This window comes from Streptomyces sp. TRM68367 (assembly GCF_014495685.1).
Lineage (GTDB): Bacteria > Actinomycetota > Actinomycetes > Streptomycetales > Streptomycetaceae > Streptomyces.
Map to the genome: position 1 here is coordinate 1 of NZ_JACTVI010000056.1, position 54,256 is coordinate 54,256.

The following is a 54,256-nucleotide window of genomic DNA, read 5'->3' on the forward strand; positions in this document are numbered from 1 at the left end:
AGGAGGCGATCACTCCCGGAGTCAGTCACACACCGTGACACCACGTCAGTGCGTGAGACGAGGCGCACCGCTCAACTTCGAAGACCCGGATTACTCCCGCCGCACCGGAGGCTGGGGACTGACCGTTGGTCACTGGTCAGATCCGCATGACACATCTCCTCTCCTGCGGACACTGCGTGCGATGTGACTTTCACGTCGCACCGGGCGTGCCTTCCCGACCTGCGGGGCAACGCGGGCCTACTCGATACCAGTCAATCGATCGCTCGGGAAGGTACGCCCTCCGCGTGTGCCCTTCCGAGCCGATCCACAGGTAATGAGCATTGCTCCCGGATATATGACCGCCGCGATGGCCACGCTGATCATTGCGGCCATGGTCTACGACAATGCGCGCCTGATTACACCGAATGAGAGCCGCTGCCCGCCCCTGGCACCTCTTCGGGTCCGGCGAGCCGCTCTGGAGGACGCTGCGCAATGGGGTCTCGGCCTGCGGATGCACGGCCAGATCGCCCCGGCCGCCTACCAGCAAGCCACGCCATCCCGTCCGTGAAAGATGCCGCGAGTCGCAGAAGCGGACCCGGCCACCACCACGTGGGGAATGGAGTGGTCGAGCTGCGCCCGGGTGCTGCTGAAGCAGGAGGGGATGGACGGGCGCGGCCTGAACACGCCGACCTGCTGAGCGTCGGCTACCCGGCCTTCTCGCGCAGCCGGTCCTGGTCGAGAACGGTGATACGGCCCCGGCCCTGGTCGCTCAATGGTGGCCCGGAGTGGCCCGTTACAGCGCGGCAGCCGCCTGGATGAGTGCTTCTGCCGCTGTATCGATGTCCTCACGTGTGCTCCAGCGGCCCAGCGACAGCCGCAGCGCCCCGAGCGCGCGGGACGCGTCGCGTCCCATGGCGGTCAGGACGGGCGAGAGGGTATGGGCGCCGCTGTGGCAGGCCGACCCGGTGGAGGCCGCGATACCGGGTGCGGCGGCGAGGAGTTCGGGCCCGAGCGTGCCGTCGATGCTGACGTTCAGCGTGTTGGGCAGGCGCCTCTGTTCGGGTCCGTTGAGGTGCACCCGGCCGGGCAGTGCCTCGTTCAGGCGCCGGTGCAGTTCGTCGCGGAGAGCGGCCATGCGGTCCGGAGTGCCGTCGGCGAGTTCCCGGCGGGACAATTCGGCGGCTGTGCCGAGGGCGATGGCGAGAGCGACGTTCTCCGTGCCGGCCCGCAGGCCGCGTTGCTGTCCTCCGCCGTAGACGACGGGTTCCAGCTGGACGCCGTCGCGCACGTACAGGGCGGCGATGCCCTTGGGGGCATACATCTTGTGCCCGACCACGGTCAGCAGGTCCACGTCCAGCTCGGCCGCGTTGAGGGGGATCTTCCCGGCGGCCTGGGCGGCGTCGCAGTGGAACAGCGCGCCATGCTGGCGGGTGAGCGCGGCCAGTTCGGCGATCGGCTGGAGGGTGCCGGTCTCGTTGTTGGCGGCCATCACCGACACCAGCGCGGTGTCTTCGTTCAGGACGTCGCCGAGCATGGCCGGGTCGACCAGGCCGTCGCTGTCGACCGGCAGCACTGTCACCCGAGTGCCGTGAAGGCGTTCAAGCGCCCGCGCTGTTTCCAGCACAGCTGGGTGCTCTGTGACTTGGGTGATGACATGGGGGCGGGGGTGGCCGGAGGCGAGGACTGCTCCGCGCAGGGCGAGCAGGTTTGCCTCCGACCCGGAGCCGGTGAACACGATTTCTTCGGCGGGGGCCTCGATCAGGGCCGCGACTTGGACCCGGGCTTCGGCGAGCGCCCGGCGGGGCGTCTGGCCGTAGGGGTGGCTGCTGGAGGGGTTGCCGAAGTGGTCCGTCAGGTACGGGAGCATCGCTGCGGCGACGCGGGGGTCGACGGGGGTGGTGGCGTTGTAGTCCAGGTAGACCGGGCCAGCCAGCAGGCCCGGGTGCGCGGCCAGTTCGTCGCCGGTCACGCGAAGTCCCCGGCGTCGACAGGCATTGCGGACAGCCGCCACTCGAGCATGCCGTCGTTCAGGCGGAGTGCGCGGCGTCCGCGGTCGGTCAACAGCCGCACCGCGTCGTAGGCGAGCACGCAGTACTCGCCGCGGCAGTACACGACGATCTCCAGGTCCTCGGGCAGTTCGTTGATCCGTTCGGCCAGCTCCTCCACCGGGATGGAGAGCGCTCCGGGGATGTGCCCGGACTGGTACTCCTCCACCGGCCGCACATCCAGCACGACGACGTCGCCGGCCTCGACCCGGGCCTGCAGTTCCTCGCGAGTGAGCTCGGCCGCGCCGTCCTCGCCGAGGTAAGCATCGCGGGCAACCAGCACGGCGGCCTGGTGCGATTCGGTGACCTTGCGCAGCAGCGCGAACAGATGCGCCACATCGTCGCCGGCGAGCCGGTAGTGGATGCGTACGCCCTCACGGCGGGTGGCGACGAAACCGGCCTGCTTGAGGGTCTGCAGGTGGGCCGAGGCCGTGGTCATGTTCAGGCCCGCTGCCTTCGCCAGCGCGTCCACGGTGCGCTCACCCTGGGCCAGCAGATCGAGCAACTCCAGCCTCTTTCCACTGGCCAGCGCCTTTCCGCTGGCCGCGAATGCGTCGTACATCTGCGCCTTCGCGCCGGTCTTCGTGTTATCCGCCATGCCCATCCTCCATAAATCCATGGAATATTATAGATGAGTCGAGGGGCTGAGACCACACACCCCCTGGAACCGATCTTGGAGGCAACGCCGTGGGCTTCGCCGATGACCACCTCATACCGCTGATCGACGCAGGGCTGGGCAACAGCGCCTACCTCGTCGATCTAGGCGATGGCCGCGCCCTGGCCGTGGACGCCAGCCGCGACCTGCGGGCACTGCACGCCGCCGCGGGGCGGCGCGGTCTGCGCGTCGTCTTCGCCGCGGACACGCACCTGCATGCCGACTTCCTCTCCGGCGCCGTGCAGCTCGGCCACGACACCGGAGCCACCGTGCTGGCCTCTGCGACCGGTCGGCGGGCCTTCACCCACACCCCGCTCGCCGACGGCGACGAGGTCGACCTGGGCGGACTGACGCTGCGTTCGCTGGCCACGCCCGGCCACACCGACGAGCACCTGTCCTTCCTCCTCCTGGACGGCTCCCGGGTGCTCGGGGTGTTCACCGGCGGGTCGCTGATCGTGAATTCTGCCGCCCGCACCGACCTCCTCGGAGCGGAGCGGACAGAGGAACTCGCCCGGGCCCAGTACCGCTCCCTCAAGCGGCTGACCGCGTTGCCGGACGAGACCGCAGTGTGGCCCACGCACGGCGCGGGCTCGTTCTGCTCCGCGCCGCCCGGCAGCGAGCGCACCACGACCATGGGCGCGCAGAAGCAGGCCAACCCTCTGCTCACCGCCCCGGGCGAGGACGCTTTCGTCCGACAGCTGTTGGCGAGTCTCGGCTCCTACCCGGCCTACTTCGACCGTCTCGCCGAGATCAACCGGCGCGGGCCCGGGGTCCTTACCGCCACGCCGCTGCTGCCCGCGCTGTCCCCTGCTCAGGTCAGGGCCCTCATGGCTGAGGGCGGATATGTCATCGACGTCCGGTCCGCCGCCGACTTCGCGGCCGGCCACATTCCCGGGGCTCTGTCGATCCCGCTGCGCGACCAGTTCGCCACCTGGCTCGGCTGGCTCCTGCCCGACGCCGCACCCCTCGCCTTCGTCACCCGTGACGGACAGGACTTGAGCGAGATCGTTTGGCAGGCGTACAAAATCGGCTACGAACGCCTCGCAGGGCGTCTCGCGGGCGGTATGGACGCCTGGCTCGCCGACGGCGGCACCCAGACCACCACCGCCTACGTCCCGGCCGGCCAGGCCGGCCCGGGCCCGGTCCTCGACATCCGGCAGCGCGCCGAGCACACCGCAGGTCACATCCCCGGCGCCGTCCACATCGAACTCGGCGACCTCACCGCCCGCGCCACCGACGCCCCAGCGAACGCGATCGTCCACTGCGGGCACGGCGAGCGCGCGATGACCGCCGCAAGCCTGCTGGAACGCGCCGGCCGCACCGACCTCGCAGTCCTGGCCGGCGGACCGGACCAGTACGCCGCCGCCCACGGCCTGCACCTCGCCGACGGCACGGAGGACACCCGCCCGTGAAAGCCGCCCCCACCACCACGCCGACCGACGCATCCGGACGACCTGTCCGGCTGGGCCTGAGAGAGAACTGGCTCCAGTTCACCCTGCTGGTCATCGTCAACATCTGCGTCGGCGGCCTGGTCGGCCTGGAACGCACCACCGTCCCGCTCATCGGCACCGACGTCTTCGGCCTGACCAGCGACCTGGCGGTGTTCTCCTTCATCATCGCCTTCGGCCTCACCAAGGCAATGACCAACCTCGCCGCCGGCGCGCTCACAGCCGCTTCCGCCGCAAGCAACTCCTGGTCACCGGCTGGCTGATCGGCATCCCCGTCCCCTTCGCCCTGGCCTGGGCACCCTCCTGGGGCTGGATCGTCGCGGCCAACGTCCTGCTCGGTCTCAACCAGGGCCTGACCTGGTCGATGACCGTCAACATGAAGATCGACCTCGTCGGACCCTCCCGCCGGGGACTTGCCACCGGCCTCAACGAAGCCGCCGGCTACACCGCCGTCGGCGTCACCGCCTTGGTCACCGGCTACCTCGCCACCTCCTACGGCCTGCGCCCCGTCCCCGAACTCATCGGCGTCATCTTTGTCGTCGCCGGACTCGCCCTGGCTCTGGTCCTGCACGACACCGCCGCCCACGTCGCCCTCGAACTCGCCCAGCACGCCAAGCCCTTGCCCACCGGCGAGAACACCGCCCTGGCCGCCACTTTCGCCCGCACCTCCTGGCGCAACCGCTCCCTGCGCGGCGCCAGCCAGGCGGGCCTGGTCAACAACCTCAATCGGTGTGGGCGTAGCGTGGAATGCCTCCACCGCCCTTGCCCGGGGCGCGCAGGATCTCCTCGACCGCCCCGGGGATCAGGCCGGGGTCACCCAGCAGCAGCTGCCACTGGTCCGGACTGGTGAGCAGGAGCAGCGCGCCCAGGCCGATCTGGACGACGGTGGTCTCGTGGCCCGCGAACAGCAACGCCATCGACAGCATGGCGATTTCGTCGTCTCCAACTCCGTCGGTCGCACAGAGCCTGGAGATCACATCGTCGCCGGGCTCGTGGCGTTTGCGGGCCACCAGCTCCTGTCCGTAGGTGAAGAGGTCGGCCAGCCCCTGCTCCGAGCGTGCCCTGTCGAGTACTTCGGCTGCGGCCTGCGTCCATGTGCGGAACTGAGTGCGCTCTTCGTACGGCACGCCCAGCAGCTCGCAGATCACCAGGATCGGCAACGGGAGGGCGAGCGCGGCGTTGAGGTCGGTCGGCGGTCCCTGTTCCACCAGATCGTCCAGGAGTTGCGCGGTTCAGCGTCTCCACACGTCCTCGGAATGCCCGCATGCGGCCCGGCGTGAAGTGCGGCTGAAGCAGTGACCGCATCCGTGCGTGGTCGGCCTTCTCGGTGTCGTAGTTGCCCAGCGGGCCTCCGAACAGAGCGGACTCACCGGAGCGCGCGGCGTTGTCAGGGTCGGGGTGGGACCGGCCGAGCCGTTCGTCGGCGAGCAGGCAGCGTACCTCGTCGTAGCCGGTCACCAGCCACGCGTCGTCACCGACCCGGGTGCGAATCCGGTGGATGGTGCCCTGACTCTGACAACGTATGGAGCATCGCCGGCATTTGTGGCGGGCCGGTCTGATCGAAGGGCAGCTGGACGGTCATGTCGCCTCCCACATTGAGCATTTGTATACTCTGCTTTATACAAAGCTACTTGTACACTTTCGAGTAAACAATGAGGAGAGTGATCGATGGCGTCAAAGCAGGCGGTTCCCGGCGGACCTGAGCCGGTCAGGCGGATGCGGCGGGACGAGCGGCGGGAGCAGATCCTCGACGCGGCAACCCGGGCCTTCGCCCGTGCCGGATTCGCCGCCACCGGCCTCGATGACGTCGCCGGCGAAGCGGACCTCACCCGCGTGATGCTCTACCGGCACTTCGAATCCAAGGCCGACCTGTACCGCGCGACCCTCGACCGCGCCTGCACACGGCTGGCCGAGGCGGTGGGCAGCGATAATTTCGACGACGAGTCAATCCCCGCCCTCCTCCGCGCCGCCTCGGCCGACCCTGACGGCTTCCGGCTGCTGTTCCGACACGCGGCCCGGGAACCAGAGTTCCGCGACCTCGTCGACACACTCACCGCCGCCTCGGCCGAGATCGCCCAGCGCAATCTCGCCCCACGCCTTCCGGCGGGGCCCTGGCTGGACTGGGCGGCGCGGGTGATTCCCGCATTCACGACTGACGCCGTCATCAGCTGGCTGGACGCCGGGCAGCCTGACCCTCATCTGGCCGCCGCCCGGATCGATCGGGCTGTTCAGGGCATCATCGAGGCTGCTCAACAGACCGAAGGGTAGCGCCCAAGACGGGTTGGCAACCGCCACCGACCACGCTGTCTGCTGAGCACGCCAGAAGACCACCCCGCGCATCATCGCGGTGGCGTTGTCGCATAGGCACAGCCCCGCTGGGCCACCCTCACCGCCTCGGCGGCCTCGTCCACGGACGGAGAGACCGACGCATGCGGCTGCGATCACATCCGCCGCCGAACACGCTCAGCGTCTCGTTTCATCGGGAACCCACCGCCGATCCGCCACAGGGTGAGAGCCAGCGCGCGGGTTCCGCGTCAGGGCCGTCCAAGAATTCGCGAACTCGCGCGCTTTATCCTGCGCCGTCGTGAACGCCGGGATTGGTGCGATGTCTCGCACCCGCAGTGCTCTCCTCGAGCGTCCGCCTCACCATCAGATCGCGGGCGACCCGACTACGGGGGACTGGGCATTCGAATGCTGAAATGCCTGCATGTACGCGGGCTCGGCCCGGCTCATAAGCATTGTCTTCCCAACATGCGCTCACCTCCCGGGGTCGGCAAGACCATGCTGTCCGTCGCGCTCGGGCGGGTGGCCCTGCCCATGCCCGCCCGTCCTCCCGGCGGCGCACCAAGGCCGCCTGCGCAGACACCCCGAGGTCGCCAGCGCTGTGACGATCACCCGGCTCTACCTCGGAGACGATGGGCGACGTAGCGTTCGGCTCGTTGGGCGGTCCGACGACGGCCGGATCACAGGCTTCATTCGGCCAGCGCATCGCATGCAGAGGCGTCTTGGGCGACTGACGCGTTCCTGAGGTGTGGCTGCTGCTGGTGCGTCGGTTACAGGCGCTTCGCTGGGCGGTCGCGCAGCAGCAGCCACTGACTCGCGTCGGCGCCGTCTGAGCGCGCAGCCGGTCCATGCAGCAGCACGGCGTAAGCCGTCCTCTCCGCCTTGCTCGGGGCGGCATACTGGTCTGGCGCCTCCGGGGTCGGGAATGACTTCGTCATGCCTTTCCAGGCCTTGTCCGCGTTCGGAGTGCTGAGCATCGGCCCTCCCGGGCTCAATAGGGTCATGCAGTGAAGTACACGCATGCGTGCGTGCAGCCCCGGTACGGGTTCACCGTCCACTGGAAGGACATGCGCGAGACCCCCGGCACCCGGTTGATGATCGACCGGGCCCGCACCTCGTGGAAGGTGATCCCGCGGAACTCGGGCGTGTCGATGGTGCGGGTGGTCACCGCGTCCGCGCCGAACAGCGCGGCGTCGGCGGTCCGGGCGTGACCGGACTCGTCGGTGAGGTTGTCCCAGCGCATGACGCCTCCTCGGTAGTACTGGGCACAGAATAGAACACACGTTCCCTTGATCGTGCGAGTGACACGTCGGAGTGCATCTTCCGACCACTTCCGAGTACGTCTTCCGACCGCTTCGCAGGCCCGGCCGATCACTTCGGGACCCCGATTTGGGCGCCCGGGCAGCGGGGTGGTTGGCTTGGCCCGACCCCCCGAGAACCCCATGCCCTGGAGGAACCGATGGCGCAGGTCGAGGCCACTACGGAGCGGATCGTCGCGGCGGACGCGGAGACGGTGTTCGACGCCCTCGCCGACTTCGCCGGCACGCGCGCGAAGCTGCTGCCCGAGCAGTTCAGCGAGTACGAGGTCCGCGAGGGCGGCGACGGCGAGGGCACCCTCGTCCACTGGAAGCTCCAGGCCACCAGCAAGCGCGTGCGCGACTGCCTCCTGGAGGTCAGCGAGCCCACCGACGGCGAGCTCGTCGAGAAGGACCGCAACTCCTCGATGGTCACCACCTGGCGCGTCACCCCGGCCGGCGAGGGCAAGTCCCGGGTCGTCGTCACCACCGCGTGGACCGGCGCCGGCGGCATCGGCGGCTTCTTCGAGAAGACCTTCGCCCCCAAGGGCCTCGGCCGGATCTACGACGCCGTCCTCGCCCGGCTCGCCACCGAGGTGGAGAAGTAAGGGCTGGAGTCGGCCCAAGGCCCCGGTTTCCGGCGTGCGTTGGGCCCCATCACCGGTTCGGGTGATCTTCGCCGCGTACCGCGGAGCGCCGTAACTCGTCGCGCTTGCTCGTAGTTGTCGCCTTACGCAGGGTTTGCGCGTACATCGTGCGACAGCGCGACGAGGGGAGCGGTGCGTGGGCGGGATCACTCTGGTGCACGAGGAACCGGCCGAGGCACCCCCGCAGGCCCCCGCGCCGGACCCGGATCCGGCCGCCGGGCTGAGCCCGCGCCGGGTGCGGCTGGTCTTCTGCGGGCTGATGCTCGCCCTGCTCCTCGCCGCCCTGGAGCAGATGATCGTCGCCACGGCCCTGCCGAGAATCGCCGGCGAGCTGCACGGCCTGGACCGGATGTCCTGGGCGATCACCGCCTACCTGCTCACCGCCACTGTCGGCCTGCCGGTCTACGGCAAGCTCGGCGACCTGCTCGGACGCAAGGGCGTCTTCCTGTTCGCGATCGTCGTCTTCGTCGCCGGCTCCGCGCTCGCCGGCCGCGCCGCGACGATGGATCAGCTGATCGCCTACCGCGCCGTGCAGGGCGTCGGCGCGGGCGGCCTCCTGATCGGCGTGCAGGCGATCGTCGCGGACATCGTGCCGCCCCGGCAGCGCGGCCGGTTCATGGGCCTGATCGGCGCCGCCTTCGGCCTCGCCTCGGTCGCCGGACCCCTGCTGGGCGGCTACTTCACCGACCACCTCTCCTGGCGCTGGTGCTTCTACGTCAACGTCCCCTTCGGCCTGGTCACCCTGGCCGTCGTCGCCGTCGTCCTGAAGTTGCCCAAGCCGGCCGGCAGGCGCCGCCTGGACATCCTCGGCGCACTGCTGCTGGCCGCGGCCTCCGCCTGCCTGGTCCTGCTGACCAGTTGGGGCGGCGGCGAGTACGCCTGGGACTCGCGCGTCATCCTCTGCCTCGGCGCAGGCGCCGCCGTGGCCACGGCCCTCTTCCTCGTCGCCGAGCACTTCGCCGCCGAACCCCTCATCCCGCTCAGGCTGTTCCGGGACTCCGTCTTCAACATCACCGGCCTGGTGGGCCTGGTGATCGGCGTCGCCCTGTTCGGCGCCACCAGCTATCTGCCGACCTTCCTGCAGATGGTCGACGGGGCCAGCGCCGCCGAGTCCGGCCTGCTGATGCTGCCCCTGATGGCCGGCATCGTCGGCGCCTCGATCATCTCCGGGCAGCTCATCAGCCACACCGGCCGCTACCGGCTCCACCCGGTTCTCGGCAGCGCTCTCGCCGTCGCCGGCATGTGGCTGCTGTCCCGCCTCGACGCCGACACGCCCCGGCTGCACTCCGGCATCTGGATGGCCGTCCTCGGCGCGGGGATCGGGATGGTGATGCCGGTGCTGATCCTCGCCGTGCAGAACTCCGTACCGCCCGCCGACCTCGGCACCGCCACGAGCGCGAACAATTTCTTCCGGCAGATCGGCGGCATGGTCGGTGCCGCGGTCTTCGGAACCCTGCTCGCCGGCCGGCTCACCGACGCGCTGCACGAACACCTCCCCACGCGCGCGGGCGCCCCGCTTCCCGACCCCGAGTCCCTCACACCGCAGCTCGTCCACGCGCTGCCGCCCGAGCTGCGCGACGGCTACATCCGGGCCTACGCCGACGCCATGCCGCGCATCTTCCTCTACCTGGTGCCGGTGCTCGTCCTCGGTCTGCTCGTCGCGTGCTTCCTCAAGGAGACCCCCCTGTTGAACAGTGCAGCGGCCTACAACGCCGCCTCCAGCGACCCGGAGACCGAGCAGGCGAACGCCACCGTCCCGCAGGCGCGTTCGCCGTACGGCACCTCGGTGCCCGTCTGCGGCACGGTGCAGCACACCGACGGCACCGTCGTCCCGCATGCGGCGCTCACCCTCATCGACGTCACCGGACAGCAGACCGGGCGCGGCGCCAGCGGCGAGGACGGCCGGTACGCGCTGGCCACGCCGGGCCCCGGCGCCTACGTCCTGATCGCCGCCGCGGGCGGCCACCAGCCGCAGGCGGTGTCCGTCACCGTCGGCGAGCGGCCCGTCGAGCTGGACATCGTCCTCGGCGGCGCCGGACGGCTCACGGGCAGCGTGCTCACCGCGGACGGCACGGCCGTACGAGACGCCACCGTCACCCTCACCAACGCGCACGGCGAGGTCGTGGCCACCACCCGCAGCGGGCGCGAGGGCGGTTACACCATCACCGAGCTGGTGGCCGGCGAGTACACCCTCGCCGCCGGAGCGCCCGCCCACCGTCCCACCGCGCTGCCCGTCACCGTCCACGCGGCCCGGGAGACCCGGCAGGACATCGAACTCGCCGGCGGAGCCGTGCTGCGCGGCACCGTGCGCTCCGGCGGCGGGCGCCCCGTCGAGGACGCGCGCGTGACCCTGCTCGACGCGGCCGGCAACGTCGTCGACACGCTCACCACCGGCCCCGACGGAGCCTTCCGGTTCGTCGACCTGTCCTCCGGCGAGTACACCGTGATCGCCGCCGGTTACCCGCCCGTCGCCACGGTCCTCAAGGTGGCCGGCGGCGCACGCACCGAGCGGGACCTGCTACTGGGGCACGACGACTGAAACGGCCGACGACGGAAGCAGCCGAGGGCTGGGACGCGCGGCAGATGCGGAGCCGTACGGTCGGCACGCGGCCGTACGCGCCACCCGCGCGCGGGGGCTCGTACGCCGGGGCGCCGGAGTGGACCAATTCCCGCATTGCCGCACATCGTGAGCGGATGTGCCCGTACCGTGGTGACGGCGCACAGATCTTTGCGGACCGTGGGGAGAGAGGGCCTGACGCCATGACCGTGGCACCGAGAGGGACGCACCTCCCAGCCGCGGAGCTGGGGATGGCGCGGTGACGGGGCAGGCCGCGGCCGGGCGCATCCCGCTGGCCGTGGTCGTGGTCGACCGCGGCGGCCTCGTGTCCCACTGGAGCAGGGGCGCGCGCCGCCTGTTCAGCGTCCTCAAGGAGGAGGCCATCGGCCGGTCGGCCGCCGACCTGCTGCCTGTCTCCGGGGCGCTGCCCGAGGAGGCCGAGGAGGACGACGCCGGTCCCTACGGCGCGTACACCGCCTACGACGGTCTCGGCCCCGGCCTCGAAGCGTCTCTCGACCGCGGCCTGTCCTACCCGGCCGCGGGCCGCGCCCGCCTCACCGTGCCCGGACCCGGCCGCGTCGACGTCCTGTGGTGGGCCTACCCGCTGGTGGGCCCCGGCCGGGAGAAGCTGCTCGTGCTGGCCGCCGACGCGGCCGGGCTGAGCCAGGACGAGCCCGGCGAGGACATCACCGCCGAGCGCATCGCGCCGGGCTTCGCGCTGCACACCGACTTCCCCGGCGCCGAGGACCTCGCCCGCCGGCTGCCCGAGATCCTTCCCAGCATGAGCGTCGACGACAGCGCCCGCATCGTCGCGCAGATCCTCGAACTGGGCTACCCGATCCTGGAGTTCAGCCAGAACGACCGGGTGCCCGTCACCCCCGACTGGGGCGTGCCCCGGCGCGTCGAGCGCAGGGCGCGCCGCGAACGGGCCGCGCGGGCGCTGGCGGCCGGTGAGCCGGTGCCGGAGGGCGTCCTCGACGAGCGTGAGGATCTCGAGTACGCCGCCGTCCGCGAACGCCTGGAGTTCCTCAACGAGGTCAGCTCCAGCATCGGCACCTCCCTCGACCTGGCGCGGACCATCGTCGAGGTCAGCAAGGCCGTCGTGCCCCGCTTCACGGACGTCGCGTGCACGTACCTGCGCGAACAGGTCGTCGCAGGCGAGGGGTTCCCCGACGGCGTGCCGGACACCACCACCATGTGGCACCGAGTCGCCCTGGAGCACACCGACGAACCGGGCCGCTGGGAGGACGTCGTGCCGGTCGGCGAGGCCATGCCGTTCCCGTCGGACACGCCCTTCTTCCAGTGCATGACCACCGGCGAGCCCATCCTCGTCCCGCGCATCAGCGAGGAGATGGGGCACGCCATCGCCTCCCAGTTCGACAAGCGCGACATCCGGCCCCTCATCACGCACCGCTCCATGCTGATCGTGCCGCTGAAGGCGCGCAACGTGGTGCTCGGTTTCATGGCCCTGATGCGCCACCCGGTACGTCCCGAGTTCAACGACATGGACCGTGTCACCGGCGCCGAACTCGCCGCCCGCGCGGGCCTCGTGCTCGACAACGCCCGCATGTACACGTACCAGGAGAACGTCGCCGAGACGCTCCAGGACAGCATGCTGCCGCACATCCCGCCGCGCATGTCGGGCTGCGACATCGCCACCCGCTACCTCCCCGGCACCCTGCTCGGCCGCGTCGGCGGCGACTGGTTCGACTCGGTGAAGCTGCCCGGCGCCCGCACCGCGTTCGTCGTCGGCGACGTCATGGGCCACGGCCTCAACTCGGCCGCCATGATGGGCCAGCTGCGGACAGCCGTGCAGACCATGGCTGGGCTCGACCTGCCGCCCGCCCAGCTGCTGCGCAACCTCGACGACCTCGCGCAGCGCCTCGGCGACACCTACCTGGCGACCTGTCTGTACGCCGTCTTCGACCCGATCACGAGCGAACTGCACCTCGCCAACGCCGGACACATCCCGCCCGTCCTGGTCCGCGCCGAGGACGGCCGCAGCGAACTGCTGGACCTGCCCACGGGCGCGCCCATCGGCGTCGGCGGGGTGCCCTTCGAGGCGGTACGCGTGCGCGTGGAGCCCGGCGACCGGCTCGTGATGTGCACCGACGGGCTGGTGGAGGTGCGCGGCGAGGACATCGGCGTGGGCCTGGCGACGCTGTGCGAGTCCGCCGCCCACCCGGCCGCCTCCATGGACGACGCCTGCGACACCATCATCCGTGCCCTGAACACCTGCGGCGGCCGCAAGGACGACGTGGCCCTGCTGATGGCCCGTCTCAACGGCATCGAGGAGGACGACGTCGCCGAGTGGCGGCTCGCCCTCGACCCCGCCGAGGTGAGCCGGGCCCGCGCCGTGGTCCGCGAGCAGCTGCACGAGTGGGGCCTGGCCAAGCTGGCCGACGGCGCCGAGCTGATGGTGAGCGAACTCGTCACCAACGCCGTACGGCACTCCCACCGCCGCCCCGTCGACCTGCGGCTGGTGCGCGGCGACACGCTGCTGTGCGAGGTGGACGACGACGATCACGAGCTGCCGACGCTCCGCAACGCGGGGCCGGACGACGAGACCGGGCGCGGGCTGTGCGTCGTCAGCACCCTCGCGCGCGAGTGGGGCACCAGCCGGACGAAGGCCGGGAAGACCGTGTGGTTCGAACTGACGCTGCCGCGACGCTGAAACCCGCCCTCCGTCGGGTACCCAGGGGGCGCGCGAGGGCGCACGTTGGTGGAAATGCGGAGTGAACGTGCACGCCGCGCGCTTGTCGGCGTGCCCCGGGCGCGATAGACCGTACTGGCCGTCTCTTGAGGCGGGCAGCCGTCGCACCCCGGGGGGTTGGGTATGAGCGTGACGAGTCGTTACCGGGAGGCCTGGGAGGGGTTCTGGCGGGAGGCCCCCGAGGAGCAGGGCGCGGTGTTCTGGGACGCGGAACCGGCGCTCACCGCGGGCCGCCACCTGGCCCTGTTCGAGCCGTACCTGGCAGATGCGGGCCTGCCGATGGTGGACCTCGGGTGCGGCAACGGCACCCAGACGCGGTTCCTCGCCGACCGCTTCGGCCGAGTCGTCGGCGCCGACCTGTCCGCCGCGGCCCTCGACCACGCCCGGCACGCCGACACCGCCGGGCAGGTGGCGTACCGGCTGCTGGACGCGGCCGACAAGACCGAGGCGGAGGCGCTGCACGCCGAGCTGGGCGACGCCAACATCTACATGCGGGGCGTGCTCCACCAGTGCGAGCCCGACAGCCGGCAGCCGTTGGCCGACGGCCTCGCCATGCTCCTCGGTGAGCGCGGGCGCGCCTTCCTCTGCGAGCTCTCCGAGTCCGCCAAGCCCGTCCTGATGGGCCTGGCGCAGAGCACCGCCGGACCGCCGCCCAAGCTCGCCCCGATCTTCCGGCACGGCCTCGCCCCCGGCGAGGTCCCCGACGCCTCCATGCCCGAGCACCTGCACGCGGCCGGTCTCGCCGTGCTGGCCACCGGGGAACTCCCGCTCACCACCACCGAGTACACGTCCGACGGCACCCGCATCGAACTGCCGTCGAAGTGGTACGTGGCGGGCCGCGCGGCGTGACCGAAGTGGCCTCGTAGCCGGTTTCCTCCGCGGCGCGTAACGTGACGGAGCATGAAGATCCTCATCAGCGCCGACATGGAGGGCGCCACCGGCGTGACCTGGCCCGCTGACGTGCTGCCGGGGACGCCGCAGTGGGAGCGATGCCGGGCGTTGTTCACCTCGGACGTCAACGCCGCCGTGCTGGGCTTCCTCGACGGCGGCGCGGACGAGGTGGTGATCAACGAGGCGCACTGGACGATGCGCAACCTGCTCCTCGAACAGCTCGACGAGCGGGCGCTGATGCTCACCGGGCGGCACAAGGCGCTGTCCATGGTGGAGGGCGTCCAGCACGGCGACGTCGACGGTGTCGCGTTCGTCGGCTACCACGCGGGCGCCGGCATGGAGGGCGTCCTCGCGCACACGTACCTCGCCAACTCCGTCACCGGGGTGTGGCTGAACGACGTACGGGCCAGCGAGGGGCTGCTCAACGCGCGAGTGGCCGCCGAGTTCGGGGTGCCGGTGGTGCTCTTCACCGGCGACGACGTGGCCTGCGAGGACGCCCTCGGGTACGCGCCGGAGGCGCTCAAGGTGGCCGTGAAGGACCACGTGTCGCGGTACGCGGCCGTGTGCCGTACGCCGGCCAGGACCGCCGCCGGCATCCGGGCGGCGGCCAAGGAGGCGGCGTCCCTCGCGGTCCGCCACGCACCCGCGCGCGGCGGGCCCTTCACCGTCGCCGTCGAGTTCGACGCCGAGCACCTGGCGCTGGCCGTGACCGTCGTGCCCGGCGTCGAGCGGATCGGGGAGCGGAAGGTGGCCTACACCAGCGACACCATGTACGAGGGGATCCGCACCTTCAAGGCGGTCACCACGATCGCCTCGGACGCGACGGAGGAGCAGTATGGCTGACCAGCAGGCCCTGGACGAGGTCGTGACGTTCACCTCCGACCTCATCCGGATCGACACCACCAACCGGGGCGGCGGCGCCTGCCGGGAGCGGCCCGCCGCCGAGTACGCGGCCGCCCGGCTCGCCGAGGCCGGACTGGAGCCGGCCGTCCTCGAACGCGTCCCGGGGCGCGGCAACGTCGTCGCCCGCATCGAGGGCACCGACCCCGGCGCCGGCGCACTGCTCGTCCACGGTCACCTGGACGTCGTACCGGCCGAGACGCGGGACTGGAGCGTGCACCCGTTCTCCGGGGAGGTCCGCGACGGGGTGGTGTGGGGGCGCGGCGCGGTCGACATGAAGAACATGGACGCGATGATCCTCGCCGTGGTGCGCGCCTGGGCGCGGCAGGGCGTCCGGCCCCGGCGGGACATCGTGATCGCGTTCACCGCGGACGAGGAGGCCAGCGCCGAGGACGGCTCCGCCTTCCTCGCCGAGAAGCACGCCGCGCTGTTCGAGGGCTGCACCGAGGGCGTCAGCGAGTCCGGGGCGTTCACCTTCCACGACGGCTCCGGCCGGGAGATCTACCCGGTCGCGGCCGGCGAGCGCGGCACCGCCTGGCTGCGGCTCACCGCGCGCGGACTGGCCGGGCACGGATCCAGGGTGAACAAGGACAACGCCGTCACCCGCCTGGCCGCCGCGGTCACACGGATCGGCGACCACGAGTGGCCCGTGCGCCTGACCCCGACCGTGCGGGCGGAGCTCGTCGAACTCTGCGCCCTGTACGGCATCGAGACGGCGGAACTGGCGGACGTGGACGCGGTGCTGGAGAAGCTCGGCCCGGCCGCGCAACTCGTCGAGTCGACTCTGCGCAACAGCGCCAACCCGACCATGCTGGACGCCGGTTACAAGATCAACGTGATTCCGGGGGAGGCGGTCGCCCACGTCGACGGCCGCTATCTGCCCGGCGGCGAGGAGGAGTTCCGCACCACCCTCGACCGGCTCACCGGGCCGGACGTGGACTGGGAGTTCCAACACCACGAGGTCGCCCTCCAGTCGCCCGTCGACTCGCCGACGTTCGCCCGGATGCGGGCCGCCGTCGAGGAGTTCGCGCCGGAGGGGCACGTGGTGCCGTACTGCATGCCGGGCGGCACCGACGCCAAGCAGTTCTCCCGGCTCGGCATCACCGGCTACGGCTTCTCGCCGCTGAAGCTCCCGGAGGGCTACGACTACAGGGCCATGTTCCACGGCGTCGACGAACGCGTGCCCGTCGAGGGACTCCACTTCGGCGTGCGCGTCCTCGACCGGTTCCTGCGGACGGCCTAGGGAAGCGGGGGAGCGACATGTGGACGCTGCCGTACGGAGCGTGGCCCTCGCCCGTCGACGCGGCGCTGGCCACCGCGCACGACGGGCACCCCGAGTACGTGGGCTTCGTCGGCGACGAGGCGTGGTGGACCGAGCCGCGGCCCACCGAGGGCGGACGGCGCACCCTGGTGCGGCGGCGCGCCGACGGCACGGAGGAGCCGGTGCTGCCCGCGCCGTGGAACGTGCGCAGCCGGGTCATCGAGTACGGCGGCCACCCCTGGGCCGGTGTCCTGACCGAGACCGGGCCGCTCGTGGTGTTCGTGAACTTCGCCGACCAGCGGCGGGCCGGTGCCGGGTGATCGGCGCCGCGCACGACGACGCCGTGGACCCCGCCTACCACCCCGAGCCGCGGGTCCGCACGTTCACCGGCCCCGCCGGACGCGAGATCCACGCGCACGTGTACCCGCCGCACCACCCGGACTGCGCCGCGCCCGCCGGTGAACTGCCCCCGTACGTCGTGTGGGCGCACGGCGGGCCCACCAGCCGGGCGCCGCTCGTGCTCGACCTGGCGATCGCCTACTTCACCTCGCGCGGCATCGGCGTCGCCGAGGTCAACTACGGCGGCTCGACCGGCTACGGCCGGGAGTACCGCAACCGGCTGCGCGCACAGTGGGGCGTCGTCGATGTCGAGGACTGTGCCGCCGTCGCCCTGGCCCTCGCCGAGGAGGGCACCGCCGACCGCGGCCGGCTCGCGATCCGGGGCGGCAGCGCGGGCGGCTGGACCGCCGCCGCCTCGCTCGCCACGACCGACGTCTACGCCTGCGGCACGATCATCTACCCCATCCTCGACCTGGCCGGCTGGAACGAGAACGGCACCCACGACTTCGAGTCCCGCTACCTGGAGAGCCTCGTCGGCCCCTACACCGAGGTGCCCGACCGGTACAGGGAACGCTCGCCCACCGAGCACGCCGACCGCGTCACCACACCCTTCCTGCTGCTCCAGGGCCTGGACGACGTGATCTGCCCGCCCGCGCAGTGCGAGCGGTTTCTCGCCCGCATGGCCGGCCGGGGCGTGCCGCACGCCTACGTCACGTTCGAGGGGGAGGGCCACGGGTTCCGGCGGGCCGAGACGATGATCCGCGTACTGGAGTCGGAACTATCCCTGTATGCCCAGACGTTCGGGATTCGTCCGCCAGGTGTCCCTCTGCTGGAGCTCGCCAAGTGAAGCCGCTGCTATCACCGTCCCGACTCGCCCCCGGCGCCCGCGTGGCCGTCGTCGCGCCCAGCGGGCCGGTGCCCGGGGAGCGGCTCCAGGCCGGGCTCGACGTGCTGCGCGGCTGGGACCTCGACCCGGTCGTGGCCCCCCACGTGCTGGACCGGCACGCCGCCTTCGACTACCTCGCGGGCACCGACGCGGACCGTGCCGCCGACCTCCAGGCAGCCTGGTGCGACCCGTCGGTGGACGCGGTGCTGTGCGCCCGCGGCGGCTACGGGGCGCAGCGGATGGCCGACCTGCTCGACTGGGACGCGATGCGCGCGGCCGGGCCGAAGGTGTTCGTCGGCTTCAGCGACATCACCGCGCTGCACGAGGCGTTCGCCACCCGGCTGGGCCTCGTCACACTGCACGGGCCGATGGCGTCCGGCATCGACTTCGTCCAGAACACACGGGCACAGGACCACCTGCGCGCCACCCTGTTCGCACCGGAGACGGTTCGCACGATCGCCTCCGAAGGCGCCGCCCTGGTCCCCGGCCGGGCGCGCGGGGTCACCCTCGGCGGCTGTCTCTCCCTGCTCGCCGCCGAACTGGGCACGCCGCACGCCCGGCCCTCGGCGCGGGGCGGGCTGCTGTGCCTGGAGGACGTGCGCGAGGAGCCGTACCGGCTGGACCGCTACCTCACCCAACTCCTGCGCGCGGGCTGGCTCGACGGAGTTCGCGGGGTACTCCTCGGCTCCTGGCGGGACTGCGAGCCGGAGGACCAGGTGGGAGCGGTGCGCGCGCTGCTCGCCGACCGGCTCGGCGGCCTCGGGGTTCCGGTGGCCGGGGACTTCGGATTCGGGCACTGCGACGGCGCGCTGACGCTGCCCTTCGGGACGGCCGCCGAACTGGACGCCGGCGCGGGCACGCTGACCCTCGACGAGCCTGCCCTGCGCTGAGCCGGGCCCGCCCCGCCCTGCGCTGAACCGTCACACCTGCCCTTTGCAATCAGTTCGTTCCACCCGCAGGGCCGCTGTGCGCGCTTAGAGAAGTTCGGCACGTCCCCGGCAGCGAGCGCGTCGTAGGGTGGCGGGGTGCCGCACACCGCATCCCGCTACCTCGCCGAGGGCCCTCGGGTGGGGATACGTCCCTTCACCCTGGAGGACGGGCCCGAGTTCACCGCCTGTGCCCGCGAGAGCAAGGACCTGCACCATCCGTGGCTGTTCCCGCCGGACAGCAACGCCGCCTACACCGCCTACGCGGGCCGGCTGATCGAGGACCCGGCCAGGGCCGGATTCCTGGCCTGCGAGAAGGACGGCGCGCGCGGCGACGGCGCCCTCGCCGGGTTCGTCAACATCAACAACATCGTCGAGGGCGGCTTCCAGTGCGGCGTGCTGGGCTACGGCGCCTTCGCGCACGCGGCCGGGCGCGGGCTGATGAAGGAGGCGCTCGGCCTCGTCGTCGGGCACGCGTTCGGCCCGATGCGGCTGCACCGGCTGGAGATCAACGTGCAGCCCGGCAACGCCGCCTCGATCGCCCTCGCCCGCAGCTGCGGCTTCCGTCGGGAGGGCTTCTCGCCGAACATGATCTACATCGACGGGGCGTGGCGGGACCACGAGCGGTGGGCCCTCACGGTCGAGATGGTCCGGAGGTGACCGCGGTGCGCACCCTCGCCGTCCTGGACGCCCCCTCAAACCTGGGGCTGCGCCCGCCCGTCCCCGGCACCGTGCCCTGCTGCTACAAGCTCGCCGGCGCTCTGCGCGAGCAGCGGATCGTGGTGCGAGTCCCCCACGCCCAGGGCTTCTGCCCCGGCGAACTGGTCGCCCTCGTACGCCCCTTGCTCGCCTCACCGCACTGCGCCGACCTCGACGTCACCATCTACGCGGAGCACCGGCGCGGCACGCCCTCTCGCCGCACCGGCCGAAAGCCCAAGTACATCCAGTACGAGGACTTCCGGCCGGCACGCCGAGAGCACGCACCGGACGCCGCTCCTTCACGGGCAAACGTTGCCTGCCGGGGCACTAGACGCGGCGGTCGACGTACTCGTACACCGCGCCGTCGGGGTGCAGGGCGATCAGGTTGCGGCCCACGGGTGTGTCCACCGGGCCCGCGATGATCTGGGCGCCGAGTTCGCTGAGCACGTCACGGGCCTCCTCCACGTCCTTGACCGCGATGGTCGCCGCGACCTTGCGCAACACGTCAAGCGCCGCCTCCGGACCGCTCATCAGCAGGAAGCAGCCCACCGCTGCCACCTGGACCCCGCCGCGCTCGAAGCGCAGGGCGGTGGTGCCCGCGAGGCGCTCGTAGAAGGAGACCGCGGTCTCCAGGTCGTCGACGCAGATGCGCAGCGTGGCTCCCAGAATTTCCATGGCGAAAAGCCTAGTCCGACGAGCCGCGGACCGAGATCGTTTCACACGATCCCCGCGACCCGGCCACGGCGTTACGCGCGTGGGCGCGCGGGTACCCGGCGGCCATGGAGCGCTTGGATCACCTGGAGCATCTGGACAGGCATCTGGTCGACGAACTGGCGCAGGTGGCTCGCGAGACCGTACGGGACGAACTGCGCCGGCAGACGCGCCGGCAGCGCCGTACGGCCGTGCTGTACGCCGCGTCCGGCACCGTCGCCCTGTACGCGGGCGCGGCCCTCGCGCTCGCCCTCGGCCTGGCCTTCGCCGTCGTCGTGCCGGACTGGGCCGCCGCGCTGATCACCGGCGCGATCCTCGGTGTCGTGGCCTATGTGCTGCGCGGCGCCGCCCGGCCGTCCGTGTCCTCGGCGGCGGCGCGGCCCACGCCGGAGCGCGAGGCCGAGATCACCGCCGCCCGCGCGGCGCCCGGCGGCATCCCGTACCCGCCGACCGCGCCGCCCGGCGGGGCCCCGGGGGTGGCCGGTACGGCCGGGGCGCCCGGAGCGCCGGCGCCGCGCCCGGACGACATCGGCCCCGATCAGCCGCACCACCGGGCGTGATCGTGGTGCGGGCAACGCGAGCGGCATGGCCGAAGCGGCGCCGGGCTGTCGTGGTGACCGGGGCCAGCGGCGGCGTGGGACGGGCCGCGGCCCGGGCCTTCGCCGCGCGAGGCGACCGGGTCGCCCTGCTGGCCCGGGGACGCGAGGGGCTGGCCGCGGCGGCGGACGAGGTGCAGCGCGCCGGCGGCGAGGCGATCGTCGTCCCCGTGGACGTCGCCGACGCCAAAGCGGTCGAGGACGCGGCCCAGCGGGTCGTCGACACGTTCGGCCGGATCGACGTGTGGGTCAACAACGCCTTCGCCGGTGTCTTCGCGCCGTTCACCGAGATCACCCCGGACGAGTTCCGCCGGGTGACCGAAGTGACGTATCTGGGCTATGTGTTCGGCACGCGGGCCGCGCTGCGGCACATGCTGCCGCGCGGCCGGGGCACCGTCGTGCAGGTGGGCTCCGCGCTGGCCTACCGGGGGATTCCGCTGCAGTCGGCGTACTGCGGGGCCAAGCACGCGATCCAGGGGTTCAACGAGTCGCTGCGGTGCGAGCTGCTGCGCGACGGCAGCGGGGTGCGGACGACGATGGTGCAGCTGCCGGCCCTGAACACGCCCCAGTTCGACTGGGTGCTCAGCCGGCTGCCCGGGCGGGCCCGGCCGGTCGCGCCCGTGTACCAGCCGGAGGTCGCGGCGCGCGCGATCGTGCACGCGGCGGGGCACGGGCGGCGGCGGGAGTACTGGGTGGGCGGATCGACGGTGGCCACGCTGGTCGCCAACGCGGTGGCGCCGGGGCTGCTGGACCGGTATCTGGCGCGGACCGGGTACGAGACGCAGCAGGACGAGGGTGAGTACGGCGCGTACCGCGGGCCGGGGAATCTGTGGACGCCGGCCGACGGTCCGCACGGGCGGGACTTCGGGGCGCACGGGCGGTTCGACGACGAAGCCGTTCCCGGGAGCCGGCAGGGGTGGGTGTCGCGGAATCGTGCGCGTATGGGTGCGGCCGGGGTGGTGGCCGGTGGGCTGGGGGCCGTGGTGACCGCCGGCCTGCGCCGCCGCGGCTGAGCGCAGTTGCGGCGGACAGGCGGACATGCACCGGCCGACCTGAACAGCCCACGAACAGCCCACGTATACGTCGTATACGTGGGCTGTTCGTGCTCACGTCACCCGGTACTCCGCCACCTCCTCCGTGCGCAAGGTCAGGCCGTGGCCGAGGCCCTGGGTGGGGTGGATGGTGCCGCCGGTGGGGTCCAGGGCGCCGTCGAAGAACAGGTCCTCGATGCGGACGTGGTCGTGGAACCACTCCACATGCCGCAGGTTGGGGATCGTGGCGGCGACGGCGGCGTGCACGTGCGGGGCGCAGTGAGTGGAGACCTCCAGGCCGTGCGCCTGGGCCAGGGCCGCCGCGCGCAGGAACTCGGTCAGGCCGCCGCAGCGCGTCGCGTCGACCTGGAGGCAGTCGACCGCCCCGGCCGTGATCATGCGGGCGAAGTAGGGGAGGTCGTAACCGTATTCGCCCGCTGCGACGTCGCACACCAGGGCGTCGCGGACCAGACGCAGACCCGTCAGGTCGTCCGAGGAGACGGGTTCCTCGAACCAGCCCACCCCGTGCTCGGCGACGGTGTGACCGACCCGGACCGCCTGCTTGCGGGTGTACGCGCCGTTCGCGTCGACGTACAGCTCGGCCTCCGGGCCGATGACCTGCCGGGCGGCGTGGACGCGGTGCAGGTCGCGGGTGACCTCGCGGCCCCAGCCCTCCCCGATCTTTATCTTGACGCGGGGGATGTGCTGCCCGTGCACCCAGCCGTTCAGCTGCGCCGCCAGATGCGTGTCGTGGTACGTCGTGAAGCCGCCGCTGCCGTACACGGGCACCCGCTCGCGGCGGGCGCCCAACAGCCGCGCCAGGGGCAGCCCGAGCAGCCGGGCCTTCAGGTCCCACAGGGCGATGTCCAGCGCCGATATGGCGCAGGACGCGATGCCGGGGCGGCCCGCGTTGCGCACCGAGCGGCACAGGGCGTCATGCACGGCCGGAATGTCCAGGGCACTCATGCCCTCGACGAGCGGGGCGAGGTGCTCGCGCAGGAAGTCCCCGACCGCGGCCGGGCCGTACGTCCAGCCCGTGCCGGTCGCGTCGTCCGCCGACACCTCGGCGATCACCATGGTCGTGGACTCCCAGGCCAGCGTGCCGTCGGCCTCGGGAGCGTCGGTCGGCACCGTGTACGCCGACACGGCGGGACGCTGGAGTTTCATCGCCCGGCCCCGCCCTTCAGTGGCTGCCCTGGAGCTGCGGCAGCACCTTCGTCCGGTAGAAGTCGAAGAAGCCGCGCTGGTCGGGGCCGATCTGGTTGACGTACACGCGGTCGAAGCCGGCGTCGGCGAACGCGGACAGCGCCGACACGTGCTGGTCGACGTCGTCGCCGCAGACCACCTTCTCGCTCACCATGTCCTCGGTGACCAGCGGCTCCAGCTGCTCGAAGTGGCGCGGCGAGGGCAGGATCTGGCCCATCTCGCCGGGCAGCAGCTGGTTGGACCACAGCCGGTGCGCGGTGCGCACGGCCTCGTCGCGGTCGGTGCCGTAGCAGACCTTCGTGCCGCCGCTCACCGGCTTGCCGCCCCCGCCGCCCTTGCGGAACTGGGACACGAACTCCTCGTCCGGCGTCATCGTGATGTACCCGTCGCCCACGCGCGCCGCGAGCCCGGTCGCCGCCGGGCCGAAACCGGAGATGTCGATCTGCACCGGCTCCTCGGGGACCGTGTACAGGCGGGCGTTCTCGACTTGGTAGTGGGCGCCGTAGTGGCTGATCTCCTCGCCGGAGAAGAGGCGGCGCATGATGAGGATGGCCTCCTCCAGCATCTCCAGGCGCACATGCGCGGGCGGCCACACATGGCCCAGGATGTGCTCGTTGAGGGCCTCGCCCGTGCCGACCCCGAGCCGGAACCGGCCGTCGGTCATCACCGAACTGGTCGCCGCGGCCTGCGCCACCACCGCCGGGTGGGTCCGCACGGTCGGGCAGGTGACCGCCGTCTCGACCGGCAGCGACACCGCCTCCGATATCGCGCCGATCACCGACCACACGAACGGGCTCTGGCCCTGCGCGTCGTTCCACGGGTGGAAGTGGTCGGAGATCCACAGCGACTGGAATCCGGCCTGCTCGGCCATCCTGGCCTGCTCGACGAGCTCCGCGGGGCGGTGTTCCTCGCACGACAGGAAGTAGCCGTATTCGGGCATGGGGTGTACCTCCGATACCTGCGCGACGGGGGCGGGCGGTTCGCGGCTTACGAGTACCCGGCGGCCGGACCGGAAACCGGGGCACGTTTGGGTGCCCTGGCCAGGGGGACGCGGAAGGCTCGCCAGGTATGCGAACGATCCATGAGCAACGCCGGAGGCCCACCAGTGAGTCGACCCCGCATCGTGATCGTCGGTGCCGGTTTCGCCGGATACCGCACGGCCCGCGCCCTGTCCCGGCTCACCCGGCACAAGGCAGACATCACCCTGCTGAACCCGACCGACTACTTCCTGTACCTGCCCCTGCTGCCCCAGGTCGCCGCCGGCATCCTGGAGCCGCGCCGCGTCACGGTCTCCCTCTCGGGCACCCTGCCGCATGTGAAGCTGGTGCTGGGCGAGGCCGACCGGATCGACCTCGACGGGCACACCGTGCACTACACCGACCCCGAGGGCGACGGCGGCACACTCGCGTTCGACCGGCTCGTGCTCGCCGCCGGCAGCGTCAACAAGCTGCTGCCGATCCCGGGTGTCGCCGAGCACGCGCACGGCTTCCGCGGTCTGCCCGAGGCGCTGTACCTGCGCGACCACGTGACCCGGCAGGTGGAGCTGGCGGCCGCTTCCGAGGATCCCGAGGGCTGCGCCGCGCGCTGCACGTTCGTGGTGGTCGGCGCCGGCTACACCGGCACCGAAGTGGCGGCGCACGGGCAGATGTTCACCGACGCGCAGGTCCGCAAGCATCCGCTGCGGGCGGGCATGCGGCCGCGCTGGATGCTGCTGGACATCGCCGACCGCGTGCTGCCCGAGCTGGACGAGCGGCTCTCCCGCACCGCCGACAAGGTGCTGCGGCAGCGGGGTGTCGACGTGCGGATGGGGACCTCCGTGAAGGAGGCCACGCACCGCGGAGTGCTGCTGACCGACGGCGAGTTCGTCGACACCCGGACGCTGGTGTGGTGCGTGGGGGTACGGCCCGATCCGCTTGTGGAGTCGCTGGAACTGCCGCTGGAGCGCGGGCGGCTGCTCGTCGACCCGTACCTGCAGGTGCCGGGACGGCCCGAGGTGTTCGCGTGCGGGGACGCGGCCGCCGTGCCCGATCTGAACAAGCCCGGCTCGTACACGCCGATGACCGCGCAGCACGCCTGGCGGCACGGCAACGTCTGCGCCCGCAACGTCGCCGCCTCCCTCGGGATCGGGGAGCGGCGTCCCTACCGGCACCGTGACAGGGGGTTCGTCGTGGACCTCGGCGGCGCCAAGGCCGCCGCCAATCCGCTCGGGGTGCCGCTGTCCGGCCCGGCGGCGGGCGCGGTCACCCGCGGCTACCACCTCGCCGCGATGCCCGGCAACCGCGTGCGCGTCGCCGCCGACTGGTTCCTGGACGCCGTACTCCCTCGCCAGGCTGTCCAGTTGGGTCTCGTACGGTCCTGGTCGGTGCCCCTGGACACGTCCTCGCCGGAGCTGGCCCGGGTACCGGCCGGGCCCGAGCACGCGGAGAGCCAGGCGCCTACCGAGCCCGAGACCACCAAGGGCCGCGGCCCGTTGGTGGCCGGCCCGGAGGCCCGCGAGCGGGTGAGCGGCTCGGAGCCGGGAGCGGCACCCCCGGCCGACAAGGGCGACGAGCCCGGACAGAGCGGACCGCGAGCCGAGCCCACGAACGCCCGGCCCGGCGAGGAGCCCGCGAGGAAGCAGCCGGGTGGTGAGCCCGGCAGGAATCAGCCGGCTGGTGAGTCGGCCGGGGACCAGCCGGGTGGGGAGCCGGCGAAGAACCAGCCGGGTGGGGAGCCTGCCAGGAACCACCCGGGCGGCGAGCCCGCCAAGAACCAGCCCGGTGGTGAACCCGCGAAGAACCAGCCCGTCCCCGAACCACCCCCTGACCAGCCACCCCCGGGCCCGGACACCGCCCCCGGCCCCGTCAAGCGGACCGACGTCCCGGACGCCGGTGCCCCCGGACCCGCTGGGCCCGAGCCCGGCGCACCCGAACCCGGCCCCGCCCCCGGACTCCCGGCCTCCGAACCCGGCATCCCCGGCCCCGCCCCACCCGGACCCGGCGCCCCCGACCCCGACACCCCTGCTCCGGACACCCCTACCCCCGACACCCCCACGCAGCGCCGCGGAGACCTCGCGGAAGGAGACTCATGAACACCGGTGAACTCGTCGAGCTGGCGCAGCAGCTGCGCGTGGACAGCGTGCGGGCCGCGGCTGCCGCGGGGTCCGGGCATCCGACGTCGTCGATGTCCGCCGCGGATCTGATGGCCGTGCTGCTCGCGCATCATCTGCGGTACGACTTCGACCGCCCGGCGCACCCCGGCAACGACCGCTTCGTGCTGTCCAAGGGGCACGCCTCGCCCCTGCTGTACTCCGCGTACAAGGCGGCGGGCGCCATCGACGACGAGGAACTGCTCACGTTCCGGGGGCAGGGCAGCCGCCTCGAAGGGCACCCCACCTCGCAGCGGCTGCCGTGGGTGGAGACGGCCACCGGATCGCTCGGCCAGGGACTCCCCGTCGGCGTCGGTATCGCGCTGGCCGGCAAGCGGCTGGACCGCACCGGCTACCGCGTCTGGGTGCTGACCGGCGACAGCGAGCTGGCCGAGGGCTCGGTGTGGGAGGCCGTCGAGCACGCGGCGTACGAGCATCTGGACAACCTCACCGCGATCGTCGACGTCAACCGGCTCGGCCAGCGCGGCCCCACCCGGCACGGCCACGACCTCGACGCCTACGCCCGCCGCTTCCAGGCGCACGGCTGGCACACCGTCGAGATCGACGGCCACGACGTCGACGCCGTCGACCGCGCCTACGGCGAGGCCGCGTCCACCAAGGGCCAGCCCACCGCGATCCTCGCCCGCACCCTCAAGGGCAAGGGCGTCGCGGACGCCGAGGACCGCGAGGGCCTGCACGGCAAGCCCCTGAAGAACCCCGAGGAGGCCGTCGCCGAACTCGGCGGCTCCCGCGGCATCCGCGTCCAGGTGCGCGAGCCGCATGCCGCCCGCATGCTGCACGCCGTCCGGGCGGGCCACCTCGAACTGCCCCGCTGGACCAAGGGGGAGCCCGAGAAGGGCGTCGCCACCCGCAACGCCTACGGGCAGGCGCTGGCCGCCCTCGGCACCGGACGCGGCGACGTCGTCGCCCTCGACGGAGAGGTCAGCGACTCCACGCGCGCCGAGTTCTTCGCCAAGGAACACCCCGACCGGTTCTTCGAGTGCTATATCGCCGAGCAGCAGCTGGTCGCCGCCGCGGTCGGGCTCGCCGCCCGCGGCTGGGTGCCGTACGCCTCCACGTTCGCGGCCTTCCTCACGCGCGCGTACGACTTCGTCCGCATGGCGTCCGTCAGCGGCGCCGGCATCAACCTCGCCGGCTCCCACGCGGGCGTCGCCATCGGGCAGGACGGGCCCAGCCAGATGGGCCTGGAGGACCTGGCCATGATGCGGGCGGTGCACGGCTCGACCGTGCTGTACCCGTGCGACGCCAACCAGACCGCGCACCTGGTCGCCGCCATGGCAGGCCTGGACGGCATCCGCTACCTGCGCACCTCGCGCGGCGAGACCCCGGTGATCTACGAACCCGACGAGGAGTTCCCGGTCGGTGGCAGCAAGGTGCTGCGCTCCTCGGACCGGGACCGGCTGACACTCGTCGCGGCGGGCGCCACCGTACACGAGGCGCTGTCCGCCGCCCGGGCCCTGGACCAGGAGGGCATCCAGGCCAGGGTGATCGACCTGTACTCGGTCAAGCCCGTCGACCGGCTCACCCTGCGCAAGGCCGCCGAGGACACCGGCTGCCTGGTCACCGTGGAGGACCACCACCCGGAGGGCGGCCTCGGGGACGCGGTCCTCGACGCGTTCACCGACGGGCGCCCCGTGCCGCGCCTGGCGCGCCTGGCCGTCCGTACGATGCCCGGCTCGGCGTCCCCGGCCGAGCAGCTGCACGCCGCCGGCATCGACGCCGAATCCATCGCGGCGGCCGGGCGGCTGCTGGTGGAGGAGGCGGTCGTGCCATGACCGGCGGCGACGCGCGCACCGTGCGGGCCGGGCGCCGCACGGTGCAGGTGCGGCGGCCGGACAAGGTGCTCTTCCCCGGCTCCGGGGACGCCAAGGAGTACACCAAGAGCGACCTCGCCGAGTACTACCGGTCCGTCGCCTCGTTCATGCTGCCCCACCTGCGCGGCCGCCCTCTGATGCTGGAGCGGTATCCGGACGGCCTCGACGGCCAGAAGTTCATGCAGAAGAACACCCCCGAGTACTACCCGGACTGGATCACCCGCGTCGAGCTGCCCAAGGAGGACGGCACCGTCCTGCACACCGTCTGCGACGACAGCGCCACCCTCGTCTACCTCGCCGACCAGGCCTGCCTCACCCTGCACCGGTTCCTGTCCCGCACCGAGCGCATCGGCCACCCCGACCGGCTGGTGTTCGACCTCGACCCTCCCGGAGACGACTTCGAGCCGGTGCGCGCGGCCGCCGGGCTGCTCGGGGAGCTCCTCGACGAACTGCGGCTGCCCTCCGCGCTGATGACCACCGGCTCGCGCGGACTGCACGTGATCGTGCCCGTGAACGGCCGGCACGACTTCGACGAGGTGCGCGCGTTCGCCCGGGACGTCGCCGACACCCTCGCCGCCGCCCACCCCGGCACCCTCACCACCGCCGCCCGCAAGAAGGACCGCGGCGACCGCCTCTACCTGGACGTGCAGCGCAACGCCTACGCGCAGACCGCCGTCGCGCCCTTCACCGTCCGCGCCCGCCCCGGCGCCCCCGTGGCCGTCCCCCTCGCCTGGGACCAGCTGGCCGACCCCGAGGTCCACGCCCGGCGGTGGACCGTCGCCGACGCCGCCGACCAGGGGCGTGGCAACCCCTGGGCCGGCGTCCTGCGCACCGGCCGCTCCCTGGGTCCGGCCCGGCGCCGCCTCGACAAGTTGCGTGGCTGATGCACGTACGTCCCGCGGGATCCGACCGCAAACCCTGGGGTTTGGACAACTGACCGTTGGCCACTCGGTTTTGGAGGGGACCTTGACCAGTTCACCGAACACACCGGACACACCGAAACGGAACGACAACGCCGTCGCGGATGGCACGCCGGTACCCGGCGGACTGCTGCCCGGAGCACTGGAGCAGCTCGCCGGCCTCACCGGCCTCACGGTCGAGTCCGTGACCTCGGTCGAACGGGCCGAGCACGGCTGGAGCCTGGAGATCGAGGTCCTCGAACTCGCCCGGGTCCCCGACTCGACGAGCCTGCTGGCCAGCTACCGGGTTGGCCTCGACTCCGAGGGACGGCTCACCGGCTACCGGCGGCTCCGCCGCTACGCACGCGGGCGGGCCGACCCCTACGGGTCCGGCCGCCGCTAGACCGTCCGCGACCGTCCCGACAAGTCAGACATCCCGACAAGTCAGACAAGGAGGACCGGTCGGCATGACCGTTGTCCCGGCCCAGCAGACCGCGGGAGGCGGCACCAGTGGCCTCTACGACGTCCTGGAGCTCATCCTCGACAAGGGGCTCGTGATCGATGCGTTCGTCCGGGTCTCGCTGGTCGGCATCGAGATCCTCAAGATCGACGTGCGGGTCGTCGTGGCCAGCGTGGACACGTATCTGCGCTTTGCCGAGGCGTGCAACCGGCTCGACCTGGAGGCCGGGGCGCGCAAGAGCCCGGGCCTGCCCGACGTGGTCGGCGAGATCACCGAGTCCGGTTCCCGCGGCAAGTCCAAGGGGGTGCTGTCCGGCGCGGCCGAGACGGTCTCCGACGCGCTGAGGAACGTCCGCGACGACCAGTCCGAGTCGAAGCCGCGGGCCCGTAGGACCACGACACCCTCCGCGCGCCGCAAGGAGAAGGAGGAGGCGGAGGAATGAGTACGTACGTCTACGGCATCACCGCCGCTTCCCACCCGCCGCTGCCGGAGAACCTGTCCGGCGTCGGGGAGCCGCCGTGCCCCGTACGGGTGGTGCGGGAGGGCGGCCTCGCGGCCGTGGTCAGCGACGCGCCCGAGGGGCTGCGCCCCAAGCGCCGTGATCTGCTCGCGCACCAGGCGGTGCTGGGCGAGGCAGGCACGGGCGGCTGCGTGCTGCCCATGCGGTTCGGCAGCGTCGCCCCCGACGACGCCGCGGTCGCCGCCGTGCTCGCCGAACGCGCCGAGCACTACCAGGAACGGCTGCGCACCCTCGACGGCAAGGTCGAGTACAACGTGAAGGCGGTCCACGAGGAAGAGGCCGTCCTGCATCGGGTGCTGTCCGAGAGCCCGGAGATCCGGGCGATGACGGAGGCCAGCCGGCAGGCGGGCGGCGGCACCTACGAGCAGCGGCTCAGGCTCGGCGAGACCGTGGCGCACGCGGTCAAGGAGCTGGAGGCCGAGGACGCGGCCGAGGTGCAACAGGCCCTGGAACCGGCCGCCGACTCCGTCAGCGCCGGACCCGAGTCCACCGGCTGGCTGGCCAACGTGTCCTTCCTGGTGGCACGCGAGGCGGCCGAGCGGTTCCTGGCCGCCGTCGAGGAGGTCCGGGCGGCCCATCCGCACCTCGACCTGCGGGTCAACGGACCGCTGCCGCCGTACAGCTTTGTCGAGCCCGGCCCCGCCGAACACGCGGGCACCCTGCCCGGCGGCGACCGGAAGGCGGAATGAGGCCGTGGGACTGATCGGCGAGGTGCTCCTGCTGCCGTTCGCACCGGTGCGCGGCAGCGGCTGGGTGATGCGGCAGCTGATCCGCGAGGCGGAACGCCTGTACTACGACCCGACGGCGGTGCGGGCGGAACTCGCGCGGCTGGAGGAGCAACTCGACGCCGGCGAGATCGACGAGGAGGAGTTCGACCGCCGGGAGGACGAACTCCTCGACCGGCTGGAGATCGGCCTGCGCACGGCCGCGGGACCAGGCGAGGGGACGGCACGATGAACCGGCACGAGGGGCACGCGGAGGAGCACGCGCACACCGGCGAGCGCGCCGGGGACGGGGGCCGCCGATGACCACGCCCAGCGGGTTGCCCGGGCCCTACGGGCGCGACGGCGGCGCCAACCTCGCCGACATCCTGGAGCGGGTGCTGGACAAGGGGGTCGTCATCGCGGGCGACATCCGGATCAACCTGCTCGACATCGAACTTCTCACCATCAAGCTGCGGCTGATCGTCGCCTCCGTCGACAAGGCCCGGGAGATGGGCATCGACTGGTGGGAGCACGACCCGGCCCTGACCCACAGCGCCCGCCGCGACGAACTCGTACGCGAGAACGCCGAGTTGCGCGAGCGGCTGGAACGGCTGGAGCCCGGCCTGGAGACGGGCCGCGCGCAGGAGGAGGCGCCATGACCGGACTGCGGTACGTCTACGCCGTCTGCCACCCGTTCGGCGCCGCGCTCCAGTCCCAGCTGACCGGGGTGGCGGGCGCGCCGCCCAAGCTGCTCAACCACCACGGCCTCGTCGCCGTGGTCAGCCACGTGCCGGAGGCGGACTTCGCCGAGGAGCCGCTGCGCGCCCACCTGGAGGACCTCGACTGGCTGACCGCGACCGCCCGCGCCCATCAGGGCGTGATCGACTCGCTCACCGTCGTCACCACCCCGCTGCCGCTGCGGCTCGGCACCGTCTTCCGGGACGACAGCGGCGTACGGACCATGATGGAGGCCCGCGAGGAGGACTTCCGGCGCGCTCTCGACCGGCTGGAGGGGCGGGTGGAGTGGGGCGTCAAGGTCTTCGTCGAGCCGGAGCCCGCGGACCATGCGGAGCCCGCGCGGAAGGCCGCGTCCGGCCGTGACTATCTGCGGCAGCGCAGCGGGCAGACCCGCACCCGGGAACGGCGGGAACAGCGCGCCGAGGCCTTCGCGGACCGGCTGCACGAAACGCTCGCCGCCTACGCCGAGGATTCCCGGCTGCACGCGCCGCAGAATCCCGCGCTTTCCGGCGCGACCGGCCGGAACGTGCTGAACGCCGCCTATCTCGTGCCGCGCTCGGATTCCGAGGAATTCGTGGAACTGGTGGACCGCACGAAAGGCGACACCCCTGGAACACGGGTCGAACTCACCGGCCCCTGGGCGGCCTACTCGTTCGCCGGGGAGGCACCGTGACCGTCATCGAACGCCGTGAGATCGCCCTCGTGGACCTGCTCGACCGGCTGCTCGCCGGCGGCGTGGTCATCACGGGGGACATCACGCTGCGCATCGCGGACGTCGACCTCGTGCGCATCGACCTGAACGCGCTGATCAGCTCCGTGAACGAACAAGTTCCCTCACCCTGGGGCAGTTGACATGACCGCCGATCGCCGCCGCCTCGACCTCGACCCCGACACCGTCGAGCGCGACCTGGTCAAACTCGTCCTGACCGTCGTGGAGTTACTGCGTCAGCTCATGGAACGCCAGGCGCTGCGCCGGTTCGACACGGGTGAGCTGAGCGAGGAGCAGGAGGAGCGGATCGGGCTCACGCTGATGCTGCTCGACGACCGGATGACCGAGCTGCGAGAGCGCTACGGACTGCGGCCCGAGGACCTGAACCTGGACCTCGGGCCGCTCGGACCTCTGCTTCCCCGGGACTGACCCGGGGGAGCGGGGTCATTCACCACCGGTACCAGTGAGACCGGCCTCCGGCAGCGGTGGTACCGCGCATCAGGAAACCCAGCAGCCACAGCACGAGGACCGCAAGTGCGATCCACCACAGCAGCTTGACTGCGAATCCGGCGCCGAAGAGAACCAGCGCCAAAAGCAATACCAGCAGGATGGGAACCATAATTCGAGCCTCCTGCTTTTCCGGGTTTCCCGAAACCGGCGCTTCAGGCTTGCCGGCGGCGGCGAATTCGCCTCAGGCCGCCTTGCGGCAGAGGATCTCGCCGTGCAGCACCGCGAACCAGCCGTCCTCCCGCCGCCCCCACTCCCGCCAGGCGTCCGACACGGCCCGCAGTTGCTCCGGGGTCGCGTGGCCGCCCTCCGTGGCCCGCTGCGCGTACGCCGACGCCAGGGTGCGGTCCGCCCACAGGCCGCTCCACCACGCCCGCTCCTCAGGTGTGGAGAACGTCCAGGTGCCGGAGGTGGCCGTGACGTCGGTGAGCCCCGCCGCCAGCGCCCAGGACCGCAGCCGGCGCCCCGCGTCCGGCTCGCCGCCGTTGGCGCGTGCCACCCGGCGGTACAGGTCGAGCCAGTCGTCCAGCCCGGGCGTCGCGGGATACCAGGTCATCGCCCCGTAGTCGGCGTCCCGGACCGCGACGTACCCGCCCGGCCTCGTGACCCGCGCCATCTCGCGCAGCGCCCGCACCGGGTCCCCGACGTGCTGGAGCACCTGGTGGGCGTGGACCACGCAGAACGTGTCGTCCGGGAAGTCCAGGGCGTGTACGTCGGCGACCGCGAAGCCGGTGTTCGTCAGCCCGCGCTCGGCGGCCGTGGCCCGCGCCTGCTCCAGGATGCCAGGCGCCCGGTCGACGCCCGTGACGTGCCCGTCGGGGACCAGCTCGGCCAGGTCGGCGGTGATGGTGCCCGGCCCGCAGCCGATGTCCAGGATCCGCATGTGCGGCTTGAGGGAGCCGAGCAGGTACGCCGCCGAGTTGGCGGCGGTGCGCCAGGTGTGCGAACGCAGCACCGACTCGTGGTGCCCGTGCGTGTAGACGGCGGTCTCGCGTGGTGTCGACATTGGCCGTGGTCCACCTCTTTTCGTCCTCGCAGGGATGACCGTCACCGTACGCGCGGTGGCCAAATAATGAGACCCCGGTTTTGCAATATGGACTGACGGAGTGTCAGGTGATGCGCCGTGCCGGTGGCAGCGGCCGGTACACCACCAGTGCCTCGGGCAGCTTCTCCAGCGTCACCGCGCCCCGCACCTCGGTGACTTCACCGTCGTAGGCGAGCAGCGTGCCCGGCGCCACGCTGTCCAGGTGCAGGCGGCGCACCTGCACCGCGGCGTGCGCCGGAGAACGCGTCAGGGGACCCGCTACGGCGGCGGCGAGCAGCCGCAGCGCGGGCCGCCGGCCGCCGTGCACGACCCGCACGTCGAGCTGCCCGTCCGCGAGGTCCAGCCGGCGGCCGGGCGCGAGCCCCATGCGGTGGTAGGTGCCGTTCCCGGCGAACAGCAGCCACAGCGGCCGGGGCCGGCCCTGGAACACCGCCTCCAGGGGGTGCCGGTCGGCGCGCAGCACGCGCAGCGCCGCGAGCACCCCGGCCGGCCAGCCGCCGATCCGGCGCGACCAGTGGTCCCGCTCGCGCACCAGCTCCGGGTACACGCCCAGGCTGCACGTGTTGAGGAACACGCCCTGCCGTCCACCGCAGGTGAACCGGCCCACGTCGACGCGGACGCCCTCGCCGGATTTCAGGGCCCGGGTCAGGTCCCGGGCGTCCTCCACGCCGAGGTCGTAGGCGAAGTGGTTGAGCGTGCCGCCCGGCAGTACCGCCAGGGGCAGGCCGTGCCGCAGGGCGACCTTGGCGGCGGTGTTCACCGTGCCGTCGCCGCCGCACACGCCGAGGACGCGGGCGCGTCCCGCCGCCATCTCCAACGCGGCCCCGACCTCGTCGGCTTCGCACACGATGACCTCGCAGCCCGGCAGTACCTCCCGCAGGGCCGCAGCGCGCTCGGCGCCGCTCGCCGCCTCGTTGGCCACGAGGACCAGCCCCGCCCCGTCCGGCAGCGCCGGGACGTCCGCCCGGGGCCGGGCCGGCGGGGTCAGCTGGGCCCGCGTGGGCACCATGCCCCGTACGGCGAACGCCGCGCCCACGCCCAGGGCGGCCCCGGCCGCGACGTCGCTCGGGAAGTGGACGCCGGTGTAGACGCGGGACAGCGCGACCGAGGCGGCCACCGGGGCGACGGCCGCGCCCCAGGCCGGGGACTCCAGGGCGACGCCGGCGGCGAAGGCTGCGGCCGACGCGGAGTGGCCCGACGGGAACGACGTGGTGATCGGCTGCCGCTTCAGCTGCCGGATCACCGGGACCGGATCCAGCAGCGGGCGGGGCCGGCGGACCGTGCGCTTGCCGAGGGTGTTGATGGTCAGGGAGGCCAGCGACAGCGAGGCCAGGCCGCGGGCGGCGGCGCGGCGGGCCCGCGGGGTGCGGCTCGCCGCCAGCGCGGCGCCGGCGGCGAACCACAGCAGACCGTGGTTCGCGCTGCGGCTCAGCCGGGGCAGCAGCGGGTCGGCCCCCGGCCAGTGCCGGGCTGCGACCGTCTCGAACAGCCTGAGGTCCCATTGCACAAACCGGTCCCTGAGGAGATGGTGGCCGGGCTTCGGAACGGTGAGATCCACATCTGGGCGTGTCATGGTGGTCGAGTACCCCGCGGACGACGGGTACTGCGGGCCATCACGTGCCGCCCGCCGGGCCCCGGGGCCGCCACCCGCCGTTCGTCGCGCCCGAAAAGCGATTGCCCTGCCTCCGGCCGGACACCCACAATCGCTGGTCATGGGTCACCTCGAAGCCGCGCACCTGGAGTACTGCCTGCCCGACGGGAGGGCGTTGCTCGGCGACGTGTCGTTCCGCGTGGGGGAGGGGGCCGTCGTGGCCCTCGTCGGGCCCAACGGGGCCGGGAAGACGACCCTGCTGCGGCTGCTGTCGGGCGAGCTGAAACCGCACGCCGGGTCGGTCACCGTCAGCGGCGGGCTGGGCGTGATGCGCCAGTTCGTGGGCTCCGTACGGGACGAGACGACCGTACGGGACCTGCTCGTGTCCGTCGCGCCGCCCCGCATCCGCGAGGCCGCCCGCGCCGTCGACGCCGCCGAGCACGCCATCATGACCGTCGACGACGAGGCCGCGCAGCTGAAGTACGCCCAGGCCCTCGCCGACTGGGCCGAGGCTCGCGGCTACGAGGCCGAGACGCTGTGGGACATGTGCACCACCGCCGCCCTCGGCGTGCCGTACGACAGGGCACAGTGGCGGCAGGTGCGTACCCTGTCCGGCGGCGAGCAGAAGCGGCTCGTGCTGGAGGCGCTGCTGCGCGGCACCGACGAGGTGCTGCTGCTCGACGAGCCCGACAACTACCTCGACGTCCCCGGCAAGCGGTGGCTGGAGGAGCGGCTCGCCGAGACCCGCAAGACGGTCCTGTTCGTCTCCCACGACCGCGAGCTCCTCGCCCGCGCGGCACAGCGCATCGTCTCCCTCGAACCGAGCCCCGCCGGCGCGGACGCCTGGGTGCACGGCGGCGGCTTCGCCACCTACCACGACGCCCGCCGGGAGCGCTTCGCCCGCTTCGAGGAGCTGCGCCGGCGCTGGGACGAGAAGCACGCCCAGCTGAAGAAGCTGGTGCTGACACTCCGTCAAGCCGCCGAGAACAGCGCGGACATGGCCTCCCGCTACCGCGCCGCCCAGACCCGCCTGCGCAAGTTCGAGGAGGCCGGCCCGCCCCCGGAGCCGCCGCGCGAGCAGGACATCAGGATGCGCCTGAAGGGCGGCCGCACCGGCGTACGGGCCGTCACCTGCGAGGACCTTGAACTCACCGGCCTGATGAAGCCCTTCGACCTGGAGGTCTTCTACGGCGAACGCGTCGCCGTCCTCGGCTCCAACGGCTCCGGCAAGTCGCACTTCCTGCGCCTGCTCGCCGGCGACGACGTCGCGCACACGGGCCGGTGGAAACTGGGAGCGCGCGTCGTGCCCGGGCACTTCGCGCAGACCCACTCCCACCCCGAACTGGTGGGCCGCACCCTGCGCGACATCCTGTGGACGGAGCACTCCCAGGACCGCGGCGCCGCCATGTCCCGGCTGCGCCGCTACGAGCTGTCCGGCCAGTCCGAGCAGACCTTCGACCGCCTCTCCGGCGGCCAGCAGGCCCGCTTCCAGATCCTGCTGCTGGAGCTCCAGGGCGTCACGGCCCTGCTGCTCGACGAGCCCACCGACAACCTCGACCTGGAGTCCGCCGAGGCCCTCCAGGAGGGCCTGGAGTCCTTCGACGGCACGGTCCTCGCGGTCACCCACGACCGCTGGTTCGCCCGCTCCTTCGACCGCTACCTGGTCTTCGGCAGCGACGGCCGCGTCCGCGAGACCCCCGAGGCGGTCTGGGACGAGCGCCGGGTGGAGCGGGTGCGGTAGTTTCTCGCCCCCGTCGCCCTACCCGTCCCATCCCGGGGCGCCGCCCCGGACCCCCGGCTGGGGACTGCGTCCCCAGACCCTATCGGCCTGAACGGCCTCGTCCTCAAACGCCGGACAGGCTGGAGGATGCCGACCGGCGCTGGAAACCAGCCCCTGCGGCGTTTGAAGTACGGGGGTCCAGGGGGCAGAGCCCCTGGCGGGGTCGAAGGGGCGAGCCTCTTCAGGATGGGACGGGTAGGGGCGGCGGGGGCGAGAAACTGCGAGGCCCGCACCGGCGCCGCTCATGTCCAGCGCAGCAGCGCCCCCAAGCCGCCCGCAGGCTCCGTGTCCGGGGCCGCCGGGGTCACCGACATGGCGGGGGCGCCGGTCGCCACCACGGAGCGGATCAGGGCGTCGTCGGCACGGGCGGACCAGGAGTGAAGTTCGCCCAGCGCCCTCAGGTCCGTGCGCCGCACCGCCAGCTGGTCCGGGTCCTCGCCGATCCACACCTCGCGGTGCGCGTCGGGACCGTCCGGGCGGATGAGCAGCTCGTCGATACGGTGCTCGCGCGCCGCCTCGACCAGCGCGGGCACGCCCTCCACGGCCCCCGCGTGCCCCTCGGCATCCGGGGTGCGGGCGGCCAGGAAGCGGTCCAGCTCGGCCGCGGCCCGCAGCCGCACGTGCTCGGCCCGGGCCCGCTCCACGTCCTCGTCGAGCAGCCGGCTGCCGGTGCCGTGCGGGGCCTCCGCGACCAGGTCGTGCAGCCGCTGCGGCAGCCGCTCGTGCACGGCCCGCCGTTCCCGCTCCTCGCCGACGAGGATCAGCAGGTCGGCCCGGGTCTCCTCCTGGCACACGGCGAGCGCATCGGCGACCTCGGCCGCGTTGTGCTCCCAGGTGTTCTCCACCCGCAGCTGGAAGTGGCGCTCGGACCAGTCGACCGAGCGCGTCCGGTGCACCGGCCACTGCCGGCCGGTGACACCGCCGGCCTCCTCCTGGCCGAGCCCGCTGCGCAGCTCGAAGCCGGCGCCCTTGCGGTCGACGTACGCCACCACGCACACCGGGTCCTCCCCGGCCAGCTCCAGCAGCGGCGTCACCCGCGGCAGCGGCCCCCATACGGCCGAATCGCGCTGCGGGGAACGGGCCAGCGGCGGGTCGAGGACCACCTCGCCGGCGCGGGCGAACAGGGCCCGGCCGTGCGGCTCCGTGGAGTGCCGCAGCTCGTCCACCGCGTCCTGCACGGCCCGGCAGGTCGCCTCGTCCGCTCCCTGTACGGCCAGGTCCCGGGCCAGGGCCCGGGCCGTCAGGTACCGCTCGTGCGGGGTGTCCTCCGTGTGCCGCGAGGTGTCGACGTACACGGAGGCCCAGGGCCCCGGATGTTCGTACAGTGGGTGCAGAAAGGCGAGATCCATGGCTCCCTCCCGGATGCCGCTCGGGGTGGTGCGTTGCACACGGGCGGGTACCCGGACCACGGACACGAACACGACGAGCGGGGCACTACCATGACCGGAGTCGAACCGAGCCGCCTGGACGATCAGCAGCTGATGAAGGAGCTGGAGACCATCCACCGCACGCGTCACGACACACTGCTGTACGGCTCCAACGACGCGCTGCGCGCCCACAACGAGCGCATGGCGCAGCTGGAGGGCGAGTACCTGCGCCGCAACCCGCGCCGCCCGGTCGCCGCGGGCCGCACCCGCGAGGGCGCCCGCGACCGAAGCGGCGCCTGCTCGACGACACCGTCGACTCCGGGCACCTGACGGCACGGTGCCCTGCGGGCTGCTCGGTCGCAGCACACTCCCGCGGGCGGCGCCCTGATCAGGCGCCGGGGGCTTGCGCACGGCCCGCTGCTGATGCTCCCGGTGGCCGCCGCCACCACGGGCGGCCGCCGTGGGGCGGCCGGGCGTCGGCGGCGCGGCACCTCGTGGCGCCGTACCCTGATCACACGGGCACGGCGTCCTCCCTGCTGGCGGGCGTGCGGTGACCACCTGCTGGCCTGCCTAGGACCGAACGCCCCGGCCGCGCCGAGCTCACCGGCCTGCCGTGCCTTCACCGGAGTGGACGCGCCGGACCACGCCTGGCCCGCCGGGGCCGTCGTACGACAGGGCACCCGGGCCCCGCGGCCGTGGGCGGCCGGGAACCCGGGTGCCGAAGCGCCTGACGCGGGCCGGTGTGATCAGCGGCGCACCGGTGGGCGGTTCCAGTGGCGGTGGGCCGCGATCGCGTCCACGAGGGCGCGCAGGAACTCCTCGCTCGCCGGGCCGGGGGAGGTGTCCGTGACCACGCCCTGGTCGGCGACCACCCGGTGGAACTCGGCGGAGAGCCGCAGGCCCTCCGGTTCCAGCGCGGACAGGACGCCCACGCCGGAGCCGAGCGCGCCCACCGGCTAAAAGGCGGCACGCGTGAACTCCGCGCAGGACTCGTACGGTTCGAAATAGCCGTACGCGCCCGCGTCCCGCGCATGCACCACCCGCTCCGGGGTCCGCTCGTGGTCGAAGTGCGTCAGCTTCTCCCGGAAGTGGAAGTCCTCCATCAGCGTCGGCCCGCGCTCACCCGCGGCGAGCGAGTCGTCGGTGTGGTCGACCTCCACGCCCTGGTCTGTGGTGAGCGGCCCGCCGGCCGGGTCGTCCGCCCGGACGGCCGCCCGCTGCTCCTGCTTGCGGTCCGTCATCGGGCGGCCTCCTTCGGCGCGCGGGCGAACACGTCGAGCAACGCCTCGCAGAACGCCTTGAGATCGTCCGGCTTGCGGCTGGTGACCAGCGTGTTCGGGCCCTCGTCACAGATCTGCACCTGTTCGTCCACCCAGGTGCCGCCCGCGTTGCGGATGTCGGTCTGCAGGCTCGGCCACGAGGTCAGCGTCCTGCCCTCGACGACGTTCGCCTCGACCAGCGTCCAGGGGGCGTGGCAGATCGCGGCGACCGGCAGCCCCTGCTCGAAGAAGTCCCGGACGAAGGACACCGCCTTGCGGTCCATCCGCAGGAAGTCGGGGTTGGCGACCCCGCCCGGCAGCACGAGTCCGCCGAACGAGTCCGCCGACGTCTCGCCGACGACCTCCTGCACGGGGAAGGCGTCCGCCATGTCGAGATGGTCGAAGGCCTGGATCCGGCCCGGCTTCGTCGACACCAGCACGGGCTCGTGGCCCGCGTCCACCACCGCCTGCCAGGGATCGGTGAGCTCGACCTGCTCGACTCCCTGGGGTGCGGTCAGAAACGCGATGCGCATGATGTTTCCCGTCCTTTCGGGGCCCGGAACCGGGCCCCGTCGCTCGTTTCTCCTCGCGTACAGCAGGCAACCGCATGGTGACTCCGCCGATGTCCACGGTGACGCCGGCGACGTCGGTCACCTGGGCTGATCGCGGCTCACGTAGTGCCCCGCGCGTCCGGTTCGGCGCGGCTGATGTCGGCCAGCGCCGACTGCGGGTCCTGCGCCTCGGCCAGGTCGCCGAGGCTGACGATCCCGACCGGCAGCCCCGCCTCGACGACCGGCAGCCGGCGTACCGCGTGCTCGCGCATCAGCGCGACCGCCGCCGTCACCGGGTCGTCCGGGGCGACCACCAGCGGGTTCGGGGTGCAAACCGTCCGGACGCTCACGGCGAGCGGATCGGCGCCGTCCGCGACGGCCCGGACCGCGATGTCACGGTCGGTGAGCATGCCGACGACCTGCTGGCCGTCGGCCACCACCACGTCGCCGATGTTCTGGGCGCGCATAAGTTGCGCCGCCTCGACGAGTGAGGCGTCCGGGCGGACGGCGACCACGCCCGGCGTCATGACGTCCCTGACGAACTCAGCCATCGCTGTGGGCCCTTCCTGCCATCCGCGGCCGGCCAGGACACCGCGACCGGATCGGCGCGACGCCGCCCGCAGTACCCCTGGGCCGGATCGCTATGCGTACTCTTCGGGCTCCTCGGGGCGCCTGCGCCCGGCGAGGTCCGCCGTGGGCCCGGGCTCCCGGGCCTCGGTCAGGGCAACGGCCAGTTCCTGGACGTTGCGGTAGCGGTCCCGGTGCGGCAGCCGCTTCGTGGTCTCGACGAGGGCGTCGGGCGCGTGGTGCCGGCGCAGCTCACGGGCCAGATCACGCGGCCCCGCGGGGAACGCGCCCCGGCTCAGGATCCGGGCCAGCTCCAGCCGCGCCGCCTCCATGGACGTCGGCCCACGGCTCGGCGTCACCGGCCCCCGCGCGACCTCCGGGTCGTCCTCGGCGGCCGGCTCCGGGTCGTGCCACTCCTCGCTCCGGGTGGGGTGTCCCGACCTGAGCAGACCCTGCAGTTCGTGTTTCATCTCGTCGTCCCGGTGGACGTTCAGCCGGTCGCTGCCTCGCTGCATGTCTCCCTCCAGATCTACGGGGGTGCGCACCGCGTACCCGTGGACCGGAGCCCGACACGGGCCACGGGCACCGGATCGCCGGTCTTCACCGGGTTTGTTCCGCTCCGTACGGGAGACCCGCTTGGCACCCCCACACACATCCCTGGGGAAGGAACAGCCATGGCGGCACTCGCTGTGATCATCCCGCTTTTCATGCTCGGCATGGTGCTGGCCCTGGGCCGCTATGAGGAGCTGCTGTTCCCGCGGGAGCCGCAGCGGGGGACCGAGCGGGGGACCGGCCGGCGCGAACGGCTCCGCGTGCGCGTCGCAGCCCCGGCCCGCGGCGCGGACGTATGGCCCGCCGAGGCCGCCGCCCCGTCCCGCGACTCCTGCGACACGGCCGCCCGGCCCGCCGGCGCGCCGGCCCCGTCTGCCGAGGCCGTCGCCCCGCCCGGCGACCGGGGCGACGGCCTCGTCCTCCCGGCTACTTCCTCTCGTGCCGCTCGTGCTTCCCGTGCCCGGGCAGGAACTCCTGCACCTTCGCCTTGAAGCCCTGCTTGACCACCGAACCCCGGTCCGCGTCGCCCTTCAGGATCGACGCGGCGGTGGCCTCCATCTGCTCCCAGGTGGCGTGCGGCGGGATCGGCGGAACGGCCGGATCGGTCAGGAACTCGATCACCGCCGGGCCGTCCGCCTCAAGACCCGCGCGCCAGCCCGCCTCGACGTCCCCGGGCTTCTCCACGCGGATGCCGGTCAGTCCCAGGGAGCGGGCGAACGCGGCGTACTGCACGTCCGGGATCTCCTGCGAGGGCAGGAAGGACGGGGCGCCCTCCATGGCCCGCATCTCCCAGGTGACCTGGTTCAGGTCGTGGTTGTTCCAGATGCCCACCACCAGGCGCGGGTCCTCCCACTGGCCGCGGTACTTCGCCGCCGTGATCAGCTCGGCCATCCCGTTCATCTGCATCGCCCCGTCCCCGACCAGCGCGATCGCCGGCCGCTCCGGGTGCGCGAACTTCGCGCCGATCGCGTACGGCACCCCGCAGCCCATCGTCGCGAGCGTGCCGGACAGCGAGGCACGCATGCCGGGCCGCATGGACAGGTGCCGCGCGAACCAGTTGGCCGCCGAGCCCGAGTCCGAGGTGACGATCGCGTCGCTCGGCAGCAGCGGATCCAGCACGTGGGCGACGTACTCCGGGTTGATCGGGTCGGCCGACAGGGTCGCGCGCCGCCCCATGACCTGCCGCCAGCGCGCCACGTTCGCGCACACGGTGTCGTACCACTCGCGTCCGCGGCCGGACTCGATCAGCGGGAGCAGCCGCTGCAGGGTCGTCCGCGCGTCGCCGACGAGGTTCACCTCGTACGGATACCGCATCCCGACCATGTGCGGGTCGATGTCGATCTGCACCCCGCGCGCCTTGCCGAACTCCGGCATGAACTGCGTGTACGGGAAGGAGGACCCGATGGTCAGCAGGGTGTCGCAGTCACGCATCAGCTCGTACGACGGACGCGTGCCCAGCAGGCCGATCGCGCCGGTGACGTAGGGCAGGTCGTCGCTGAGGACGTCCTTGCCGAGCAGCGCCTTGGCGACCCCGGCGCCGAGCAGCTCGGCGATCCGCTCGACCTCCTCCTGTGCGCTCGCGGCGCCCTGGCCGACCAGGATCGCCACCTTGTCGCCGGCGTTCAGGACCTCCGCCGCCCGCCGCACCGACTCGTCCGACGGGACGGCCGTCCAGGAGCTGCGGTCCAGGCTGGAGGGCACCATCTTGAATTCGTGCGTCGGCGCCGAGTAGTCGAGTTCCTGCACGTCACCGGGGATGATCACGGCTGTCGGGGCGCGCCGCGCGTACGCGGTGCGGATCGCCCGGTCCAGCACGTTCGGCAGCTGCTCGGGCACCGTCACCGTCTCCACGAAGTCCGAGGCGACGTCCTTGAACAGCGTGTGCAGGTCGACCTCCTGCTGGTACGAGCCGCCCATCGCGGTGCGGTCCGTCTGGCCGACGATCGCCAGCACCGGCACGTGGTCGAGCTTCGCGTCGTACAGGCCGTTGAGCAGGTGGATCGCGCCCGGTCCGGACGTCGCCGCGCACACGCCGAGACGGCCGCTGAACTTGCCGTAACCGACCGCCTGGAACGCCGCCATCTCCTCGTGCCGGGCCTGGATGAACCGTGGCCGGTTCTCCGCCCGGCCCCACGCGGCGAGCAGGCCGTTGATCCCGTCGCCGGGATAGCCGAAGACATGCTCCACGCCCCACTCGCGCAGCCGCTGCAGGACGTGGTCGGAGACCTTGGTGCTCATGGACGGGACCTCCCGGACGTGAGGGGACACGGGCAGCAGCGCTACGCGTCACCGAGTCACCCCGCGGGCAGCCGGAAAACCTGCCGGAGGCCGCCCCGTAGGCACACCCCGGCGACCTGGAGGGTGTTTGCGGTCCCGGGCCCGGGGCAGGCGACTGAACAGTGCTTCGGACAGGAGGCACGCCCGTGGGAGCGGCCACCGCGCCGCCACGGGTGCCCCTGTCCGGTTCGCGGGTGCGCTCCCATGGTGACCGTCCGACCCGGAGCACCTCCAAGGGAGATGCGACGCATCATGCCGACGCACGTCAGCGCGAAGCACCACCCGCACGACGACGCCCCCGACACCGCGGACGCCTTCCGCGAACTCGCCACGCTCCCCGCGGGCCCGCGGCGCGATGCGCTGCGCGACGAGATCGTCGAGGCCTGGCTGCCCATGGCGGACCGGCTCGCCGGACGCTTCCGCAGCCGCGGCGAGAGTTTCGACGACCTGCGCCAGGTCGCGGGGCTCGGCCTGGTCAAGGCCGTCGACCGCTACGACCCCGAACGCGGCAACGCCTTCGAGAGCTATGCCGTGCCGACCATCACCGGCGAGATCAAACGGCACTTCCGCGACCACATGTGGACCCTGCACGTGCCGCGCCGGGTCCAGGATCTGCGCAACCGGGTCCGGTTCGCCAGTCAGGACCTGTCGCAGAGCATCTCCGGGCGGCGGCCGACGGTGGCCGAGATCGCGGAGCACGCGAAGATGAGCGAAGAGGACGTCCGGGTGGGGCTGGAGGCGTTGGAGAGCTTCACCACGTTGTCGCTGGACGCGGAACTGCCGGGCAGTGAGGACGGGTACTCGTTGAGTGACGCGCTGGGGTCGCCGGATCCGGCGCTGGACACCGTGGTGGACCGCGAGGCGGTGAAATCCCGGCTGGCTGCTCTGCCCGAGCGGGAGCGGGCCATTTTGTACATGCGGTTCTTCGGGGACATGACGCAGAGTCGGATCGCCGAGCAGTTGGGGATCTCGCAGATGCATGTGTCTCGGCTGATCAGCCGGTGTTGTGGGCGCGTGCGGGCAGAGGTTTTGAAGGATGCGGGGTAGCGCCGTAGGGGCGTCTTGCGTTGCCGGATGAGGGTTGTGTGTGGCTGGTCGCGCCCGCACGCGGCGGAGCCGCATATCGATACGGCCCCGCGCCCCTTCAGGGCGTTTCGTGAGCGCTGTGGATATGTGACGGGCGATCATGTCCATTGCCTGGGCCTCTGCCATGGAGAACGGGGGCGGGGGCCGCAGCGGAAGCGGGGGTGAGTACGGCCTGGGGGAGCAGGACGCACAGGAGGGACGTGACGTTGGCCTGGGCGAGGACCGGGTCTGCGCTCCGGCGACGGGCCCATCCCGGCCGCGCTCGACCGCGGTACGCCCGTCGGCTGCGGGGACCTGCTGCGCGAGCCGCGCTGGCCGCAGTACCGAGCCCTGGCGTTCGACACGGGCGTGCGCTCCACCGTGACGCTGCCCTTCCGCCGCTCCGGCCTCACGGTGACCCTCAGTCTCTACAGTTTCCGCACCGGCGCCCTGGACGACGCCGTGGACGGGCCCGCCCGCGCGCTGGGCGACCTCGCCGTGACCTGCCTGGTGCGGGACCGCTCCTACCACGCCGCGCTCACCGAGCTCGACCAGCTCGGCACCGCGCTGCACTCCCGCCCCGTCGTCGACCAGGCCTGCGGCATCGTCATGCATGTCCCGGCCTGCGACGCCGACACCGCCTTCGGGGTGCTGCGCCGGGTGTCACAGCGCACCAACCGCAAGCTCGCGGACGTCGCGGCCGGTGTGGTCGAGCGGCGCGGGCGCGGCCTCGAAGCGCAGCTCGCGGCGCTGGCGGACTGACACCACCCCCCTGACGCCCCTGACGTGCCCGGCTCCCCGGCGGTGTCACTCGCTCGGGCGCCCCCGTCCCGCGAATGGTGCCCGGCCGCGCGCGCCCGGCCGCCCGGCGGGCTGTGATGGCAGCGAGGACCGCACCCGCCATCGGTCGAAGGAGCCCGCCCCATGGCCCTGTCCATGCGCCGCACCACCGCCCGCGCCCTGCCCGCCGCCCTCGTCGGTGCCGTCCTCGGCCTCTGCGCCCCGGCCGTCTCGGCGGAACCGGCCGCGGAGGTCAGCCCCCGCACCGTGTCCCCGGGCGGGAGCGTCACCGTGTCGGTGACCTGCGACCCGGTCGGCGGCGCGGCGCCGCCCACCATCGACGCGACCTCCAAGGCCTTCGCGGAAGGCACCGTCAAGCTGCACAGGATCCAGGGCGGCGGGGACGTCAAGGGCGGCATCCAGGAGAATGACGGTCTTCTGCCGGAGAAGGACGGTCTCCAGGAGAACGACGGTCTGCCGGAGAAGGACGGTCTGCCGGAGAATGACAGTCTCCACGAGGAGGGCGACCTCCGTGATCCTCAGGAGCAGGGCGATCTCCCCGACCTCGAGGAGAAGGGTGGTCCCGGGGACGGGGGCACCGGCGGGTCCGGCGGCCCCGTCTACCGCGGCACCGCCCGGATCGCCGGATCCGGGAACATCAAGGGCGGCCCCGGCGCCGCCGGCGCGGACTCAGCGCGGACCGTCGACGGCACGTGCCCGGCGGCACCGGGCGGGCAGGGCAAGCCGTGGAGCGCGACGTTCACCGTCGCCCGGGGCGGCGGCTCCCACCCGTCGTGCAGCCCCGAGCCACACGGCACCACTGCCTGCGGCGGCGCGGGCATGCCGCGCGGGGTCCGGGCCGGGCAGGGCGGCGCGTTCACCGACTCCGTGCCCGCCCTCGTCGCCGGCGGGCTGCTGATCGCGGGCGCGTGCGGCGCCGCCGTGCACCGGCTGCACCGCCGCGGCACCGGCGCGCACGGCTGACCCGCCCGGCGCGCGCCCGGCGCCGGTGCCCCGTGCGCCACTCGCGCGCCCGGCCATGGGCCGGCGCCACGGTGGGTACTCAGAACCCCGAGGACACGCGCCGCACCGTACGCCCCCAGCGAGGAGGACCCCGGAGATCTCAGTGAGGGGGGAGCCCGGACACCAGCGAGGAGGCCCCGGACACGGCACACCCGAGGTGGCCGCCACCCCGCTCCCGGTCACCGGGTCCCGGCACACGTGAGGCGACGACCGACGGCACGACGAGGCAGCCACAGCCCCCACCAGGGAGGTACGCATGCGGCGGACGGACCCGGAAGGCCACGGACCCGTCCGGTACGGGCCGCCGCACCCCGGCGACGGGCTCCCCGTGCTGCCCGAACTGTCCGCCGTGCTCGCCGCAGCCGCCGCCCGCCCCGAAGCCGAACCCGTCGGCGGCGGCCCCGCACTGCTGCACGCCGCGTGCGGCTACTGGGACCGGCGCGGGCTGACCGCCGGCCCCGACCGCGCGGCCGCCGCCCCCGGCGCCCCGGCCCTGCTGCTCGCGCTCACCGCGGCCATCGGCGGCGACGTCCTGGTGCCCCGGCCCTGCGCCGCCTGGTGGGCGCCGTTCGCGCGCCTGCTCGGCCGGCCCCTCTTCCACGTGGCGACCCCGGCCGAGTGCGGCGGCGTACCGGACCCGTACGCCCTGCTGGAGACCGTCCGCCGGGTGCGCGCCGAGGGCGGCGACCCCCGCCTGCTGGTGCTGTCCGTCGTCGACGACCCCACCGCCACCGTGGCACCGCCCGAGGTGCTGCACGAGACCGTCGAGGCCGCCCAGGGCGAGGGCCTGCACCTGGTCAGCGACGAGACCTGGCGCGACACCGTGCACGCCCCGCACGACACGGTGCTGCTCAGCCCCGCCGAGATGCTGCCCGGGCAGGTCACCGTCGTCACCGACCTGGCCGGCGCGCTGCTGCCGCCCGGCTGGCCGGCCGCCGTCGCCCGGTTCCCGGCGGGCACGGCCGGGGACAGCCTCCACGCGCGCGTGCTCGACGTGCTCACCGCGCTCGGCGCCCGCGTGGCCGCGCCGGTCGCCGCCGCGGCCACCTACGCCCTGGCGGAACCCGAGCCGGTCACCGCGCGCGTGGGCGCCGCCGTACGGCTGCACGCGCGCGTGGCCGCCGCCGCGCACACCGCCGTCGTCTCGGCCGGTGCCCTGGCGCGGCCCCCGCAGGCCGGGCGGCACGTGTACGCCGACCTGGCCCCGCTGCGCGCCGCGCTGAGCGCGCACGGCGTCGGCGACGCGCAGGAACTGGAGGATTTCCTCGCCGCCCGGCTCGGCATGCCCGCGCCGGGCGGGCACCGCTTCGGAGACGACCTGGGCGCGCTGCGCGTGCGGCTGTCCACCGGCCCGCTGCTGGGCGGCTCGGACGCGGAGCGCACGGAATGCCTCGGGTCACCCACACCGTTGGAACTGCCACACGTGCAACGCGCGTTGATCCTCCTGAAGACCGTCTTCGACGATCTCCGCGACGAAGCTCAGCGATGGGAGTCTCCTCGATGACGCAGCAGTCCGAGTCGACCACGACGAGCACGCCCTCCCCGGACGGCGGCGCCCGCACGACCGAGTCCTCCGTCGCGCCCCCGTTCCCGCCGCTCGCCGCGCCCCGGCCGCCGGGAGAGCGGCGGATGTGGCCGCGCACGTTCCACGACCGGCTGACCGCCCCGCTGCCCGGCCTGAAGGCCGCCGCCCGGTTCGCCCGCGAGGGCGCCGTACGACCGGGCCGCGAGGGCCTCGCCGACATCCCGCGGCTCCCCTTCGACCCTGCCCCGCTGCCCAGCGTCGACGCGCGCACGGTCGCCGTCTCCTGGGCGGGGCACGCCAGTTGGGTCGTGCAGATCGGCGGCCTGACCGTCCTGACCGACCCGGTCTGGTCCCGCCGGATCCTCGGCACACCGGCCCGCATCACCCCCGTCGGCATCCCCTGGAACGCCCTGCCCCGCATCGACGCGGTCGTCATCAGCCACAACCACTACGACCACCTGGACGCCCCCACGCTGCGCCGACTCCCGTGCGACACCCCGGTGTTCGTGCCGGCCGGCCTCGGCCGCTGGTTCCACCGGCGCCGCTTCACGTGCGTGACGGAGCTGGACTGGTGGGAGGCGTCCGAAATCCATCCGAGGGGCGGCGCCGCAGGCGCCTCGGTCGAGGGTGGTGGCGGGCGACGGGCGGGAGTGCGCCTGGACTTCGTCCCCGCCCACCACTGGTCCAAGCGCACCCTCACCGACACCTGCCGCAGCCTCTGGGGCGGCTGGGTGCTCACCGCCCCCGACCGACAGCGCGTCTACTTCGCGGGTGACACCGGCTACGGCCACTGGTTCACCCGCATCGGCCGACGCTACCCCGGCATCGACCTCGCCCTGCTCCCCATCGGCGCGTACGACCCCCGCTGGTGGCTCCGAGACGTCCACTGCGACCCCGAGGAGGCGGTCCAGGCAGCCCAGGACCTCGGTGCCCACCGCATGGCCCCCATGCACTGGGCAACGTTCATCCTCTCGGCGGAGCCGGTCCTGGAACCCCTCACACGCGTGCGCGCGGCATGGGAAAAGGCGGGCCTGCCCCGAGAGGACCTGTGGGACATGCCGGTCGGCGCTTCAAGAATCCTGTAGAGCAGCCAACCCAAAAGGGGTGCGGGGCTGTATCGATTTGCGGCGCCGCCGCGTGGGCGCGACAAGCCGCAACGCACCCGCACCCCGCAACGAGACGTCACCCGGCAGACCGAACCCGCTTCCAAACACTCGGCGCCGCACTGATCACCACCGTCACCACCACCGCCGCAACAACCCCCTCCCATGGCTCATCAAACAGCGAACCTCCCAGAATCCCGATCAACTGATACGTCACCGCCCACGCCAGACACGCCGGAAGATTCCCCCGCACGAACCTCCGCAGCGGCCACTGCGCGATGAGACAGGCCAGCATCACCGGGACGCGCCCCGCCGGCACCAGCCGCGACAGCACCAGCACCGCCACCCCGTGATCCGCCAGCTTCGCCTGCGCCCGGGCCAGCCGCTCCTCCGGCGCCCGCGCCCGGATCGCCGCCAGCCACCTCGAGCCGTTCCGCGCCCCCATCCCCCGCCGCCCCAGCCAGTACAGCGCCACGTCCCCGAGAAACGCGGCCAGCGACGCCGTAACGAACACCAGCGCCAAGGAGAACGGCGCCGTCTGATGGACGGCGACCACCGCCGCCGAACTCACCAGCGCCCCCGTCGGCACCACCGGCACCAACGCCCCGATCAGCACCAGCAGAAACAGCGACGGATAACCGATCGCCTGCTGCGTGGACTCCGTCGGCACGGTCGTCGCCGCCGCGGCGACGGGCCAGATCACCGCGCGACCTCCAGGCGCACACTCTCCCCGTGGCCGAGCCGGTGCACCGCCACGCCGGGCGCGTACCGCGCGGCCAGGCGCACGAACTCGTCACCCGGCGCATGGAACTCATGGGGGCGGATGGCGTCCATTCCGATCGGCCAGTACGTGCCGTAGTGCACCGGCACCGCACTGCGCGGCGCCAGCCGGGCCAGCGCCCGCGCCGCGCGGCCCGCGTCCAGGTGCCCGTCGCCGAGGTACGGGCCCCAGCCGCCCACCGGCAGCAGCGCCACGTCGACCGGCCCGACATCCTCGGCCATCGAGTCGAACAGCCCGGTGTCCCCGGCGAAGTACGTCCGGGCCTCGCCCTCGATGACATAGCCAAGGGCGGGGGAGCGGTGCGGGCCGACCGGCAGCCGCCGCCCGTCGTGCCGCGCGGGCACGGCCCGTACGACGAGACCGCCGGCCGCGGTGGTGTCGCCGGGCGCCATCTCGGTCACGCGTATCTGCCCGAGCCGGCGCAGCCCCGGTACCGCACGGGGCGCGTCCCGGGGCACGAGCAGGCGCGTGCCCGGGGCGAGCGCGGCCAGCGAGGGCAGATGCAGGTGGTCGGCGTGCAGATGGGAGACCAGGACGACGTCCGCGCGCCGGGCGTCGGGCAGGGGCAGCGCACCACGACGGCGCCGCAGGTGCGCGAGCCGGCGGGCGAACAGAGGGTCGGTGAGTACACGGGTGTCCGAATCCTCGACCGCGCAGGTGGCGTGACCCCACCACGTGATCTCCACCGGCACCTCTTTGCCTCCTTCGCGCGACTGCCCGCAGCCTACGTGCAGGAGTAAGGTCGGCGGCGAAACCGGAGGTGAGGGGGACGCCATGGGGCCGGTGCGGGTCACGGCGATCGCGAGTCTGACGCCGCTGGAGAAATTGGACGCCGATCCCTTCCTCGTGGACTCCCGCAGCCAGCACGCCATGTGCGCCCGCTGGGCCGCCGAGCGGGGCTACGTCGTCACCCGGGAGCTGCTGGTGCGGGGACTGCGGCCCGACCACGGCGCGCTGTGGGAGGGGGTCCGGCCCGGGCGCGACCTGTTCGTGGCGCCGAGCCGGCGGGTGCTGGAGAGCGCGCTGTCGTCCGTCGAGGAGTTCTCCGCGGAGTGCGCGCGGCGGGGGGTGCGGGTGGAGACGGTGGGGGACGCGGAGCCGTGTTACGACGCGGCGATGAAGGCGTGCGTGCACCGGCGGCTGTCGATGCCGACGGCGGGGTACGACGGGCGGTAGGGAGACCGCTTCCTGACCAGGGAACCGGCGGACGGTTTCCCCCGTTATGACACTCTGGGGCGGGACGGATCCGCAGGGACGGGCCGGGACGTGAGGTGTGCTGGGCGTGCGTGCAGAGCGGTGGCGGCTCGTCGCCGGTCAGGTCGGGCGGAGCGTCGCGGTGTGGGCGGTCTCCACGGTCACCATGCTCGTGCTCGCCGGAATCCTGCCGGACTTCCAGCTGCGGTCGGCGGACGGCGACAGCGCCACGCAGATCACCGTCACCGCGGCATCCGGGGCCGGCGCCTTCGGCGTGCTGTCGGCCGTCGTATGGCCGCTGCTCGTCCGCCTCCTGCTGCTCGTACCGGCGCTCGTGCTCGGCCTGCTGGTGTTCTTCCTCAACGGCGCCCTGCTGCTGCTCGCCCTGCGCCTGAACCCCACCGAGCGTGGCGGCGCCGCCTGGGAGACCGCGGTCGTGGTCGCCGCCGTGATGTCCGCCGTCGCCTCCGCCACCGGTGCCGCGCTGGCCGTCCGCGACGACGACGCCTACCGGCGCCGCCTCTACCGACTCGCCGACCGCCGCCGGCGGTCCGGACCGCCCTGCCCCGCCAGCCCCGGCACCGTCTTCCTGCAACTCGACGGCGTCGGCCACGACGTCCTGCTGGACGCCGTCGGCAAGGACCTGATGCCCACCGTCGCCCGCTGGCTCGGCATCAGCGACGGCATCGGCGAGGGCACCGGCGAAGGCACCGGTGACGGCGCGAAGGCCACCCACCGGCTCACCCCCTGGCGCACCGACTGGTCCAGCCAGACCGGCGCCAGCCAGCTCGGCATCCTGCACGGCAGCAACCACGACGTCCCCGCGTTCCGCTGGTACGAGAAGGACCGCAGGGAGGTGATGGTCTGCAACCGCCCGACCAGCGCCGCCGAACTCCAGCGCCGCGCCGTCGGGCACGCCGGCCACACCGGGCTGCTCACCCTCGACGGCGCCAGCCGCGGCAACCTGTTCAGCGGCGGCGCCGACGAACAGGCCCTCGTGCTATCCATCGCCGGCCGCCGCAGCCGCGAGAACCGCTCCCGCGCCGGCTACTTCGCGTACTTCTCCGACCCGGCCAACGCCGTGCGCACCGCCCTGTCCTTCGTCGCCGAGGCCGCCCGCGAGATCGGCCAGTCCACCCGGGCCCGCGTCCGCAAACAGCGCCCGCGCGTCAGCCGCGGCGGCCTCTACCCGTTCATCCGGGCCTTCGCGACCGTCGTCGAACGGGACGTCGTCGTCGCCGCGGTGATGGGCGACCTGCTCGCCGGCCGCACCTCCGTCTACGCCGACCTCGTGGCGTACGACGAAGTGGCCCACCACTCCGGCCCGTTCAGCCGCGACGCCGAGAAGGTGCTGCAGCGCCTGGACCGCTCCCTCGCCCTGATCGAGAAGGTCGCCGAGCACGCCCCGCGCCCGTACCGGATCGTGGTGCTGTCCGACCACGGCCAGAGCCCCGGTGAGACCTTCCGCGCCCGCTACGGCCTCACCCTCGGCGACCTGGTCCGGGCCGGCTGCGGGCGGCCCGTGCCGCGCCGGGCGACGGGGATCCCCCCAGGCTTCAGGCACTGGGGGAGCACCCGCAGCGGCGCCGAGGCACGGGCGGCCGTACGGGCGGCGCTGCACATCCCCGTCGAGGAGGGCGGCGAGCAGTACCGGCCCTCGCGCCGCCGCTCCGAGCCGATCGTGCTGGCCTCCGGCAACCTCGGCCTGGTCTCCTTCCCTGACGTGCCGCACCGCATGACCAAGGAGGAGATCGCCGCCCGCCACCCCGCGCTGCTGCCCACCCTCGCCAACCACCCCGGCATCGGCTTCCTGCTGGTGCGCAGCGAGGTGCACGGCGGGGTCGTGCTCGGAGCGTACGGCACCGAGATCCCGCTGGACCGGCTCGACGAGGACCCCGGACCGCTGGCCGCCTTCGGGCCCGGCGCCGCCGACGCCGTGCGCCGCACGCACTCCTTCCCGCACACCGCCGACATCATGGTCAACTCCTTCCACGACCCGGCCGACGGCGAGGTCCTCGCCTTCGAGGAGCAGATCGGCTCCCACGGCGGCCTCGGCGGCGCCCAGGGCCGGCCGTTCCTGCTGTCGCCCGTCACGTTCTCCGCGCCGGTCGACGACGAGGCGGAACTCGTCGGCGCCGAGCACGTCCACCGCGTCCTGACCCGCTGGCTGCGCGAGTGGGACGGCCCTCAAGTACCGCTGGAGCCACGGGAGGAGCGCGCGGCCTGAGCCGAGCCCGGGCTCTGCGCCGGCACCATGCCGGAGGGGCCGGGGGGATCCTCCGCCTTCGGCGTGGTCCTGGACACCTCCGGCTCCATGGACCGGGTGCTGCTCGGCAAGGCGCTCAGCGCGTTCGCCTCTTACGCCGAGGCCCGCGACGTACCGGCTGCCCGGGTCGTGTCCTGCGACGCGGGCCCGCACGACGCCGGCTGTGTGCCGGTCACCGAGATCGCTGCACGGCCGCGGCGGCACCGTGCTCCAGCCCGGCGTCGACCTGCTGCCGCGCGCCGACGACTTCCCGCCCGGCGCGCCGGTCCTGGTCATCACCGACGGCTGGTGCGACCTGCTGCGGGTGCGGCGCGAGCACGCCTACCCGATTCCCGAAGGTGCACGCCTGCCGTTCACCGCCCGGGGGCCGGCCTTTCGCGTACGGTGACCTCCGAGTGTGATCGGATAGGGGACGGACAACCCCGGCAACGGGGCCACACGCGAAAGGAACACCAGTGGCTACCACGCGCTCCGCACACACCGTCTGGGAAGGCAACCTGCTCGAAGGCAACGGAGTCGTCGCCTTCGACTCCTCCGGCGCGATCGACCAGCAGCCGGTCACGTGGGCTGCCCGCACCCAGGAGGCGAACGGCAAGACCAGCCCCGAAGAGCTGATCGCCGCCGCGCACTCCAGCTGCTTCAGCATGGCGTTCTCGCACGCCCTCGCCCAGGCCGGCACCCCGCCCACCAAGCTCGTCACCTCGGCCGACGTCACCTTCCAGCCGGGTGAGGGCATCACGGGCATCCACCTCACCGTGGAGGGCATGGTCCCCGGCCTCGACAACGACGGCTTCGTCGCCGCCGCCGAGGACGCCAAGGTGGGCTGCCCGGTCAGCCAGGCCCTGAAGGCCGTACCGATCACCCTGTCGGCGAAGCTCGCCTGACAGTGAGGATGTGACGTGGTGACGCCGCTGGTGGGTCTGACCCCTCGCCTGACTGACGTCTCGACTGTCCTGTTTGGGA

54 protein-coding genes and 6 pseudogenes are annotated in these 54,256 nt (G+C 72.9%); 41 read left to right on the plus strand and 19 right to left on the minus strand.

The window, feature by feature from the left end; translation table 11 throughout:
* Window positions 1-346 precede the first annotated feature (346 nt).
* Window positions 347-547: a hypothetical protein gene (locus H8R17_RS28855; protein WP_187826159.1), complete on the plus strand. Its 201-nt coding sequence runs from the start codon at window positions 347-349 to the stop codon at window positions 545-547.
* A gap of 3 nt (window positions 548-550) precedes the next feature.
* The gene (locus H8R17_RS47495; protein ID WP_262505586.1) at window positions 551-676 is read left to right on the plus strand and encodes a hypothetical protein; all 126 of its coding nucleotides are present in this window, start codon (window positions 551-553) and stop codon (window positions 674-676) included.
* 96 nt (window positions 677-772) lie between these two features.
* Here the strand turns inward: H8R17_RS47495 and H8R17_RS28860 are convergent, their stop codons facing one another.
* A complete protein-coding gene (locus H8R17_RS28860; RefSeq protein WP_316959555.1) occupies window positions 773-1,948 on the minus strand; it encodes a cysteine desulfurase family protein in 1,176 nt (391 codons plus the stop codon).
* Window positions 1,945-2,622 carry a metalloregulator ArsR/SmtB family transcription factor gene (locus H8R17_RS28865; protein ID WP_187826160.1) on the minus strand — a complete coding sequence of 226 codons (678 nt, stop codon included), beginning with the start codon at window positions 2,620-2,622 and terminating at the stop codon, window positions 1,945-1,947. The genes H8R17_RS28860 and H8R17_RS28865 overlap by 4 nt, the downstream gene beginning before the upstream one ends.
* Window positions 2,623-2,711: 89 nt before the next feature.
* On the opposite strand from H8R17_RS28865, the gene H8R17_RS28870 reads away from it, so the two are divergent.
* The 3 genes and pseudogenes from H8R17_RS28870 to H8R17_RS48860 form a co-directional block, all read left to right on the plus strand.
* Window positions 2,712-4,091 (plus strand): rhodanese-like domain-containing protein, encoded by a 1,380-nt coding sequence (locus H8R17_RS28870; RefSeq protein WP_187826161.1) that lies wholly within the window; start codon window positions 2,712-2,714, stop codon window positions 4,089-4,091.
* On the plus strand, window positions 4,088-4,390 hold the full coding sequence (locus tag H8R17_RS47500; protein ID WP_262505588.1) for a hypothetical protein: 303 nt from the start codon (window positions 4,088-4,090) through the stop codon (window positions 4,388-4,390). The genes H8R17_RS28870 and H8R17_RS47500 overlap by 4 nt, the downstream gene beginning before the upstream one ends.
* Window positions 4,391-4,395: 5 nt before the next feature.
* Window positions 4,396-4,701: pseudogene (locus H8R17_RS48860) on the plus strand (MFS transporter); the annotation flags it as partial.
* A 148-nt stretch (window positions 4,702-4,849) separates the two neighbouring features.
* On the opposite strand, the gene H8R17_RS48865 reads toward H8R17_RS48860, so the two are convergent.
* Window positions 4,850-5,335: a cytochrome P450 gene (locus tag H8R17_RS48865; RefSeq protein ID WP_223125598.1), complete on the minus strand. Its 486-nt coding sequence runs from the start codon at window positions 5,333-5,335 to the stop codon at window positions 4,850-4,852.
* A gap of 460 nt (window positions 5,336-5,795) precedes the next feature.
* Here H8R17_RS48865 and H8R17_RS28885 point away from each other — a divergent pair, with 460 nt between their 5' ends.
* Window positions 5,796-6,395: a TetR/AcrR family transcriptional regulator gene (locus tag H8R17_RS28885; RefSeq protein ID WP_187826162.1), complete on the plus strand. Its 600-nt coding sequence runs from the start codon at window positions 5,796-5,798 to the stop codon at window positions 6,393-6,395.
* A gap of 1,027 nt (window positions 6,396-7,422) precedes the next feature.
* Here H8R17_RS28885 and H8R17_RS28890 read toward each other — a convergent pair.
* Window positions 7,423-7,653, minus strand: a pseudogene (locus H8R17_RS28890) (radical SAM protein); the annotation flags it as partial.
* 216 nt (window positions 7,654-7,869) lie between these two features.
* Here H8R17_RS28890 and H8R17_RS28895 point away from each other — a divergent pair.
* The 10 genes and pseudogenes from H8R17_RS28895 to H8R17_RS47505 form a co-directional block, all read left to right on the plus strand.
* On the plus strand, window positions 7,870-8,313 hold the full coding sequence (locus H8R17_RS28895; protein WP_187826163.1) for an SRPBCC family protein: 444 nt from the start codon (window positions 7,870-7,872) through the stop codon (window positions 8,311-8,313).
* 175 nt (window positions 8,314-8,488) lie between these two features.
* The gene (locus H8R17_RS28900) at window positions 8,489-10,891 is read left to right on the plus strand and encodes a DHA2 family efflux MFS transporter permease subunit (RefSeq protein ID WP_187826164.1); all 2,403 of its coding nucleotides are present in this window, start codon (window positions 8,489-8,491) and stop codon (window positions 10,889-10,891) included.
* A 277-nt stretch (window positions 10,892-11,168) separates the two neighbouring features.
* A complete protein-coding gene (locus H8R17_RS28905; protein ID WP_187826165.1) occupies window positions 11,169-13,583 on the plus strand; it encodes a SpoIIE family protein phosphatase in 2,415 nt (804 codons plus the stop codon).
* Window positions 13,584-13,745: 162 nt separating this feature from the next.
* Window positions 13,746-14,471, plus strand: coding sequence for a class I SAM-dependent methyltransferase (locus tag H8R17_RS28910; protein WP_187826166.1), 726 nt, complete (start codon window positions 13,746-13,748; stop codon window positions 14,469-14,471).
* Window positions 14,472-14,522: 51 nt separating this feature from the next.
* Window positions 14,523-15,356: a M55 family metallopeptidase gene (locus H8R17_RS28915; RefSeq protein WP_187826167.1), complete on the plus strand. Its 834-nt coding sequence runs from the start codon at window positions 14,523-14,525 to the stop codon at window positions 15,354-15,356.
* Complete coding sequence (locus H8R17_RS28920; RefSeq protein WP_187826168.1) at window positions 15,349-16,656, plus strand: M20/M25/M40 family metallo-hydrolase; 1,308 nt, start codon at window positions 15,349-15,351, stop codon at window positions 16,654-16,656. The genes H8R17_RS28915 and H8R17_RS28920 overlap by 8 nt, the downstream gene beginning before the upstream one ends.
* 17 nt (window positions 16,657-16,673) lie before the next feature.
* Window positions 16,674-17,860, plus strand: a pseudogene (locus tag H8R17_RS28925) (S9 family peptidase).
* Window positions 17,857-18,789 (plus strand): LD-carboxypeptidase, encoded by a 933-nt coding sequence (locus H8R17_RS28930; RefSeq protein WP_187826169.1) that lies wholly within the window; start codon window positions 17,857-17,859, stop codon window positions 18,787-18,789. The pseudogene H8R17_RS28925 and the gene H8R17_RS28930 overlap by 4 nt, the downstream one beginning before the upstream one ends.
* 135 nt (window positions 18,790-18,924) lie before the next feature.
* Window positions 18,925-19,485, plus strand: a complete 561-nt coding sequence (locus H8R17_RS28935) for a GNAT family N-acetyltransferase (RefSeq protein WP_187826170.1) — start codon at window positions 18,925-18,927, stop codon at window positions 19,483-19,485.
* 5 nt (window positions 19,486-19,490) lie between these two features.
* Window positions 19,491-19,631, plus strand: a pseudogene (locus H8R17_RS47505) (arginase family protein); the annotation flags it as partial.
* Window positions 19,632-19,851: 220 nt separating this feature from the next.
* On the opposite strand, the gene H8R17_RS28940 reads toward H8R17_RS47505, so the two are convergent.
* Window positions 19,852-20,199, minus strand: coding sequence for a VOC family protein (locus tag H8R17_RS28940; protein WP_187826171.1), 348 nt, complete (start codon window positions 20,197-20,199; stop codon window positions 19,852-19,854).
* A gap of 104 nt (window positions 20,200-20,303) precedes the next feature.
* Between H8R17_RS28940 and H8R17_RS28945 the strand changes: the two genes are divergently transcribed.
* Both H8R17_RS28945 and H8R17_RS28950 read left to right on the plus strand, forming a co-directional pair.
* Window positions 20,304-20,795 (plus strand): phage holin family protein, encoded by a 492-nt coding sequence (locus tag H8R17_RS28945; RefSeq protein WP_187826172.1) that lies wholly within the window; start codon window positions 20,304-20,306, stop codon window positions 20,793-20,795.
* Between the two features lie 5 nt (window positions 20,796-20,800).
* Window positions 20,801-21,844 carry an SDR family oxidoreductase gene (locus H8R17_RS28950; RefSeq protein ID WP_187826173.1) on the plus strand — a complete coding sequence of 348 codons (1,044 nt, stop codon included), beginning with the start codon at window positions 20,801-20,803 and terminating at the stop codon, window positions 21,842-21,844.
* Between the two features lie 93 nt (window positions 21,845-21,937).
* Here H8R17_RS28950 and H8R17_RS28955 read toward each other — a convergent pair whose 3' ends face one another.
* Together H8R17_RS28955 and H8R17_RS28960 are read right to left on the minus strand one after the other, a co-directional pair.
* Entirely contained in the window at window positions 21,938-23,029 is a 1,092-nt protein-coding gene (locus H8R17_RS28955; protein ID WP_187826174.1) for an enolase C-terminal domain-like protein, read from the minus strand.
* A 16-nt stretch (window positions 23,030-23,045) separates the two neighbouring features.
* Window positions 23,046-24,008, minus strand: a complete 963-nt coding sequence (locus H8R17_RS28960) for an LLM class F420-dependent oxidoreductase (RefSeq protein WP_187826175.1) — start codon at window positions 24,006-24,008, stop codon at window positions 23,046-23,048.
* A gap of 165 nt (window positions 24,009-24,173) precedes the next feature.
* Between H8R17_RS28960 and H8R17_RS28965 the strand changes: the two genes are divergently transcribed.
* From H8R17_RS28965 to H8R17_RS29015, 11 genes are all read left to right on the plus strand, one after another.
* Window positions 24,174-26,138 (plus strand): FAD-dependent oxidoreductase, encoded by a 1,965-nt coding sequence (locus tag H8R17_RS28965; protein ID WP_187826176.1) that lies wholly within the window; start codon window positions 24,174-24,176, stop codon window positions 26,136-26,138.
* On the plus strand, window positions 26,135-27,991 hold the full coding sequence (locus tag H8R17_RS28970; protein WP_187826177.1) for a transketolase: 1,857 nt from the start codon (window positions 26,135-26,137) through the stop codon (window positions 27,989-27,991). The genes H8R17_RS28965 and H8R17_RS28970 overlap by 4 nt, the downstream gene beginning before the upstream one ends.
* Window positions 27,988-28,914 carry a non-homologous end-joining DNA ligase gene (gene ligD / locus H8R17_RS28975; protein ID WP_187826178.1) on the plus strand — a complete coding sequence of 309 codons (927 nt, stop codon included), beginning with the start codon at window positions 27,988-27,990 and terminating at the stop codon, window positions 28,912-28,914. Before H8R17_RS28970 ends, ligD begins: the two co-directional genes overlap by 4 nt.
* Before the next feature lie 82 nt (window positions 28,915-28,996).
* Window positions 28,997-29,332, plus strand: a complete 336-nt coding sequence (gene gvpO, locus H8R17_RS28980) for a gas vesicle protein GvpO (protein ID WP_187826179.1) — start codon at window positions 28,997-28,999, stop codon at window positions 29,330-29,332.
* A gap of 64 nt (window positions 29,333-29,396) precedes the next feature.
* Window positions 29,397-29,831, plus strand: a complete 435-nt coding sequence (locus H8R17_RS28985; RefSeq protein WP_187826180.1) for a gas vesicle structural protein GvpA — start codon at window positions 29,397-29,399, stop codon at window positions 29,829-29,831.
* A complete protein-coding gene (locus tag H8R17_RS28990; RefSeq protein ID WP_187826181.1) occupies window positions 29,828-30,598 on the plus strand; it encodes a GvpL/GvpF family gas vesicle protein in 771 nt (256 codons plus the stop codon). Before H8R17_RS28985 ends, H8R17_RS28990 begins: the two co-directional genes overlap by 4 nt.
* 4 nt (window positions 30,599-30,602) lie before the next feature.
* Complete coding sequence (locus tag H8R17_RS28995; protein WP_187826182.1) at window positions 30,603-30,866, plus strand: gas vesicle protein GvpG; 264 nt, start codon at window positions 30,603-30,605, stop codon at window positions 30,864-30,866.
* 67 nt (window positions 30,867-30,933) lie between these two features.
* Entirely contained in the window at window positions 30,934-31,272 is a 339-nt protein-coding gene (locus H8R17_RS29000; RefSeq protein WP_187826183.1) for a gas vesicle protein, read from the plus strand.
* A complete protein-coding gene (locus H8R17_RS29005) occupies window positions 31,269-32,024 on the plus strand; it encodes a GvpL/GvpF family gas vesicle protein (protein WP_187826184.1) in 756 nt (251 codons plus the stop codon). The genes H8R17_RS29000 and H8R17_RS29005 overlap by 4 nt, the downstream gene beginning before the upstream one ends.
* Window positions 32,021-32,203: a gas vesicle protein gene (locus H8R17_RS29010; RefSeq protein WP_187826185.1), complete on the plus strand. Its 183-nt coding sequence runs from the start codon at window positions 32,021-32,023 to the stop codon at window positions 32,201-32,203. Before H8R17_RS29005 ends, H8R17_RS29010 begins: the two co-directional genes overlap by 4 nt.
* A 1-nt stretch (window position 32,204) precedes the next feature.
* Entirely contained in the window at window positions 32,205-32,489 is a 285-nt protein-coding gene (locus H8R17_RS29015; protein WP_187826186.1) for a gas vesicle protein K, read from the plus strand.
* 19 nt (window positions 32,490-32,508) lie between these two features.
* Here the strand turns inward: H8R17_RS29015 and H8R17_RS29020 are convergent, their stop codons facing one another.
* The 3 genes from H8R17_RS29020 to H8R17_RS29030 all read right to left on the minus strand — a co-directional run bounded on the left by H8R17_RS29020 (window position 32,509) and on the right by H8R17_RS29030 (window position 35,185).
* Window positions 32,509-32,679: a hydrophobic protein gene (locus H8R17_RS29020; protein WP_187826187.1), complete on the minus strand. Its 171-nt coding sequence runs from the start codon at window positions 32,677-32,679 to the stop codon at window positions 32,509-32,511.
* Between the two features lie 72 nt (window positions 32,680-32,751).
* On the minus strand, window positions 32,752-33,573 hold the full coding sequence (locus H8R17_RS29025) for a methyltransferase domain-containing protein (protein ID WP_187826188.1): 822 nt from the start codon (window positions 33,571-33,573) through the stop codon (window positions 32,752-32,754).
* 103 nt (window positions 33,574-33,676) lie between these two features.
* Window positions 33,677-35,185 carry a bifunctional phosphatase PAP2/diacylglycerol kinase family protein gene (locus H8R17_RS29030; protein ID WP_187826189.1) on the minus strand — a complete coding sequence of 503 codons (1,509 nt, stop codon included), beginning with the start codon at window positions 35,183-35,185 and terminating at the stop codon, window positions 33,677-33,679.
* Window positions 35,186-35,324: 139 nt separating this feature from the next.
* Here H8R17_RS29030 and H8R17_RS29035 point away from each other — a divergent pair, with 139 nt between their 5' ends.
* Window positions 35,325-36,944 (plus strand): ABC-F family ATP-binding cassette domain-containing protein, encoded by a 1,620-nt coding sequence (locus tag H8R17_RS29035; protein WP_187826190.1) that lies wholly within the window; start codon window positions 35,325-35,327, stop codon window positions 36,942-36,944.
* 281 nt (window positions 36,945-37,225) lie between these two features.
* On the opposite strand, the gene H8R17_RS29040 is transcribed toward H8R17_RS29035, so the two are convergent.
* A complete protein-coding gene (locus H8R17_RS29040; RefSeq protein ID WP_187826191.1) occupies window positions 37,226-38,332 on the minus strand; it encodes a Vms1/Ankzf1 family peptidyl-tRNA hydrolase in 1,107 nt (368 codons plus the stop codon).
* Window positions 38,333-38,422: 90 nt separating this feature from the next.
* Between H8R17_RS29040 and H8R17_RS29045 the strand changes: the two genes are divergently transcribed.
* Window positions 38,423-38,680: a DUF6158 family protein gene (locus H8R17_RS29045; protein WP_187826192.1), complete on the plus strand. Its 258-nt coding sequence runs from the start codon at window positions 38,423-38,425 to the stop codon at window positions 38,678-38,680.
* Between the two features lie 416 nt (window positions 38,681-39,096).
* On the opposite strand, the gene H8R17_RS29050 is transcribed toward H8R17_RS29045, so the two are convergent.
* The 5 genes and pseudogenes from H8R17_RS29050 to H8R17_RS29070 all read right to left on the minus strand — a co-directional run bounded on the left by H8R17_RS29050 (window position 39,097) and on the right by H8R17_RS29070 (window position 41,242).
* Window positions 39,097-39,303, minus strand: a complete 207-nt coding sequence (locus H8R17_RS29050) for a hypothetical protein (RefSeq protein WP_187826193.1) — start codon at window positions 39,301-39,303, stop codon at window positions 39,097-39,099.
* A 6-nt stretch (window positions 39,304-39,309) separates the two neighbouring features.
* Window positions 39,310-39,591: pseudogene (locus H8R17_RS29055) on the minus strand (catalase); the annotation flags it as partial.
* Window positions 39,588-40,142, minus strand: coding sequence for a type 1 glutamine amidotransferase domain-containing protein (locus H8R17_RS29060; RefSeq protein ID WP_187826194.1), 555 nt, complete (start codon window positions 40,140-40,142; stop codon window positions 39,588-39,590). The pseudogene H8R17_RS29055 and the gene H8R17_RS29060, both read right to left, overlap by 4 nt.
* A gap of 137 nt (window positions 40,143-40,279) precedes the next feature.
* Window positions 40,280-40,711: a CBS domain-containing protein gene (locus tag H8R17_RS29065; RefSeq protein WP_187826195.1), complete on the minus strand. Its 432-nt coding sequence runs from the start codon at window positions 40,709-40,711 to the stop codon at window positions 40,280-40,282.
* A 90-nt stretch (window positions 40,712-40,801) separates the two neighbouring features.
* Window positions 40,802-41,242, minus strand: coding sequence for a DUF2795 domain-containing protein (locus H8R17_RS29070; protein ID WP_187826196.1), 441 nt, complete (start codon window positions 41,240-41,242; stop codon window positions 40,802-40,804).
* 159 nt (window positions 41,243-41,401) lie between these two features.
* Between H8R17_RS29070 and H8R17_RS29075 the strand changes: the two genes are divergently transcribed.
* Complete coding sequence (locus tag H8R17_RS29075; protein WP_187826209.1) at window positions 41,402-41,770, plus strand: hypothetical protein; 369 nt, start codon at window positions 41,402-41,404, stop codon at window positions 41,768-41,770.
* On the opposite strand, the gene H8R17_RS29080 is transcribed toward H8R17_RS29075, so the two are convergent.
* On the minus strand, window positions 41,706-43,517 hold the full coding sequence (locus H8R17_RS29080) for a thiamine pyrophosphate-requiring protein (RefSeq protein WP_187826197.1): 1,812 nt from the start codon (window positions 43,515-43,517) through the stop codon (window positions 41,706-41,708). The two genes, H8R17_RS29075 and H8R17_RS29080, sit on opposite strands and share 65 nt — an antisense overlap.
* Before the next feature lie 291 nt (window positions 43,518-43,808).
* Between H8R17_RS29080 and H8R17_RS29085 the strand changes: the two genes are divergently transcribed.
* From H8R17_RS29085 to H8R17_RS29105, 5 genes are all read left to right on the plus strand, one after another.
* Entirely contained in the window at window positions 43,809-44,603 is a 795-nt protein-coding gene (locus H8R17_RS29085) for an RNA polymerase sigma factor SigF (protein WP_187826198.1), read from the plus strand.
* A gap of 387 nt (window positions 44,604-44,990) precedes the next feature.
* Window positions 44,991-45,383, plus strand: a complete 393-nt coding sequence (locus H8R17_RS29090; protein WP_316959556.1) for an ANTAR domain-containing protein — start codon at window positions 44,991-44,993, stop codon at window positions 45,381-45,383.
* A 162-nt stretch (window positions 45,384-45,545) separates the two neighbouring features.
* Window positions 45,546-46,385, plus strand: coding sequence for a hypothetical protein (locus tag H8R17_RS29095; RefSeq protein ID WP_316959557.1), 840 nt, complete (start codon window positions 45,546-45,548; stop codon window positions 46,383-46,385).
* Between the two features lie 295 nt (window positions 46,386-46,680).
* Window positions 46,681-47,928 carry an aminotransferase class I/II-fold pyridoxal phosphate-dependent enzyme gene (locus tag H8R17_RS29100; RefSeq protein WP_187826199.1) on the plus strand — a complete coding sequence of 416 codons (1,248 nt, stop codon included), beginning with the start codon at window positions 46,681-46,683 and terminating at the stop codon, window positions 47,926-47,928.
* Window positions 47,925-49,034: an MBL fold metallo-hydrolase gene (locus H8R17_RS29105; protein ID WP_187826200.1), complete on the plus strand. Its 1,110-nt coding sequence runs from the start codon at window positions 47,925-47,927 to the stop codon at window positions 49,032-49,034. The genes H8R17_RS29100 and H8R17_RS29105 overlap by 4 nt, the downstream gene beginning before the upstream one ends.
* Window positions 49,035-49,131: 97 nt before the next feature.
* Here the strand turns inward: H8R17_RS29105 and H8R17_RS29110 are convergent, their stop codons facing one another.
* Window positions 49,132-49,755: a VTT domain-containing protein gene (locus tag H8R17_RS29110; RefSeq protein ID WP_187826201.1), complete on the minus strand. Its 624-nt coding sequence runs from the start codon at window positions 49,753-49,755 to the stop codon at window positions 49,132-49,134.
* Window positions 49,752-50,525 (minus strand): MBL fold metallo-hydrolase, encoded by a 774-nt coding sequence (locus tag H8R17_RS29115; RefSeq protein WP_187826202.1) that lies wholly within the window; start codon window positions 50,523-50,525, stop codon window positions 49,752-49,754. The genes H8R17_RS29110 and H8R17_RS29115 overlap by 4 nt, the downstream gene beginning before the upstream one ends.
* Before the next feature lie 82 nt (window positions 50,526-50,607).
* On the opposite strand from H8R17_RS29115, the gene H8R17_RS29120 reads away from it, so the two are divergent.
* The 4 genes and pseudogenes from H8R17_RS29120 (at window position 50,608) to H8R17_RS29135 (ending at window position 54,177) form a co-directional block, all read left to right on the plus strand.
* Entirely contained in the window at window positions 50,608-51,009 is a 402-nt protein-coding gene (locus tag H8R17_RS29120) for a hypothetical protein (RefSeq protein ID WP_187826203.1), read from the plus strand.
* A gap of 106 nt (window positions 51,010-51,115) precedes the next feature.
* Window positions 51,116-53,254, plus strand: coding sequence for a phage holin family protein (locus H8R17_RS29125; protein WP_316959558.1), 2,139 nt, complete (start codon window positions 51,116-51,118; stop codon window positions 53,252-53,254).
* 57 nt (window positions 53,255-53,311) lie between these two features.
* Window positions 53,312-53,681, plus strand: a pseudogene (locus tag H8R17_RS29130) (hypothetical protein); the annotation flags it as partial.
* Between the two features lie 67 nt (window positions 53,682-53,748).
* Window positions 53,749-54,177: an OsmC family protein gene (locus tag H8R17_RS29135; RefSeq protein ID WP_187826205.1), complete on the plus strand. Its 429-nt coding sequence runs from the start codon at window positions 53,749-53,751 to the stop codon at window positions 54,175-54,177.
* The last annotated feature ends 79 nt before the right edge of the window (window positions 54,178-54,256 follow it).

Excerpts from the sequence above, each read along its gene's own strand:
- H8R17_RS28855 (WP_187826159.1), top strand. The coding sequence starts at position 347 with ATGGCCACGCTGATCATTGCGGCCATGGTCTACGACAATGCGCGCCTG.
- H8R17_RS47495 (WP_262505586.1), top strand. The coding sequence starts at position 551 with ATGCCGCGAGTCGCAGAAGCGGACCCGGCCACCACCACGTGGGGAATG.
- H8R17_RS28865 (WP_187826160.1), bottom strand. The coding sequence starts at position 2,622 with ATGGCGGATAACACGAAGACCGGCGCGAAGGCGCAGATGTACGACGCA.
- H8R17_RS28885 (WP_187826162.1), top strand. The coding sequence starts at position 5,796 with ATGGCGTCAAAGCAGGCGGTTCCCGGCGGACCTGAGCCGGTCAGGCGG.
- H8R17_RS28895 (WP_187826163.1), top strand. The coding sequence starts at position 7,870 with ATGGCGCAGGTCGAGGCCACTACGGAGCGGATCGTCGCGGCGGACGCG.
- H8R17_RS28910 (WP_187826166.1), top strand. The coding sequence starts at position 13,746 with ATGAGCGTGACGAGTCGTTACCGGGAGGCCTGGGAGGGGTTCTGGCGG.
- H8R17_RS28915 (WP_187826167.1), top strand. The coding sequence starts at position 14,523 with ATGAAGATCCTCATCAGCGCCGACATGGAGGGCGCCACCGGCGTGACC.
- H8R17_RS28920 (WP_187826168.1), top strand. The coding sequence starts at position 15,349 with ATGGCTGACCAGCAGGCCCTGGACGAGGTCGTGACGTTCACCTCCGAC.
- H8R17_RS28940 (WP_187826171.1), bottom strand. The coding sequence starts at position 20,199 with ATGGAAATTCTGGGAGCCACGCTGCGCATCTGCGTCGACGACCTGGAG.
- H8R17_RS28945 (WP_187826172.1), top strand. The coding sequence starts at position 20,304 with ATGGAGCGCTTGGATCACCTGGAGCATCTGGACAGGCATCTGGTCGAC.
- H8R17_RS28955 (WP_187826174.1), bottom strand. The coding sequence starts at position 23,029 with ATGAAACTCCAGCGTCCCGCCGTGTCGGCGTACACGGTGCCGACCGAC.
- H8R17_RS28960 (WP_187826175.1), bottom strand. The coding sequence starts at position 24,008 with ATGCCCGAATACGGCTACTTCCTGTCGTGCGAGGAACACCGCCCCGCG.
- H8R17_RS28970 (WP_187826177.1), top strand. The coding sequence starts at position 26,135 with ATGAACACCGGTGAACTCGTCGAGCTGGCGCAGCAGCTGCGCGTGGAC.
- ligD (WP_187826178.1), top strand. The coding sequence starts at position 27,988 with ATGACCGGCGGCGACGCGCGCACCGTGCGGGCCGGGCGCCGCACGGTG.
- H8R17_RS28985 (WP_187826180.1), top strand. The coding sequence starts at position 29,397 with ATGACCGTTGTCCCGGCCCAGCAGACCGCGGGAGGCGGCACCAGTGGC.
- H8R17_RS28990 (WP_187826181.1), top strand. The coding sequence starts at position 29,828 with ATGAGTACGTACGTCTACGGCATCACCGCCGCTTCCCACCCGCCGCTG.
- H8R17_RS29000 (WP_187826183.1), top strand. The coding sequence starts at position 30,934 with ATGACCACGCCCAGCGGGTTGCCCGGGCCCTACGGGCGCGACGGCGGC.
- H8R17_RS29005 (WP_187826184.1), top strand. The coding sequence starts at position 31,269 with ATGACCGGACTGCGGTACGTCTACGCCGTCTGCCACCCGTTCGGCGCC.
- H8R17_RS29015 (WP_187826186.1), top strand. The coding sequence starts at position 32,205 with ATGACCGCCGATCGCCGCCGCCTCGACCTCGACCCCGACACCGTCGAG.
- H8R17_RS29020 (WP_187826187.1), bottom strand. The coding sequence starts at position 32,679 with ATGGTTCCCATCCTGCTGGTATTGCTTTTGGCGCTGGTTCTCTTCGGC.
- H8R17_RS29025 (WP_187826188.1), bottom strand. The coding sequence starts at position 33,573 with ATGTCGACACCACGCGAGACCGCCGTCTACACGCACGGGCACCACGAG.
- H8R17_RS29030 (WP_187826189.1), bottom strand. The coding sequence starts at position 35,185 with ATGACACGCCCAGATGTGGATCTCACCGTTCCGAAGCCCGGCCACCAT.
- H8R17_RS29035 (WP_187826190.1), top strand. The coding sequence starts at position 35,325 with ATGGGTCACCTCGAAGCCGCGCACCTGGAGTACTGCCTGCCCGACGGG.
- H8R17_RS29040 (WP_187826191.1), bottom strand. The coding sequence starts at position 38,332 with ATGGATCTCGCCTTTCTGCACCCACTGTACGAACATCCGGGGCCCTGG.
- H8R17_RS29045 (WP_187826192.1), top strand. The coding sequence starts at position 38,423 with ATGACCGGAGTCGAACCGAGCCGCCTGGACGATCAGCAGCTGATGAAG.
- H8R17_RS29060 (WP_187826194.1), bottom strand. The coding sequence starts at position 40,142 with ATGCGCATCGCGTTTCTGACCGCACCCCAGGGAGTCGAGCAGGTCGAG.
- H8R17_RS29065 (WP_187826195.1), bottom strand. The coding sequence starts at position 40,711 with ATGGCTGAGTTCGTCAGGGACGTCATGACGCCGGGCGTGGTCGCCGTC.
- H8R17_RS29070 (WP_187826196.1), bottom strand. The coding sequence starts at position 41,242 with ATGCAGCGAGGCAGCGACCGGCTGAACGTCCACCGGGACGACGAGATG.
- H8R17_RS29075 (WP_187826209.1), top strand. The coding sequence starts at position 41,402 with ATGGCGGCACTCGCTGTGATCATCCCGCTTTTCATGCTCGGCATGGTG.
- H8R17_RS29080 (WP_187826197.1), bottom strand. The coding sequence starts at position 43,517 with ATGAGCACCAAGGTCTCCGACCACGTCCTGCAGCGGCTGCGCGAGTGG.
- H8R17_RS29085 (WP_187826198.1), top strand. The coding sequence starts at position 43,809 with ATGCCGACGCACGTCAGCGCGAAGCACCACCCGCACGACGACGCCCCC.
- H8R17_RS29095 (WP_316959557.1), top strand. The coding sequence starts at position 45,546 with ATGGCCCTGTCCATGCGCCGCACCACCGCCCGCGCCCTGCCCGCCGCC.
- H8R17_RS29100 (WP_187826199.1), top strand. The coding sequence starts at position 46,681 with ATGCGGCGGACGGACCCGGAAGGCCACGGACCCGTCCGGTACGGGCCG.
- H8R17_RS29105 (WP_187826200.1), top strand. The coding sequence starts at position 47,925 with ATGACGCAGCAGTCCGAGTCGACCACGACGAGCACGCCCTCCCCGGAC.
- H8R17_RS29120 (WP_187826203.1), top strand. The coding sequence starts at position 50,608 with ATGGGGCCGGTGCGGGTCACGGCGATCGCGAGTCTGACGCCGCTGGAG.